General features: G+C 56.0%; 53 protein-coding genes and 1 tRNA gene (1 of these 54 running past the window's edge). 7 read left to right on the top strand and 47 right to left on the bottom strand.

Translation table 11 applies throughout. From position 1 onward, the window contains the following. Positions 1–147, bottom strand: the start of a protein-coding gene (locus HY2_RS08580; RefSeq protein WP_233346241.1) for an alpha/beta fold hydrolase. The gene continues 762 nt to the left of window position 1, outside the view; the window shows 147 of its 909 coding nt (coding positions 1–147); the start codon lies at positions 145–147; its stop codon lies beyond the left edge, outside the window. A 302-nt stretch (positions 148–449) separates the two neighbouring features. On the opposite strand from HY2_RS08580, the gene HY2_RS08575 reads away from it, so the two are divergent. From HY2_RS08575 to HY2_RS08560, 4 genes are all read left to right on the top strand, one after another. Further along, positions 450–1,352 (top strand): pirin family protein, encoded by a 903-nt coding sequence (locus HY2_RS08575; RefSeq protein ID WP_034826689.1) that lies wholly within the window; start codon positions 450–452, stop codon positions 1,350–1,352. A 102-nt stretch (positions 1,353–1,454) separates the two neighbouring features. Beyond that, on the top strand, positions 1,455–3,197 hold the full coding sequence (locus HY2_RS08570) for a M28 family metallopeptidase (protein WP_034826687.1): 1,743 nt from the start codon (positions 1,455–1,457) through the stop codon (positions 3,195–3,197). 57 nt (positions 3,198–3,254) lie between these two features. Continuing rightward, positions 3,255–4,052: a 23S rRNA (adenine(2030)-N(6))-methyltransferase RlmJ gene (gene rlmJ / locus HY2_RS08565; RefSeq protein WP_051594859.1), complete on the top strand. Its 798-nt coding sequence runs from the start codon at positions 3,255–3,257 to the stop codon at positions 4,050–4,052. Positions 4,053–4,059: 7 nt separating this feature from the next. Further along, complete coding sequence (locus tag HY2_RS08560) at positions 4,060–5,148, top strand: FAD-dependent oxidoreductase (protein ID WP_051594858.1); 1,089 nt, start codon at positions 4,060–4,062, stop codon at positions 5,146–5,148. On the opposite strand, the gene HY2_RS08555 is transcribed toward HY2_RS08560, so the two are convergent. The 39 genes from HY2_RS08555 to HY2_RS08365 form a co-directional block, all read right to left on the bottom strand. Next, positions 5,145–6,305, bottom strand: a complete 1,161-nt coding sequence (locus tag HY2_RS08555) for a lipid-A-disaccharide synthase (RefSeq protein ID WP_034826897.1) — start codon at positions 6,303–6,305, stop codon at positions 5,145–5,147. The genes HY2_RS08560 and HY2_RS08555 overlap by 4 nt on opposite strands. 17 nt (positions 6,306–6,322) lie before the next feature. Beyond that, positions 6,323–7,165, bottom strand: a complete 843-nt coding sequence (locus HY2_RS08550; RefSeq protein WP_034826685.1) for an LpxI family protein — start codon at positions 7,163–7,165, stop codon at positions 6,323–6,325. A gap of 7 nt (positions 7,166–7,172) precedes the next feature. Then, positions 7,173–7,964 (bottom strand): acyl-ACP--UDP-N-acetylglucosamine O-acyltransferase, encoded by a 792-nt coding sequence (lpxA, locus tag HY2_RS08545; protein WP_034826682.1) that lies wholly within the window; start codon positions 7,962–7,964, stop codon positions 7,173–7,175. 43 nt (positions 7,965–8,007) lie between these two features. Further along, positions 8,008–9,024 (bottom strand): UDP-3-O-(3-hydroxymyristoyl)glucosamine N-acyltransferase, encoded by a 1,017-nt coding sequence (lpxD, locus tag HY2_RS08540; protein WP_034826681.1) that lies wholly within the window; start codon positions 9,022–9,024, stop codon positions 8,008–8,010. Positions 9,025–9,039: 15 nt separating this feature from the next. Beyond that, entirely contained in the window at positions 9,040–9,630 is a 591-nt protein-coding gene (locus HY2_RS08535) for an OmpH/Skp family outer membrane protein (protein WP_034826680.1), read from the bottom strand. A gap of 30 nt (positions 9,631–9,660) precedes the next feature. Then, entirely contained in the window at positions 9,661–12,213 is a 2,553-nt protein-coding gene (bamA, locus tag HY2_RS08530; RefSeq protein ID WP_034826678.1) for an outer membrane protein assembly factor BamA, read from the bottom strand. A gap of 36 nt (positions 12,214–12,249) precedes the next feature. Next, on the bottom strand, positions 12,250–13,365 hold the full coding sequence (locus HY2_RS08525; RefSeq protein WP_233346892.1) for a M50 family metallopeptidase: 1,116 nt from the start codon (positions 13,363–13,365) through the stop codon (positions 12,250–12,252). A gap of 57 nt (positions 13,366–13,422) precedes the next feature. Continuing rightward, positions 13,423–14,622 carry a 1-deoxy-D-xylulose-5-phosphate reductoisomerase gene (dxr, locus tag HY2_RS08520; protein ID WP_034826673.1) on the bottom strand — a complete coding sequence of 400 codons (1,200 nt, stop codon included), beginning with the start codon at positions 14,620–14,622 and terminating at the stop codon, positions 13,423–13,425. After that, positions 14,619–15,443 (bottom strand): phosphatidate cytidylyltransferase, encoded by an 825-nt coding sequence (locus tag HY2_RS08515; RefSeq protein WP_051594857.1) that lies wholly within the window; start codon positions 15,441–15,443, stop codon positions 14,619–14,621. Before HY2_RS08515 ends, dxr begins: the two co-directional genes overlap by 4 nt. Further along, entirely contained in the window at positions 15,443–16,204 is a 762-nt protein-coding gene (locus tag HY2_RS08510) for an isoprenyl transferase (RefSeq protein WP_034826670.1), read from the bottom strand. The genes HY2_RS08515 and HY2_RS08510 overlap by 1 nt, the downstream gene beginning before the upstream one ends. Beyond that, positions 16,204–16,758 (bottom strand): ribosome recycling factor, encoded by a 555-nt coding sequence (gene frr / locus HY2_RS08505; protein ID WP_034826668.1) that lies wholly within the window; start codon positions 16,756–16,758, stop codon positions 16,204–16,206. The genes HY2_RS08510 and frr overlap by 1 nt, the downstream gene beginning before the upstream one ends. Then, positions 16,758–17,519 (bottom strand): UMP kinase, encoded by a 762-nt coding sequence (pyrH, locus tag HY2_RS08500; RefSeq protein WP_407066587.1) that lies wholly within the window; start codon positions 17,517–17,519, stop codon positions 16,758–16,760. Before pyrH ends, frr begins: the two co-directional genes overlap by 1 nt. Positions 17,520–17,621: 102 nt before the next feature. Next, positions 17,622–18,527, bottom strand: a complete 906-nt coding sequence (gene tsf / locus HY2_RS08495) for a translation elongation factor Ts (protein WP_034826666.1) — start codon at positions 18,525–18,527, stop codon at positions 17,622–17,624. A gap of 43 nt (positions 18,528–18,570) precedes the next feature. After that, positions 18,571–19,371: a 30S ribosomal protein S2 gene (gene rpsB / locus HY2_RS08490; protein ID WP_034826664.1), complete on the bottom strand. Its 801-nt coding sequence runs from the start codon at positions 19,369–19,371 to the stop codon at positions 18,571–18,573. Between the two features lie 145 nt (positions 19,372–19,516). Beyond that, positions 19,517–22,939 carry a DNA polymerase III subunit alpha gene (gene dnaE, locus HY2_RS08485; protein WP_034826662.1) on the bottom strand — a complete coding sequence of 1,141 codons (3,423 nt, stop codon included), beginning with the start codon at positions 22,937–22,939 and terminating at the stop codon, positions 19,517–19,519. A gap of 91 nt (positions 22,940–23,030) precedes the next feature. Continuing rightward, positions 23,031–23,720, bottom strand: coding sequence for an ABC transporter ATP-binding protein (locus tag HY2_RS08480; RefSeq protein WP_034826660.1), 690 nt, complete (start codon positions 23,718–23,720; stop codon positions 23,031–23,033). Continuing rightward, complete coding sequence (locus HY2_RS08475; RefSeq protein WP_034826658.1) at positions 23,720–25,012, bottom strand: ABC transporter permease; 1,293 nt, start codon at positions 25,010–25,012, stop codon at positions 23,720–23,722. The genes HY2_RS08480 and HY2_RS08475 overlap by 1 nt, the downstream gene beginning before the upstream one ends. Beyond that, the gene (gene proS, locus HY2_RS08470; RefSeq protein ID WP_034826656.1) at positions 25,009–26,328 is read right to left on the bottom strand and encodes a proline--tRNA ligase; all 1,320 of its coding nucleotides are present in this window, start codon (positions 26,326–26,328) and stop codon (positions 25,009–25,011) included. The genes HY2_RS08475 and proS overlap by 4 nt, the downstream gene beginning before the upstream one ends. A 51-nt stretch (positions 26,329–26,379) precedes the next feature. Next, entirely contained in the window at positions 26,380–26,613 is a 234-nt protein-coding gene (locus HY2_RS08465; RefSeq protein ID WP_034826653.1) for a DUF1467 family protein, read from the bottom strand. Next, positions 26,613–27,041, bottom strand: coding sequence for a methylmalonyl-CoA epimerase (mce, locus tag HY2_RS08460; protein WP_034826651.1), 429 nt, complete (start codon positions 27,039–27,041; stop codon positions 26,613–26,615). Before mce ends, HY2_RS08465 begins: the two co-directional genes overlap by 1 nt. 5 nt (positions 27,042–27,046) lie before the next feature. Continuing rightward, positions 27,047–28,732 carry a ribonuclease J gene (locus HY2_RS08455; protein WP_034826649.1) on the bottom strand — a complete coding sequence of 562 codons (1,686 nt, stop codon included), beginning with the start codon at positions 28,730–28,732 and terminating at the stop codon, positions 27,047–27,049. Positions 28,733–28,737: 5 nt separating this feature from the next. After that, complete coding sequence (locus tag HY2_RS08450; RefSeq protein WP_034826646.1) at positions 28,738–29,505, bottom strand: type III pantothenate kinase; 768 nt, start codon at positions 29,503–29,505, stop codon at positions 28,738–28,740. A 4-nt stretch (positions 29,506–29,509) separates the two neighbouring features. Further along, on the bottom strand, positions 29,510–30,247 hold the full coding sequence (locus HY2_RS08445; RefSeq protein ID WP_034826643.1) for a biotin--[acetyl-CoA-carboxylase] ligase: 738 nt from the start codon (positions 30,245–30,247) through the stop codon (positions 29,510–29,512). Continuing rightward, the gene (nuoN, locus tag HY2_RS08440; RefSeq protein WP_034826641.1) at positions 30,244–31,671 is read right to left on the bottom strand and encodes an NADH-quinone oxidoreductase subunit NuoN; all 1,428 of its coding nucleotides are present in this window, start codon (positions 31,669–31,671) and stop codon (positions 30,244–30,246) included. Before nuoN ends, HY2_RS08445 begins: the two co-directional genes overlap by 4 nt. 6 nt (positions 31,672–31,677) lie before the next feature. After that, entirely contained in the window at positions 31,678–33,177 is a 1,500-nt protein-coding gene (locus HY2_RS08435) for an NADH-quinone oxidoreductase subunit M (RefSeq protein WP_034826639.1), read from the bottom strand. Beyond that, positions 33,177–35,336 carry an NADH-quinone oxidoreductase subunit L gene (nuoL, locus tag HY2_RS08430; protein WP_034826637.1) on the bottom strand — a complete coding sequence of 720 codons (2,160 nt, stop codon included), beginning with the start codon at positions 35,334–35,336 and terminating at the stop codon, positions 33,177–33,179. Before nuoL ends, HY2_RS08435 begins: the two co-directional genes overlap by 1 nt. Positions 35,337–35,340: 4 nt before the next feature. Continuing rightward, positions 35,341–35,649 (bottom strand): NADH-quinone oxidoreductase subunit NuoK, encoded by a 309-nt coding sequence (nuoK, locus tag HY2_RS08425; RefSeq protein ID WP_034791482.1) that lies wholly within the window; start codon positions 35,647–35,649, stop codon positions 35,341–35,343. 4 nt (positions 35,650–35,653) lie between these two features. After that, the gene (locus HY2_RS08420) at positions 35,654–36,247 is read right to left on the bottom strand and encodes an NADH-quinone oxidoreductase subunit J (protein WP_034826635.1); all 594 of its coding nucleotides are present in this window, start codon (positions 36,245–36,247) and stop codon (positions 35,654–35,656) included. A gap of 61 nt (positions 36,248–36,308) precedes the next feature. Further along, entirely contained in the window at positions 36,309–36,794 is a 486-nt protein-coding gene (nuoI, locus tag HY2_RS08415; protein ID WP_034791484.1) for an NADH-quinone oxidoreductase subunit NuoI, read from the bottom strand. Further along, complete coding sequence (gene nuoH / locus HY2_RS08410; protein ID WP_034826633.1) at positions 36,791–37,882, bottom strand: NADH-quinone oxidoreductase subunit NuoH; 1,092 nt, start codon at positions 37,880–37,882, stop codon at positions 36,791–36,793. The genes nuoI and nuoH overlap by 4 nt, the downstream gene beginning before the upstream one ends. Positions 37,883–37,892: 10 nt before the next feature. Beyond that, positions 37,893–39,992, bottom strand: coding sequence for an NADH-quinone oxidoreductase subunit NuoG (nuoG, locus tag HY2_RS08405; RefSeq protein WP_034826631.1), 2,100 nt, complete (start codon positions 39,990–39,992; stop codon positions 37,893–37,895). Positions 39,993–39,998: 6 nt separating this feature from the next. Beyond that, positions 39,999–41,303, bottom strand: coding sequence for an NADH-quinone oxidoreductase subunit NuoF (nuoF, locus tag HY2_RS08400; protein ID WP_034826628.1), 1,305 nt, complete (start codon positions 41,301–41,303; stop codon positions 39,999–40,001). Between the two features lie 3 nt (positions 41,304–41,306). Beyond that, complete coding sequence (gene nuoE, locus HY2_RS08395; RefSeq protein WP_034826626.1) at positions 41,307–42,404, bottom strand: NADH-quinone oxidoreductase subunit NuoE; 1,098 nt, start codon at positions 42,402–42,404, stop codon at positions 41,307–41,309. A 99-nt stretch (positions 42,405–42,503) separates the two neighbouring features. Further along, on the bottom strand, positions 42,504–42,848 hold the full coding sequence (locus tag HY2_RS08390; RefSeq protein ID WP_034826624.1) for a nuclear transport factor 2 family protein: 345 nt from the start codon (positions 42,846–42,848) through the stop codon (positions 42,504–42,506). Then, positions 42,845–44,050: an NADH-quinone oxidoreductase subunit D gene (locus tag HY2_RS08385; RefSeq protein ID WP_034826622.1), complete on the bottom strand. Its 1,206-nt coding sequence runs from the start codon at positions 44,048–44,050 to the stop codon at positions 42,845–42,847. The genes HY2_RS08390 and HY2_RS08385 overlap by 4 nt, the downstream gene beginning before the upstream one ends. Then, a complete protein-coding gene (locus HY2_RS08380) occupies positions 44,050–44,676 on the bottom strand; it encodes an NADH-quinone oxidoreductase subunit C (RefSeq protein WP_112063356.1) in 627 nt (208 codons plus the stop codon). Before HY2_RS08380 ends, HY2_RS08385 begins: the two co-directional genes overlap by 1 nt. A gap of 10 nt (positions 44,677–44,686) precedes the next feature. Then, complete coding sequence (locus HY2_RS08375) at positions 44,687–45,286, bottom strand: NuoB/complex I 20 kDa subunit family protein (RefSeq protein WP_162173280.1); 600 nt, start codon at positions 45,284–45,286, stop codon at positions 44,687–44,689. After that, entirely contained in the window at positions 45,256–45,621 is a 366-nt protein-coding gene (locus tag HY2_RS08370) for an NADH-quinone oxidoreductase subunit A (RefSeq protein WP_407066586.1), read from the bottom strand. Before HY2_RS08370 ends, HY2_RS08375 begins: the two co-directional genes overlap by 31 nt. A gap of 265 nt (positions 45,622–45,886) precedes the next feature. After that, positions 45,887–46,858: a peptidoglycan-binding domain-containing protein gene (locus tag HY2_RS08365; protein WP_158534036.1), complete on the bottom strand. Its 972-nt coding sequence runs from the start codon at positions 46,856–46,858 to the stop codon at positions 45,887–45,889. Between the two features lie 167 nt (positions 46,859–47,025). Between HY2_RS08365 and purB the strand changes: the two genes are divergently transcribed. Further along, positions 47,026–48,324: an adenylosuccinate lyase gene (gene purB, locus HY2_RS08360; RefSeq protein WP_034826613.1), complete on the top strand. Its 1,299-nt coding sequence runs from the start codon at positions 47,026–47,028 to the stop codon at positions 48,322–48,324. Between the two features lie 10 nt (positions 48,325–48,334). Here the strand turns inward: purB and eda are convergent, their stop codons facing one another. Genes eda through zwf form a run of 5 tightly spaced genes read right to left on the bottom strand, consistent with a single transcriptional unit; the run spans position 48,335 to position 53,954 of the window. After that, on the bottom strand, positions 48,335–48,970 hold the full coding sequence (eda, locus tag HY2_RS08355; protein WP_034826611.1) for a bifunctional 4-hydroxy-2-oxoglutarate aldolase/2-dehydro-3-deoxy-phosphogluconate aldolase: 636 nt from the start codon (positions 48,968–48,970) through the stop codon (positions 48,335–48,337). Next, positions 48,967–49,932: a glucokinase gene (locus HY2_RS08350; RefSeq protein WP_034826609.1), complete on the bottom strand. Its 966-nt coding sequence runs from the start codon at positions 49,930–49,932 to the stop codon at positions 48,967–48,969. The genes eda and HY2_RS08350 overlap by 4 nt, the downstream gene beginning before the upstream one ends. 4 nt (positions 49,933–49,936) lie before the next feature. Next, on the bottom strand, positions 49,937–51,769 hold the full coding sequence (gene edd, locus HY2_RS08345; RefSeq protein ID WP_034826607.1) for a phosphogluconate dehydratase: 1,833 nt from the start codon (positions 51,767–51,769) through the stop codon (positions 49,937–49,939). Then, positions 51,769–52,488 carry a 6-phosphogluconolactonase gene (gene pgl, locus HY2_RS08340; RefSeq protein ID WP_158534035.1) on the bottom strand — a complete coding sequence of 240 codons (720 nt, stop codon included), beginning with the start codon at positions 52,486–52,488 and terminating at the stop codon, positions 51,769–51,771. Before pgl ends, edd begins: the two co-directional genes overlap by 1 nt. Beyond that, positions 52,485–53,954 (bottom strand): glucose-6-phosphate dehydrogenase, encoded by a 1,470-nt coding sequence (gene zwf, locus HY2_RS08335; RefSeq protein ID WP_034826605.1) that lies wholly within the window; start codon positions 53,952–53,954, stop codon positions 52,485–52,487. Before zwf ends, pgl begins: the two co-directional genes overlap by 4 nt. Before the next feature lie 268 nt (positions 53,955–54,222). Here zwf and HY2_RS08330 point away from each other — a divergent pair, with 268 nt between their 5' ends. Then, the gene (locus HY2_RS08330) at positions 54,223–55,239 is read left to right on the top strand and encodes a substrate-binding domain-containing protein (protein WP_034826603.1); all 1,017 of its coding nucleotides are present in this window, start codon (positions 54,223–54,225) and stop codon (positions 55,237–55,239) included. Here the strand turns inward: HY2_RS08330 and HY2_RS08325 are convergent. Both HY2_RS08325 and HY2_RS08320 read right to left on the bottom strand, forming a co-directional pair. Further along, a complete protein-coding gene (locus HY2_RS08325) occupies positions 55,236–56,846 on the bottom strand; it encodes an alpha-amylase family glycosyl hydrolase (protein ID WP_051594855.1) in 1,611 nt (536 codons plus the stop codon). The two genes, HY2_RS08330 and HY2_RS08325, sit on opposite strands and share 4 nt — an antisense overlap. Before the next feature lie 97 nt (positions 56,847–56,943). Beyond that, positions 56,944–57,019 (bottom strand) — tRNA-Trp (locus HY2_RS08320). 32 nt (positions 57,020–57,051) lie between these two features. Between HY2_RS08320 and HY2_RS17035 the strand changes: the two genes are divergently transcribed. Continuing rightward, the gene (locus HY2_RS17035) at positions 57,052–57,633 is read left to right on the top strand and encodes a carboxymuconolactone decarboxylase family protein (protein ID WP_064773894.1); all 582 of its coding nucleotides are present in this window, start codon (positions 57,052–57,054) and stop codon (positions 57,631–57,633) included. The last annotated feature ends 38 nt before the right edge of the window (positions 57,634–57,671 follow it).

Below are 57,671 nucleotides of genomic sequence, written 5' to 3'. Positions count from 1 at the left end.
ATAATCATTCATGCCATGAAGGCCAATCACGACATGCTCAGGCTGAGCCGTCCCCTCAGCAGGCCAGACTGTCAGACCAAGATGCGCGCCATCGAAAGAGACGAAGGTGCTGTCTTCCGGCAGAAAGGCGGGTTCAGGCGGCGTCATGGGACTTAACCTGGCTTGTGTCACGGGACTGGCACAGCCTGACAGGAGAAATGCGAGATAGCATAAGATCAGGACTCCAAAGCCAAGCGAACTGCTCCGCGCCGTACGGGCAAAACGTCTGTTACGAACCATGGGCGGCGTCTCAGCCAAAACGTGCTCCTCCAACTTGGATGCCGCAGTATAAAGGTATGGTCGCTTGCAGATTCGATCCAGTTCATGACTGTTTTGGTCATGGTTTTAAAGATCTCGTGCCATAGCTACCAATTTGGCGATGAAATCTATCCGTCCAAGGGAGACTTCCAATGTCATCACCCATCACGCGCATAATTGAACCCCGCACCCGGGATCTCGGCGGTGGCTTCAGGGTTCGTCGTGTTCTGCCCTTCCATGCGCATCGGACTGTCGGCCCTTTCGTCTTTTTCGACCATTTTGGCCCCGTGGAATATGCGCCAGGTGAGGCTTTTGATGTGAACCCTCATCCCCATATCGGCCTGTCGACTGTTACTTACCTGTTCGAGGGCGCCATACGCCATCAGGATTCTCTTGGATCAGATCTCGTGATCCGGCCTGGCGCCATGAACTGGATGACGGCTGGCCATGGCATTGTCCATTCTGAGCATACGCCGGACGAGTTGCGCGCGCAGGGCCAAAGGCTGCATGGCCTGCAAACCTGGGTTGCCCTGCCGGATGAAGACGAAGACTGCGCACCATCCTTTGAGCATCACGCCGCAGACAGTCTTCCGGAAATCGAGATCGCAGGCGCGCACATACGAGTCCTGGCTGGCGAGGCCTGGGGGAAAGCATCCCCCGTGAGATTCCCCTCCCCCATTCTCTACGTTGCCCTGGAGAGCGAGGGTGGAGCTGAACTCACCCTATCCTCTCACCTAGCAGAGGAACGCGCGCTCTATCTCGTCTCGGGTTCGGCCGACGTTGCAGGAGAGTTTGTGGATGCGGGCGTTATGCTAATCCTTGAAGACGGAGTGGACGTTCCCATCAAACTCGGCGCTGGCACTACAGGCGTAATATGTGGCGGCGCAAAGCTGCCTGGAAAGAAAAGGATCGAATGGAATCTGGTCTCGAGCAGTCAGGAAAAGATAGATCAGGCCAAGACTGACTGGAGCGAGGCATTGCAGGCTGGTGGCAATGCCCGCTTCCCAGATGTGCCAGGCGATGAAAACGCGTGGATTCCTCTACCTGGCAAATGATGCTACTCTCAGAGCGCAGCTAGAGAGCCCTCCAACTTGCCGTCTTCAGGTGCCCGTGCCACACCATGGGCAAATTGAATTTTATCCCGAAAGCGACTCGTTATGAAGAAATATCTGATTTCAGCATCCCTGATCGTTCTGGCTGCCTGTGGCGCCGAAAAAACCGAAGCCCCGGAGCCAAAAACAGAAGCGGAAGCCGCGGAAGAGACCGCTCTTCTGATGCCCCTGCCGACAGATACGACGGCGGATATTACCTCTGAAGACCTCGCGGTCCGCATCAAGACGCTGGCCGATGATACGTTTGAAGGCCGCGGGCCAGGTACAGAAACCGGCGAAGCGGCCGCAGACTGGGTTGCAGCCGAGATGCAACGCGTTGGCCTGCAGCCAGGCGGAGAAGATGGCACCTTTTTCCAGACCGTAAAAATGATCAACCAGACCGTGGACCTGTCGGCCTCCAGCCTGACCTTCATCGCTGGGGATGGCACCGAGATGCCCATGGAAGCCAAGAAGGATGCGGTTTTCTGGACGAAACGTCAGAATACAGATCATGTATCCTTTGATCCGACGGATGTTGTGTTTGTCGGCTACGGCGCTGTCGCACCGGAATATGACTGGAATGATTATGGAGATCAGGAACTGACCGGCAAGACCGTCATCATCCTGGTGAATGATCCGGGCTTTGCTACGGGCGACACGGACCTCTTCAAAGGCAAGGCTATGACGTATTATGGCCGCTGGACATATAAATTCGAGGAAGCCGCACGCCAGGGCGCCGCAGCAGCCATCATCATACACGAAACTGAACCGGCAGCCTACGGATGGGATGTGGTGACAGGCTCATGGTCTGGTGCACAATCTGATCTGGTCCGCTCTAATGGCGGCGAAGACCGTGCAACGCTTGAAGGCTGGATCACGCGCGACGCAGCGGAAAAGCTGTTCTCCTCCGCCGGACTGGACCTGGAAGAGATGAAAGAGGCCGCAAAGACGCCCGGCTTCAAGCCTGTGTCTCTCGAAGGCATAAAAGCGAAGGGTGAAATCACACAGACCATTGAGCAATTAGAAAGTCGGAATGTGATTGGCACGCTGCCTGGCAAAACCACTCCGGACGAGTATATGATGTACACGGCGCACTGGGATCATCTGGGCAAAAAGCCGGAACAGAAAACCGGCGCCCCAGGCGAAGACTTCTACGCGGACCAAATTTTCAACGGTGCCGTGGACAATGCAACCGGCACTGCCGCGCTTCTTGAGATCGCAGAAGCCATGGCCGCGCAAGACTTGGACCGTTCCGCTATCTTTGCTGCCGTGACACTAGAAGAATCCGGCCTTCTAGGATCGGCCTATTTCGCCGAAAACCCGACCGTGCCTTTGAACAAGATTGTCGCCGGTATCAATATGGATGGCGCGCTGCCGATCGGGCGCACAAAAGACATGGTCGTCATCGGCTATGGCGCCTCAGAACTTGAAGATATGCTGAAGGATGTACTGGCAAAGCAGGATCGGGTCATCAAGCCTGACTCCAAGCCAGAAGCAGGCTACTTTTACCGCTCTGACCACGTCTCTTTCGCCAAGAAAGGCGTGCCAATGCTTTACGCCGATGGCGGCGAAGACAAGCGGGATGGCGGCATTGCTGCGGGCAAGGCGGCAGCAGCCGTCTACACCGCAGAGCGCTATCACAAGCCGATGGACGAGTATTCTGATGATTGGGATCTGGAAGGCTTCAAGGAAGACATCCAGGCCTTTTACGAAGTGGGTCTGCAAATCGCTCAATCCGACGAATGGCCGACATGGTATCCTGGCAACGAGTTCGAAGCGGTTCGCAAGGAAAGCCTGAGTAAACACTAAGCTTGGCGCCCTTTCAGGCGATATCAAGAAACCGGTGCGACCAGACTGGAAGACAAAATGCTTTCCTATCAACACGGCTTTCATGCGGGTAACAGGGCGGATGTCCTGAAGCATGCTGTGCTCCATGCCCTGTTTGGAGCTTACAGGAAGGCAGAAAAGCCTCTACTCTACGTAGAGACCCATTCCGGACGCGGACGATATGACCTGAAAGGGCCGCAGGCTCGCAAGGGCGGTGAGGCCAATGACGGCATCCTGTCCATGACCGGCGGGAATGCCCCCAAACCGCTGCAGCCCTGGGTCAGTTTTGTCGAACAGGAAGGGATACAAAACTATCCCGGCTCACCAGCCCACGCGCAAAAGCTGTTACCAGAGAAGAGCCGGTATATTCTCTTCGAAAGACACCCCGCTGAATATGAAGCCCTCACCACGGCGATGGCAGGTGATGACCGCATTCAGATTCGAAAAGCCGATGGTTATGGCAGCGCGCTAAAGCTCTCCCCACGTACGGGTGAGCAAATGGTGTGCTTGGTAGACCCCAGCTATGAGACGACACGCGATATCGACGCCCTCGCCCTGTGGACTCCGAAAGCCCTCAAACGCTGGCCGCGTGCTACACTGATCCTCTGGCTGCCTCTGTTCCGAGATGGCCGCGAGGCGGAGTTTGGCGAGTATCTAACAACTCTGGATGAGTGCTTTGTTGCAGGTGCCAGATGGCCTGTCGATGCTCTAAAGGAAACGGCCCTTGAGGGGTCGGCCATGGTGGTCTACCGCGCACCGCTTGAAACGCGGGAACCTTGTCTGAACATTGCATCCGCCTTGCAGTCCTGGTGGTCTGACAAACCCTTGGAAGGCTGAAGACACAATGAAGGCGCTGCTTCTCATCGGCGGCGGGCACGCACACGTAACGGCCTTGCGGTGGCTGAAGCAGAACCCGCAACCTCATTTGAAGATAAGCCTGCTTACACCTGATTATCGTTCAGTATACAGTGGAATGGTCCCCGGATTTGTTGCCGGGCATTTCGCCCGGAAAGATGTAGAAATAGACTTGGCAGGTCTTTGTCGGGATACGGGAACAGCTTTCATTGAAGATGCCGCCTCGTATCTTGATGTGCAGCAGCAATATGTAACGACGGCAAAGGGGATAAATATCCCTTATGACCTGGCCTCCATTGATGTTGGCATTGTATCGCACCCGCTTGCAGCGCCCCCTATTCCGGACAGCATTGCCGCAAAACCCATGGCTTGTTTTCTTGATAGCTGGGAAACCGTACGGAGCGCGATGCATGCACCAAACATTGCCATCATTGGCGCGGGCCTCGGAGGCGTGGAACTGGCGCTCTCTGTCAGGCATGCCATGAGCAGCAGATTCCGAGCGGAAACCAAAAGCGTTTCACTGATTGAGCGGAATACGGAAATTCTTGCGCAGGCAGCCCCATCATTAGGGCGGCAACTCAGAAAAAAGCTTGTAGAAGCCGGCATCGACCTTTTTGAAGGAACAGAACCAACAGCCTGGCAAGACAACGCCCTTCAGCTTTCCGACGGGCGAAGCCTGAAAGCAGATCATGTCTTCTGGGTTGCCGGCGCAGCGCCTTATGACTGGCTCAGCAGATCAGGACTGGAAACTGAGGAGGGCTTTCCCCTTACCCAGGCAAGCCTGCAATCGGTATCCCATCCCAATGTCTTCATCGCAGGAGATACGGCTCGTTTCGCAGACAAGCCCATTAGTCGCGCAGGCGTCTATGCCGTACGCCAAGGCCCTGTCCTAATAAGAAACCTTGCCGCGCAGGCCAAGGGTGATCCACTTGAAAACTATAACCCTCAAAAAGATTACATGAAGCTCGTGACCCTTGGCAGCAGAAAGGCTCTGGTCGAAAAATGGGGTATAACACTATCCCTACCCGGATTATGGGTACTCAAACGAAGGATCGATGAAGCTTTCGTTCGCGGTTAGGACGCAATCAAGCCAGCTGTATGCTTGGCCGCTTCTTCCAGGACAACGCTCGCAGCAATCTCTGCAGCGTCCCGGTCACCTTCCTTCATTCTATCAAGGGCGATGCTTTGATCGACCTTTTGTTGCGGCAGCGCGGTAGGATTGCTCAACCAGGCCCAGGCTTTATCAGCTATCAACTCAGGCTTTTGCTTGGTCTGGACAAACTCCGGAACAATCTCCTGATCGTCGCTCACAATATTCAGAAGAGTGATATGTTTGCGCTTGTAGAGCAGTCCCCGCGCAAGCGCCCAGGTAATCCAGCCCGTCTGATAGGACACAATCATGGGTGTGCCCTGCATAGCCAATTCAGTCGTTACCGTGCCAGAACAAGCTAAGGCCAGATCTGCCGCGGCCATGGCATCATAACGATCTGCAGCCTGACTTGTTAACAGAGCCCAGTCCTCAATATCTGGGAAAGCCTCAGCAAATTGTTCAGCAACATTCTTTGCAGGTGCAAAGACGACACGAAGCGAGCGGTCCTTTTTGTAAAGGATATGAGCTGCCTCCACCAAAGCCGGTGCCACACGCTTGATTTCACTTGATCGACTACCGGGCAGGACCAAAACCATTCTCTCGGTTTCAAAGATGTCGTTCAGACCCCTGAAACGTGCGCCATCCCCTTCGACATGACGAGATATTGCCGGGTTGCCGATAACGGTCGTAGCCAGATTATATGGTTCGTAAAATGGCACTTCCATATCGTGAATGCAAAGCAAATGATCCACGACGCTGGCGAGCGTCTTTGCACGCCCAGGGCGCGTTGCCCAAACCTGAGGGCCAACCAGCTTGACGAGACGAATGGAGGGATCGCGCAGTCTCACACGTTGCGCAACACGCAGCATAAAACCCCATGAATCAACCAATACCACGACATCCGGACGATCAGAAATAATGGCATTTGCGGCAGCATCCGCTAGCTTCACCACATGGCCATACGCCTTGATACCTTCAAAAAATCCGAGAACAGACAAAGGCGACACATCAATCGGAGATATAATCCCTGCGCTTGCCAGTTCATCACCGCCTATGCCGGATATGTGTACATCCGGATCTTTCTTCCGGATCTCTTCAACCACTTCCCGTGCCAGAACATCTCCTGAAGCCTCTGCCGCGACCATATAGATGCGACGCGCGCTCAAAGCCCCAACTCCGGCGGGAATCCGTAAATGAAGATGCCAAGGCGCTCGGCAGCTTCCTGCATGGCGGGCTTGTTAAGCAGCAACGCACCTTCGGCCTCGACCGCCAGCCCGGCAAGGCCCGCGGCGGCAACCTTTTCTACTGTTGAAACTCCAGTTGTAGGTAGATCAATACGCAACTCCTGCCCCGGCTTGGGCCGCTTGACCAGAACACCGCGCCGTTTTGTCTCCGTGCCCCGGAGCGTTTCAGGCAATCCGGCGCATCTATCCAGCATAGCGTCTGTGCCCTCCTGCGCTTCAACGGCCAGCACCAGTCCATCGCAAACGACAGCGCCTTGCCCGATATCGAGCGCGCCTGTCGCCGCAACGACGCGGGCGGCATGCTCAATATCAGTCATATCCGCGGGGTCGGGATCATTCCCAGCAATCAGGCCCGCTGGGGCCAGTAATTTCCCGTTGACTTCATGGCTGCCCAGCACATTGAAGCCCTGCCTCTCGAATTCATTCACAAGTACGCGCAACAAGGCGTCATCGCCCTGGCGTGCAGCGGACAGCACCTTGGGTAAAAGCGCCATACCTTTCATGTCGAGCTTCAGGTCTGAGAAATTCGGGCGATTGACGATGCCCGCAAAGACAACATCTTTACAGCCTGCAGTCTTGAGTCTCTTCAGTACACCGCCAACTTCACCAAGGCCGATAACGTCGCCTGGAAATTTCACCAGCGCTGGTTCCTCAAAGCCCTTCACACGGAGCACGTAAACGCCTTGACCGTTGGCAACCGCATTCTCCGCAATCGCCAAAGGAAGATCTCCCAAACCAGCTATAATTCCTAGTGGCGCCATGATACCCTCATGCAGGCTTGCAGATTGGCCTGTCACCTGCGTGACGGATAAAGTCGATCATTTCCATGGCCAGCGGTTTATCTGAAAATTTCTCCGCCGCCTGATCAACGCGTTCCTTAAACAAGCCCTCACCGAAGAAAACGGCTTTATATGCAGATCGTATTTCCATCTGTTCAGCCTTGGTAAAACCGCGTCGTTTCAATCCGACCATATTCAGTCCAGAGAGCTTCGCATGGTTGCCGACCACTGAGCCAAACGGGATGACATCTTCAACAACGATTGCGCCGCCGCCTATGAATGCGTTTCGGCCTATGCGAGAGAACTGGTGAATGGCGGAAAGTCCACCGAACCACACATTGTCCCCGACCTCGATATGCCCGGCGAGGGAAACATTGTTGGCCATGACCACATTGTTTCCTATCTTGTTGTCATGCGCGATGTGGGCACCGATCATGATGTAACAGTCATTGCCAACCGTCGTGACCCCGCCGAATTTCGGCATTCCAGAATGCGCCGTCGCATATTCCCGAAAGACACAATTGTCGCCTACGACCAGACGAGAGTCAGGGCTCGCTTCGAAACCAATAACTTGCGGAAGACCGCCCAGCACAGCATGCGGATGTAGGGTGCAGTTACGGCCAATCTGCGTGTGCCCCATGACGACGGAGTGGGACATCAGCACGCATCCATCCCCTATGCGGGCATTGGCAGCAATATACGAGAAAGGACCGATTTTGACGTCCTGTCCGAGGCTTGCGCCCTCTTCAACACAGGCTGTCGGATGGATTTGGGCTGTCATTGTATATCCCGATAGGTTTCAGGCTGAGGCGATGATGCCTAGCCTACCCCGTTTTCTTCGGGTTTGCATTCTTCTGCAACCATGCAACTTCGCGCATCCATTGGCGGATAGGCTTTGCAGGCGTGCCGCCCCAAGTCTCGCCCGGTTCAATGTCGCGGAACAGGCCTGCGGAGGCAGCAAGCGATACGCCTTCCCCTACCTTCACATGGTCAGCAATACCAACCCGGCCGCCCAGCATTGCGCCATCACCGACTTGAACAGATCCTGAGATGCCGCCAAAGGCCGCCACAAGTACAGACCGGCCGAGAACAACATTATGAGCGATCTGGCAGAGATTATCGATCTTCGTACGCTCGCCCACGATCGTGTCGTCAAAGACACCGCGATCAATGCAGCTATTGGCACCAATGGTGACATGATCTTGCAGGATCACACGGCCATAATGGGGGGCATCTTCTGCACCCTTGGGACCGGGCATGACACCGAAACCGGTTTCGCCAACCCTGGCACCAGCCAGCAGCTTCACATGATCGCCCAATAGCGCGCAATAAACACTGGCACCGGGCCCAATAGAGCAGTTGCGCCCGATCTGTACACCCGGTCCAATGATGGCATTCGCACCAATGACCGTCTTCTCACCAATGACTGCTCCGGGCCCAATCACAGCACCGGGGGCAATGATAGCCTCTTCATGAACAGAGGCCTCGGCGGAAATGGCTTCAGAACCATGCCAGACCAGATGAAGCGGTTGATACATCGCTGAGGCTGCAGCACTGTGGGCATAACGCGGAACGGAAGTGACAAGATAGGCCACATGTCCGGGGACATGCTGGACATTAGCCGCATTCACAAACAAGGCAGAAATATCTGAGCTGATATCAACGGGAGCTTTGCCATCCCCGTCAAGAAATCCGATATCTCCTCGGCGGCCCGTGCCAGCCGAGGAGAGTCCGGTTATCTGCACGCTTTCATCACCGTGCAGCTCCGCACCAGTATGATCCGCCAAATCCTTGAGCGTCAAAGCCCCCAAAGGCGCATAAAAACGGGGATCGACTGGCACGGTTAGTCCTCGCTACTACTGAGCAGGTTGATCAGGAATGCGCTTGCGCACGACATTGATGGTCGGCGTGGCAGCATCCAGCTTGGAGATGACTGAAGCCGTCACGTCAATTGACTCCGCACTGTAGACAACGGCGCTACGAGACATCACGACCTGGGCATTCTTTTCATTCACAACCTGCATCAGGACAGGCTCTAGAGCCTTGTTGAAGTCAACAAGTGCCTGACGCTCTGTCAGGGAATACTCCTGCGAAGCCTTCTGACGAGCACGGCCGAAATCAGCAGTCTTTTTGTCATAGGCCTGAAGTTTGCCGACTAGGGCAGCATCGCCGGCAACTTGCTCACGGGTCTTGCCCTGTAGCTGAGCGTTCAGACTCTTACCTTCGGTCTCAAGTGATGCGCGGGTGGGCTCCAGTTCGTTATTGATCTGAGCTTCAATGTTCTGAAGCTTGGTCTGGATGTCTTTGCCAGCCTTGCTGTCGCGCAGGATTTTTGCCTCATCAATTGTGATGACTGTCGTGCCTTGTGCACTCGCAGCCGGGGCTACAGCCACGAGGGCCGCAAAAGCAACCGCCATGGCAAGAAAAATCTGTTTTAGTCGGGACATTATAGTCTCCTCCTGGTTGGGGCTCGGAACTTAGAAACGGGTAGATGTGGAGAACCGGAAAGTTTCTGTCCGGTCATAGTCTTCCTTGCGAAGAATTTGCGAGAAGTCGAAGCGGATCGGACCGAACGGGGAATCCCAGAATACGCTCAGACCTGCCGAGGCGCGCAGCGATGCGGCTGTCTTGGTCATACGAACAGAGGGGTTTCCGCTTTGGCTTGTGTAGTAGATTGTCTGGCCGACATCCGAACCACGCAGCGTGCCCAGTGAGCCGACCTCAGTGAAAAGGGCACTGCGAATGCCATATTCTTCTGGCAGGAAGTTCGGCAAGCTCAGCTCAAATGTGCCTTGGTAGTATGCGTTACCGCCTTGGGAGTTCAGGCGGCGTGTACGGATAACTTCACCTGTCTCTGGATCAACTTCCTTCACGATCTCGCGTGGTCCCAGACCGGCGACATCAAAGCCGCGGAACGTGCTGCCACCACGGAAGAAGCGGTTGTTGATACGCACGCCCTGACCGTCTTCAAGCGGGAAAACATAGCCGCCAGAGAAGCGTGCGCTCGCGATCATGCTTTTCCAGATGCCACGATAGAATGTGGCAGACGTTTCCGTGCGCAGATACTTCACGTCACCACCGAGACCCGCAAAGTCCTGGCTGAAGCGGAAGTCAAATCCACGGGATGGTCTGATCGGATCGTTGGTGCGGTCCCAGTAGAAATTATAACCAATGATGCTGGAAATATCGCTACGCTCTGCACGACAGATCGTTTCGCGGAGAACATATTCAGGCGCACACCGGTCAACAACGCGTTGACCCTCACCAGCATCCCCGTCCTCAACAGCGCGATAACGGTCATCGGATCGATCATCGGGTGTGTCCGCGCCGGCGATCTGGATAACATCCGTAACGAAGAAGCCGTTCTCATCGATGATGTAGTTACGGTCTGTGACGTTCACATCATCCGACTGCAAGCGATAGCTGAGGCCAAGCTGCATGCGCTCCGTAAGCGGGAAGCCAACGCGAAGGCCGGCACCGATCGTTTCACTATTGAAGTAGGAGTAACGCTCATAATCCTGCTTGGTCGCAAACAGGTCGATCCCCCCTGAAAGATTGCGGTCAAACAGGCGAGGCTCGGTGAAACGGAAATCAACGATCTGCTGACGGCTGGAGGCCGACACCCGCGCGATAACCGACTGGCCCCGACCGCGCAAATTGCGCTGTGAAGCACTCACATCAATCAGATATGCGTCCGCTGACGAGAAACCGGCGGCGAAGGAAAGCTCACCCGTCGGTTGCTCCTGAACCTTGATATCGACAATTGTCCGGTCCGGCTCTTCCGCTGGCGTCTCCACGATCTCAACGTCCTTGAAGTAGCCGAGCGCACGAACACGGTTTCGCGAACGGTCAAGAAGGATGCGGTTAAAGGCATCGCCTTCAGAAATGCGGAGTTCTCGGCGGATAACACGATCCAGCGTCTGAGTGTTTCCGACAATATTGATACGGTCAATATAAACGCGCGGGCCTTCATCCACGGCAAAGGTCACGTCGATATTACCCGTTTCCGGGTTCACATCCAGTTGCGGACGAATGTCGACGAATGCGTAGCCGGCAATCCCTGCGGAATAGGTTAGCGCATCGATGGTTTCCTCGATGGCGTCACCACGGAACAAGGCGCCTTCCTGAATCGGAACAGCGCGGCGCAGCGCAGCCGGGTTTAGTTTCTCAAGCGCTGTCTCCACTTTGACTTCGCCGAAATTGTACTGGCGGCCCTCATCCACCGTCATGGTGATGTAGAAGTCTTTCTGATCAGGCGTCAGCTCAGCCACCGCTGAGGTAACACGGAAATCATAATAACCATTGTTCTGGTAGAATTGGCGCAGCAAATCTCGGTCATATTCCAGACGGCCTGGATCATAGTTGTCGTTGGAGCTGAAAAAGCGCCAGAACCGGGACTGCCGCGTGACAATTTCGCTACGCAGACGGGAATCGGAATATTCCTTGTTGCCGATGAAATTGATCGCCCGAACGCCGGTAACCGGGCCTTCGGTAATCTCAAAAATCAGGTCAACACGGTTTTGCTCAAGCGGTTTGTACTGAGGCTCAACCTTAGCGGCAAAACGGCCGGACTGACGATAAAGCTCCAGGATACGCTGCACATCTGACTGCACACGCGCCGCGGTGAAAATACCACGGGGAGCAGCCTGAATATCTTCTTTCAATTTATCATCATCAAGAGCGCGGTTACCTTCGAAGATAACGCGGTTAATGATCGGGTTTTCCACCACACGCACCAACAGGTCATCATTAACCCTGTCGATGGAAACGTCAGCAAACAGATTCGTCGCAAAGAGCGTCTTGAGGGAGAGATCGATTCGGTCAGGGCTGAAGGGGTCGCCCGGCTCGACGAGAAGGTATGACTGGACAGTCCGCGCTTCGATACGCTGATTACCCTCCACAATGATGGACCGGATCGTACCGCCATACCGGCTGTCTTCCTGTGCATCGGCAGTTCCCATAGGCCCCATAGCCGCATGGAAAGCTACGGCACTTGTCGCCATTAAGGTTGCTGCAAGAAACTTACGCATCGTCGACACACTCTCTGAATTAGTTCGGCAAACGGCTTACCCGCCTCTTGCTCCGAATAAGCCGGTCTCGATGATGTCACCCCAAGTGATCACCACCACCATTCCCAATAACAGGATCAAACCGAATGTCAGGGCCATTTCCTGCACTTTTTGCGGCATCTCCTTCCCTGTCAGGGCCTCATATGCATTAAATACAAGGTGTCCGCCATCCAGAACCGGCAGCGGCAGAAGGTTAAAGAAGCCCACTCCTACGGAAATCGCGGCGCATATGCTGATCAGCATCCAGAAGAGCTGCTCCAAGCGCTGCCAAGGCGTAAATTGATCCTGAGACCATACCTTATTAACCGTCCGGCGGGAGATATCTCCAATCCCGACCGGGCCGGTCATGGCATGCATTGACATCTTGCCTGTCACAATGCGACTCAGCATGGTGACAGTCCGGCTTATGGTTGATCCGGTTTCGACGACACCCTGCCCCAAGGCCTCTACCGGATTGTAGGTTATGCGGTCGCCATTAGTTGCAGCGCCGAATCCGATGCCAATCGTCGCTTGCGGAACTTTCTGGCCGAAATCGTTTTCGCGCGTAACTTCCACCGGCGTCACGGCCAGGTGCTTCTGCTCTTCGCCACGAGCAACCACAAAATCCATCTGCTTGTTGGGATTGAGCATAATGGCAACAACCACCTCACCTGTATTGGTGATTTTCTTGCCATTGATCTCGACGATGGTGTCTCCGGGCTGCATGCCAGCGGCGTCTGCCGCACCGCCTTCAGTCACACTCATGACACCAACCTGCATGTTGGGACGGCCATGGACCCCCAGAATGAGGGCGAAGATGAGACTGGACAGAATGAAATTCGCCAACGGTCCAGCCAAGCTGACCAACGAGCGCTGCCCCACGCCCAGTTCGGCATAAGGCTTTCCGACTGGGCCGGCTTCGATCTTGCCGACATCTCCCGCCATTTGGCTCTCGCCGACAAATTTCACAAAGCCGCCCAGAGGAATCCAGTTCACGCGCCAGCGTGTGCCCTTGCTGTCGGTACGCTCGTAGAGAGGTTTGCCAAAGCCAACAGAAAATGACTCCACGGCCGCCCCAAAAAACCGGCCAACCAAGTAGTGCCCAAATTCGTGGATTACGACGACAATCCCCATCATGAAGATAAGGCAAATCAGAAACAACGGTCCCTGGCTGAGAAATTCCCCCAAAGCTTATCCTCCTACTCGGCTCCGGGCCTTCTCAAGCAAGTCTGCCGCCACTTTCCGGCTGTAATCGTCCAGAAAGGAAATTTCTTCGAGCGTGTCACATGCCATCCCACACATGTTTCCCGCGAAATAACCATTCAGCGTCTCTTCTACCGCCCAGCTTATGTCGAGAAACCCGCATTGACCCGCGATAAATGCAGAAACGGCTGATTCATTAGCACAATTTAATACGGTTGTGGCGCCTGCCCCATGGGAATACGCCTCTCGTGCCAAGCGTATGGCGGGGAATCGCTCTGCATCCACCGGCTCGAAATCCAGTCGGCCAATCATCCCTAGGTCCAAGCGGTCGACTGTCGTGGCGATTCGCTCAGGCCACCCCAACGCGTAGGAAATTGGTGTACGCATATCCGGCGCGCCAAGCTGCGCGAGAACAGAACCATCGGTAAAATGCGCCATGCCATGAATGATGGATTGGGGATGAACCAACACCTCGATCCGCTCGCCCTCCGTACCAAAGAGGAAACCAGCCTCGATGAACTCAAGCGCCTTGTTCATCAAAGTCGCACTGTCGATCGAGTTCTTGATGCCCATGCTCCAATTGGGATGCGCTGCGGCTTGCTGAGGAGACGCTATGCGCATATCGGCAAGGCTGGATGTCCTGAATGGACCGCCTGACGCCGTTATCGTCAACTGCTCAAGCTGGCGCCCATCCCCGATGCATTGAAAAATGGCAGAATGCTCGGAATCAACCGGCAAGACTTTTACTCCCGCCTTGCGAGCCTCCTGGAGGATCAGCCTGCCGCCGCAGACGATGCTCTCCTTGTTGGCAATCGCAATATCATTACCAGCTCGCACTGCAGCCAAGGTGGAATTCAGCCCTGCGGCGCCAACAATCGCGGCCAGGACCCGATCAACCGGACGGCTCGCGGCTTCCTCAATCGCGCGATCTCCCGCAGCCGCTTCGATACTGGTTCCCGCCAGACGCTCTCTCAGCTCAGGTAGTTTGGATTCATCTGAGATGATAGCTATTTCAGCGCAGCAGGCCACAGCTTGACGAGCCAGAAGCTCTGCGTCAGAGCCTGCGGCAAGCGCACAAACCTCAAACCGGATGTTACCTGTCGCATTTGCGTACTGCACGACCTCCAGAGCGGATGTACCGATTGAGCCTGTAGAGCCCATGATACTGATGCGGCGCGTGTCCGTCATGACATAAACCCTAAAGCATCCCTGAGAGGCGGATAGAGCCACAGCGCCAGAGCGCCGATCACCGCCACTGCACCAAGACCGTCCACACGGTCTAACACCCCGCCATGTCCGGGTAACAGATTGCTCGAATCCTTGACATGAAAGCGACGTTTCAAACCACTCTCAAGCAAGTCCCCCGCCTGAGCTGTAATCGAAAGCGCGGCGGCGGCGAGCATCCACACAACAAGGTTGGATTGCTGAAGGTCTGCAGCAGCAATTCCGCAAATTGTGGTGAAAGCGATTGCACCAAGCGCCCCGCTCCACGTTTTGTTCGGGCTTTCCTGCGGAATGAGCCTGGGGCCACCCATGCCACGCCCAACGAAATAAGCTGATGCATCAGACGCCCAGACGAAGGACATGAAAAACAGGGCGGCTTCCCGTCCATCCCAGGGCCCCTCACGTAGATACCATAGGCCCGCCGCGATAGCCGTCACATAAACAAAGCCCATAATGGCGGTAAGCCGGTTATGATAACGCCCCACAGCACTCATGAAAGCAAAGATCGCGCCAAGCATCGCTATCAGCGCCTGGAGCCACAAGACCCCCGTTGGAAGGCTCAAACAATAGGCTGCCGCCATGAGGCAGAGCAGAAAGCCTCGGGGATGGCCACTCATCCTTGCCCACTCCCAGGCCATGATTGCCGCAAAGATTGCGCAGGCCATGGCAAGCCACCAACCGCCATACCACACGACAGCAAGGCCTATCGGAATGAGCAAAAGCGCCGTGAGCAAGCGCTGGCCAATTTGGGAAAACCGGCTTTCGGGGGGAGTCCAGTCACCCATCACAACTCCCCCGGAGAAACAGCTCCGAATCTGCGCTCGCGTTCATGGTATGCCTGAATTGCCTTTTCCAACCACGTCCTGTCAAAGTCAGGCCAGAGCACATCCAGGAAGACAAGTTCGCTATAGGCAATCTGCCATAACAGGAAGTTGCTCAACCTGTACTCTCCACTGGTGCGGACAAGCAGGTCAGGATCAGGCATGCAACCTGTGTCGAGATAGGCCGCGAACGTGTCTTCGGTGATTGTTTCTGGCTCTATCCTGCCCGTAGCCGCATCTGCTGCAACCTTGCGCATGGCGCGGACGATCTCTTCCCGCCCTCCATAATTGAAAGCAATGTTCAGATAGAAGCGATCATTATCATGCGTGTCGCGTTCAGCCTTCGCGACCAGATCTGCTATGTCCTTGGGAAGACCTTCCCGTCGGCCGATAATCGTAATCTTGACGCCTTCCTTGCGGAGACGGTTCAGATCCTTCTGCATGTATGTCTTAAGCAGACCAAAAAGGGCACTGACCTCAGAAGCCGGGCGACGCCAATTCTCGGTCGAAAAAGAATATACTGTAAGATATTTGATGCCGATCTCGCCGGCCGCCTCAACCACCTTGCGGAGGGCTTCGACACCGCGCTCATGACCCGCAGCCCGCGGCAAGCCTCGGGCCTTTGCCCAGCGACCATTTCCATCCATGATGATGGCGACATGCGTCGGCACAGGCGGTTTGCCACCCCCATCACCAGAGGATACAGAGGCGGCACCTGAGGACATTAGACCTGCATGATCTCGGCTTCTTTTGCCTTCAGTGCCTCATCGACACGGGCAACATAGGTATCCGTGAGCTTTTGAACCTCATCGGAAAGGGAATGCAGACGATCTTCGCTGATCTCACCATCCTTTTCCATCTTCTTGAGGCTATCCATGCCATCGCGCCGGACGTTGCGGATGGCAACACGCGCCGCTTCGGCATATTTGCCAGCCACTTTCTGAAGTTCAGCGCGACGCTCTTCATTGAGTGGAGGAATCGGAATGCGCAAATTCTGCCCGTCTGTCACCGGGTTTAGGCCGAGGCCTGAGTCACGGATCGCGCGATCTGTCGCCCCAACAACGGATTTGTCCCACACATTCACGGACAGCATGCGGTTGTCCGTAACTGTGACGGAAGCAACCTGATTGAGCGGCACTGTAGAGCCATAGGCCGGCACCATGACCGAATCCAGCAGATTCACAGAGGCGCGACCTGTGCGAAGGCCACTGAATTCCGTGGCAAGCGACGCAAGTGCGCCATCCATGCGGCGCTCAAGATCCTTCTTGCTGTAACTCATTATGCAGACGCTCCATTATTTGTAATTGTAGTCGATGTCCCTTTGCCGTGTAGCACTTTCAGCAAGGATCCTTCCTCTTTCAATGAGAAAACGACAATAGGGATGTTATTGTCGCGCATGAGGCTGACTGCGGAAGAATCCATGACGCGGAGATCCTTAGCCAGCAACTCCTGGTAGCCAACTTCATCATACCGCGTTGCGCTGGAGTCGAGCTTTGGATCTGCAGTATAGACGCCATCCACCTGCGTTCCTTTCAGAAGCGCATCGCAATTCATCTCGATCGCGCGCAGGGCTGCGCCCGTGTCTGTCGTGAAGAACGGGTTGCCGATACCAGCTGCGAAGATGACAACACGGCCTTTTTCCATGTGGCGCTGCGCGCGACGGCGAATGTAGGGCTCGCAAATCGCTTCCATCCGGATGGCAGACTGTACGCGTGTAGGTACGCCGAGGCTCTCCAGAACGCTTTGCATGGCCAGCGCGTTCATCACGGTGGCCAGCATCCCCATGGAATCAGCCTGAGCGCGCTCCATGCCCTTGGCAGCTCCTGCTACACCGCGGAAGATGTTGCCCCCGCCAATGACCAAGCAGATCTCAGCGCCAGTCTCCTGCGCCGCCTTAATGGCGCGCGCGAAATTCTCACACGTGGGGATATCGATACCGAATTGTCCGGGGCCCATCAGTGCCTCACCGGAGAGTTTCAACAAGACCCTTTTATACTTCAAGGGGGTGGTGTCGGCCTCATCACTCGGCATAAACGGCATCTCCATTATTTGAAGCCATATAGGCTCCTAAAAGATTCCCGGCCGCCTGTCATGGGCGACCGGGATGTTCAAAGCCCTTTGTGGGCAGAAAGGCAAGCCTGATCAGCTGCCTTTTGTCATGGAAGCAACTTCGTCAGCGAAGTTGTCTGCTTCTTTCTCGATGCCCTCACCCAGTTTGAAGTGCACGAAGCCCTTCAGGGTGGCGCCATTCTCTTCGAGGAACTTGCCGACCGTCTGGTCGGGGTTCATGACGAAAGGCTGCTCGACAAGGACAACTTCCTTGTAGAACTTCTGCATGCGTCCAACGATCATCTTCTCGATCACGTTATCCGGCTTGCCGCTTTCGCGGGCCTGCTCGGTGAGAACGTGCTTTTCGCTCTCGATCAGGGCCGGGTCCAGCTCGTCCGTTGTGGCAGCAGCAGGCGACGTTGCAGCAATGTGCATCGCAACCTTGCGGCCCAAGTCTTCAAGATCGCCAGAACCATCAAGAGCAACCAGAACGCCAACTTTACCCATGCCAGCCGTTTCGGCGTTGTGGATGTAGGAGGCGACCTTGCCTTCAGCCGTCAGCTTGGCACTGCGACGGAGAGTCATGTTCTCGCCGATCGTTGCGATCAGGCGCTTGATCAGGTCGTCAACCGAACCTTCGCCATCCGGAGACGGTGCAGCCGCAACAGCTTCAACAGAGCCATCCGTTTCCAGAGCGGCTTTAGTGATGCCAGCCAGAGCGGACTGGAACTTATCGTTGCGTGCAACGAAGTCAGTCTCGGCGTTCAGCTCAACGATAGCGCCCGTCTTGCCGTCTTCGGACACTTGTACGGAAACGAGACCGTCAGCGGCGGTGCGGCCAGACTTTTTCGCAGCTTTCGAGAGGCCTTTCGCGCGCAGCCAATCGATAGCGGCAGCTTCATCGCCACCATTCTCGACGAGCGCCTTCTTGGCGTCCATCATGCCTGCACCGGTTTTCTCGCGCAATGCTTTCACAAGCGCAGCGGTAATCTCAGCCATTGCTGTATTCCTTCAATTTCGTCTTCAGTTCGGATGCCCGAACTCAGGCACCCGTCGTATCTTCAGCCGTTTCGCCTTCTGCAGTTGCCACATCAGCTTCTGCAAGGGCGTCAACGTCTTCCAGCTCACCCAAGTCAACACCCAGGCCAGCGGTCGATTCTGCTAGACCGTCCAGGACCGCGTCAGCAAACAGGTTGCAGTAGAGCGAGATCGCACGAGCGGCGTCGTCATTGCCCGGGAAGCCATAATCGGCATCTGCTGGATCACAATTAGTGTCGAGCACGGCCACAACCGGGATACCCAGCTTGCGAGCTTCCTGAACGGCGATCGCTTCCTTGTTGGTGTCGATCACGATCATCGCAGCCGGCAAACCGCCCATGTCAGCGATACCGCCGAGGGAGAGTTGCAGCTTGTCGCGGCGGCGCTCCAGGTCGAGCAATTCTTTCTTGGTCAGTCCCTGACCGCTACCGCTCTCGAACATCGCGTTCAGCTCTTTGAGCTGCTTGATGGAGTGGGAAACGGTGGACCAGTTGGTGAGCGTGCCGCCCAGCCAACGGTGATTCATGTAGTATTGAGCGCAGCGTTGTGCAGCTTCAGCAATCGGCTCTGCAGCCTGACGCTTAGTACCCACGAACAGAACGCGGCCGCCTTTGGCGACAGTGTCGCGCACGAACACCAGCGCCTGGTGAAGCGCCGGAACAGTTTGCGACAGATCCATGATGTGAATGCCGGAGCGATCACCGTAGATATACGGCTTCATGCGCGGGTTCCAGCGGTGGGTTTGGTGACCGAAGTGAACGCCAGCTTCGAGGAGCTGACGCATGGTGAAGTCAGGTAGGGCCATAGATTGTCTCCATCCGGTTGGCCGTCACGAGTGGAACTTTGGACCCCCATGGCCCGCAGCACCGGATGCACCCGTGAACTGGTTTCTGATGGGGCGGCTTATACATAAATCCCCCCACGCCGCAAGATGCCGTGAACGCCTTTTGTCAGGCGGCTTTCAGCGGCTCGACACGTTCCACGCCGGGGGCGTCCTTCAGGGCGCGTTGGGCGCCAAGCCCGATCGTGTAGGTGGAAGGCAGCTTGAGGGTAACCAGACGGCCATCCTCAAGAGGCATTTCTATCAGGATTTCACCTCTTTCCGGGTCCGGCAACTTGGCCAGATGACCCACAACGCCAGCAATATCCCTAACAAGAGCCCCGACAGATAGTCTGATCTTCAATGCTCCCATGGCCTTGGATAGGCGCGCGGCCTCAAGCTTCAGGACGCGTTCAGCATTCAGGCGAATCTCTTCCGCATTCCGTTTTACACCAACTGTAATGGCGACTGCGTTTCCCACCTGAAGAAGATCATAATTCTGTGACAAGGTTTCAGGGAAAACCATCATCTCAATCTCGCCTGAGGGGTCAGACAAGGTGAGGAAGGCGAACTTGCCCCCATTACGTGCGGGCTTGTCATTACGGGCCCGCACCACCCCGATCATTTCGAGCGGTTTGCCGTCTGAGGCCCGCTCCTCAACTTCCATGGCCAAGGTGACACGATCGCGGTCCAGCCCTTCCAGAACGTCATCCAGAGGGTGACCAGAGAAATAGAAGCCAATCGACTTGAATTCGGCATCAAGCTTTTGCTGACCGTTCCAAGCCTTCACCTTTGGTAGCACAGGTCGCAAGGCTGGCTCTGCTTCCGCAAAAAGGCCGCCCTGCCCGCCCTGACGATCCTGAGCCGCCGAGACAGCCAGGTTTGCCAATAAGGGCGCAGCGGCCAGCACTTTGGCTCTGTTCGCATCAAGGCAGTCGAACGCACCGGCTTTTGCCAGGGATTCAAACGCCTTTTTATTCACATGACGCGGGTCCACACGCTCAGCAAAATCATAGAGGTCCTTGAAAGCCCCCCCTTCTTTGCGAACCTCAACAACATGCTTCATGGCCTCCAGGCCAACGCCTTTCAACGCGCCGAGGGCGTAAACAACGGCCCCATCACGCACATCGAAGTCGGCGGTGGACGTGTTCACATTCGGCGCCAAAACTGGAATCTTGAGGCGTTTTGCTTCCTGGAAGAAGGCCGCGAGCTTGTCAGTGTTGCCAAGGTCAAGGCTCATGGAAGCGGCGAGGAACTCCACTGGGAAGTGACGCTTCAGATAGCCCGTATGGTAGCCAATCAGGGCATAGGCCGCCGCGTGGGATTTGTTGAAGCCGTAGCCCGCAAACTTCTCCATGGTATCGAAGATGTCGTTGGCGAGCGGCGCCGCCATGCCTTTATTTGCTGCCGCACCTTCAACAAAGCGCTGGCGCTGGGCGATCATCTCTTCGATCTTTTTCTTACCCATTGCGCGGCGCAGAAGGTCAGCGTCGCCGAGCGAATAGCCAGCGATTTCCTGCGCCATCCGCATCACCTGCTCCTGATAGACAGGCACACCATAGGTGGCTTCGAGCACGGGTTTCAGGTCAGGGTGCTGGTAAGTAACCGAGGCAGGATCTTCCTTACCCTGCACATATATCGGAATGTTCTCCATCGGACCAGGGCGATAGAGCGAAATGATGGCGATCACATCTTCCAGGCTGTGTGGACGCACCTTTTTGAGGGTGTCTCGCATGCCCGCGCCCTCAAGCTGGAAAACACCGAGCGTGTCACCACTAGCCATCAGATCATAGGTCGCCTTATCATCGAGGCTTTGCCATTCCGTGCCGACGTCACGCCCGTCGCGTCGGATGAACTTCAGTGCACGGTCGATAACGGTCAGGGTTTTCAGCCCAAGGAAGTCGAACTTAACAAGCCCCGCTTGCTCGGCATATTTCATATTGAACTGAGTTGCCGGAAGATCAGCCCTAGGATCATTATAGAGCGGCACAAGCTCGACCAGCGGACGGTCACCGATTACAACACCGGCGGCGTGCGTACCAGCGTTCCGGTACTTGCCTTCGAGAGACAGTGCGATTTCTAGCAACTCCTCGACACGTTCATCCGCGTCGATCTCGTCCTGAAACTTCGGCTCGTCGTCAATCGCGTCCTGGAGCTTGGGCGGATTTGCCGGGTTGAACGGGATCAGCTTGGCCAGGCGGTCCACCTGCCCGTAAGGCATTTGCATCACGCGTCCGACATCACGCACAACAGCCTTCGCCTGAAGCGTACCAAAGGTGATGATCATTGCCACTGAGTCCGCGCCGTACTTGTCGCGCACATAACGGATCACCTCGCCGCGACGCTCCTGACAGAAGTCGACGTCGAAGTCAGGCATTGAAACACGCTCAGGGTTCAGGAAGCGTTCGAACAGCAGGTCGAAGCGCAAGGGGTCGAGGTCTGTGATCAACAGCACCCAGGCAACCAGAGATCCAGCACCAGACCCCCGGCCGGGGCCCACCGGAATACCGTTCTCTTTGGCCCATTTGATAAAGTCCGAAACGATCAGGAAGTAGCCAGGGAAACCCATGCGCTCGATAATTGACAACTCGTAATCGAGACGCTCGAAATACTTCTCACGCTCTGCATACAATTTGTCAGCCGCGTCGAGGCGGTATTCCAAACCTTCCAGAGCCTGTTTGCGAAGCTCTTCGGACTCCGAGCGCCCTTCCTTGGAGAAGTTTGGCAGAATGGGCTTGTGCGTTTCGGCCTTGATCGCGCATCGACGCGCAATTTCCGCAGTGTTCTCAATAGCTTCCGGAAGATCTGCAAACAGCTCCCGCATCTCTTGAGCTGTCTTGAGATACTGGGATGGATCAACGCGCTTGCGGTCTTCCTGCCCAAGATACTGGCCATTCGCGATACACATCATCGCATCATGTGCCTTGGCATCCCCTGCCTTCATGAAGCGGACATCATGGGTCGCAACAAGCGGCAGCTTCAGATCATAGGCAAGGCCGATCAGGTCATCTTCAACGGCGTACTCATCTGCAGTGCCGTGACGTGTGATCTCGACATAGCATCGCCCCGGATATGCTGCCGCCAGCGTAGAGAGCTCTGTGCGGGCATCCGTCAAGCGCCCCTTCAGCAGGTGGCGAGCCACCTCGCCTTCCGCGCCGCCCGTCAGCAAAATCAGGCCCTCGGTTTGCTCCAACAGCAAGTCGCGGGAAAGCTTCGGCACGCCATCCTCCGCATCCAGATAGGAACGCGAAGACAGGTACATCAGTCTTTTGTAGCCAACCTCATTCTGCGCATACAGCGAGATGCGCGTTGGATCGCTCTTCGGCACGCCATCCGTCACATCGAAGCAGCATGCCATGATCGGCTGAATGCCAGCATCCGTCAGGGTGAGCGATATCTCCAACGCGCCGAACAGATTATTCCTGTCCGTAATCGCAACAGCTGGCATGCCCTGCTCGACGCACCAGGCTTTCAGCCCCTTGGGCGTGATCATGCTCTCCAGCAGGGAGTAGCTGGACCTTACGGCCAGATGGATAAAGGGCGACTCAGACACAGGGCATTCTCCTGAAGACAGGATACGTTGCCAGCCCGCTTCAGGCCAGAGCAGAGGGGCACAGCCCGAAGGACCTTTTCACAGGTTTGAATCAGGCTGGCTGGTAGTCGATCAGCTTGCCGTCTGACAGCGTCAGGACGCGGTCCATGTGGCGGGTCAGGGACAGATTGTGCGTCGCGACCAGAACGGCAGCGCCCTCATTGCGCACCATATTGATCAGGGTCGCGAAAACACGCTCTGTCGTGCCAGGGTCCAGATTGCCTGTGGGCTCGTCAGCAATAACCAGCCGAGGATCATTGGCTAGCGCCCGGGCGATGGCGACCCTTTGCTGCTCGCCGCCAGACATTTGGGCTGGCTGGTGATGACCGCGATCTTCAAGACCCATTTCGCCCAGCAGATGCTCCGCCTTCTCGCGGGCCTCTGCTTTCTTCACGCCAGCAATCATCAGCGGCATCGCAATGTTATCTGCGGCGCTGAACTCAGGCAGCAAATGGTGGAACTGATAGACAAATCCGATCTTGCTGCGCCGGATAGCGGTGCGTCCTGCATCATCCAGGGACAAGCAGTCGATACCGTCCAGCATGACCTTGCCGGCCTCAGGACGCTCCAGCAGACCTGCCGTATGCAGCAGGGTCGACTTGCCGGACCCAGAAGGCCCGACGAGCCCCACAAGCTCTCCGGCATTCAACTGAAGGTCTGTATCGTTCAGCACATGCAGTTCACCCGCAGCCGTGCGGTAGTAGCGATCAATGCCGATCAATTCGAGAACAGGGCCTGTCATTATTCGAACCTCAGTGCGCTGACCGGGTCCTGACGGGATGCCCACCATGCCGGGATGATCGAGACAAGCATCGACATACCCAAAGCATACAGACCTGTGCGGAGAACTTCGCCCCAATCCAGAATGGCCGGCAGGCCCTCCAGCCCGTAGACTTCCGCGTCAAACACCTGCCCCGGAACGAACAGATTGATGAAGGCCTCCACAGCGCTGATATTCATGACGACCAGCACGCCGATCAGCATGCCCAGCATTGCGCCCAGCATGCCCAAAGTGGTGCCGACCAGAAGGAAGACGCGTAACACGCCCCCTCGGCCCAAGCCTATCGTCCTCAGAATAGCGATGTCACGCGTCTTGTTCTTCACCAACATAACTACACCAACAATTATGTTGAGCGTAGCAATGCCCATGATGACCATGACCAGCAGACGCACCATTGTGCGTTCCACCTGCAAGGCATTCAAATATCCTGCCCGCTGGCTTTTCCAGTCAAACGTGTAGAGGGCATTGCCAGTCGCCTGCGCAATGGCCTCCATGGCTTCGCGCGTTTTGTTGGGATCATCCAGCCGGATATCCAGCATCTGGTAATGATCCTTGGACTGGAACAGAATCTGGGCCTGATCCATCGGCATGAAGATGTAGAGCCTGTCCAGTTCCACACTGCCCGTCTTGAACACATCCCCGACCGTATAGGCCTTGCTGCGCGGTGTGGAGCCCATCGGCCCTGCATTGGTCTGGGAGGTGATAATCTCGACCTTGTCACCGGGTTTGACACCCAGACCCTCACGGCCTGCTGCCAGGAATGCCCCCATCATGATGACATCACCGCCATTGCGGCCTTCCCCGAACCCGGCCTCAATGGCCGCCTTTCCGCCATCTTTCAAGAAGGGCATCGTCGCCAGGTCTTCCTTGCGAATGGCCCGCACGGCAGCCCCAGTTTTCCGGCCATTGGCCGTGACGAGCACATATTCCTCGATATAGGGAGAGACACTCGACACGCCATTGATCTTACTTATCGTATCGGCGATCTGCTCAGCTTCTTCTTCCGTATAGGACGCAACCACCCCATAGACATGCGGCTGCCCCCCCAGCAGGGCATCCAGCAAGGTGGCGCGGAAACCACTCATGATCGACATGGTGATGATCAGCGCGGCAACCGCGAAGAAAATCCCCACAAAGGAAATGATAGAGATAAGGCTGGCTCCGCCATGCTCACGCTTCGCACGCAGGTAACGCCATGCCAGGGTGCGCTCCAGCTTGCCAAAGGGCGTGGCGGCGGAAGACAGCTCGCTCATGATGGACGCACCATCGCCAGAGCATCTGCCATGGGCAATTCGGATTTCTCGCTGGTCTTGCGGTTTTTCACCTCAACAACCCCATTCGCGAGGCCCCGCGGGCCAATCACGATCTGCCAGGGCAACCCAATCAGGTCCATTCGCGCGAACTTCGCGCCAGCGCGGTCTTCTGTGTCGTCATAAAGCGTATCGATGCCAGCATCCATCAGCGCCGCATAGGCTTGGTTACAGGCATTATCGCAGGCCTCGTCGCCAACGCGCATATTGATCAGACCGACCTGGAAAGGTGCCACTGCTTCAGGCCAGACGATGCCATTCTCGTCATGACACGCTTCAATTATACCGCCGACGAGCCGGGACACGCCGATACCATAGCTGCCCATTTCTACAGGCACCATTTGTCCATCTGGCCCTTGCACTAGGGCATTCATGGGTTCGGAATACTTGGTCCCAAAATAGAAGATATGTCCCACTTCGATTCCGCGCGCTGACACCTGCCGATCTTCCGGCAATTCAGCAAAGGCAGCTTCGTCATGCATCTCATCGGTTGCGGCATAATGCTGTGTACGCTTCTCGACCTCGACCGTCAGGTCCGCACCAAAGTCTAGATCCGCCCCTGGCGCCGGCATTTCAAGCAGCACCTTGTCGCAGAAGACGGCACTTTCGCCCGTATCAGCCAGGATGATGAATTCGTGGCTCAGATCGCCGCCAATGGGGCCTGTGTCAGCCCGCATAGGAACAGCCGTCAACCCCATCCGATCAAACGCGTTCAGATAGGCGCAGAACATGCGGTTATATGAGTGGCGCGCTTCTTCCGGGGTGAGGTCAAAAGAATAGCCATCCTTCATCAGGAATTCACGCCCTCGCATCACACCAAAACGCGGCCGGATCTCATCGCGGAACTTCCATTGCTGATGATAGAGGTTCAGCGGCAATTGCTTGTAGCTTTTGACATAGCTGCGGAACACATCGGTCACGAGCTCTTCATTGGTCGGGCCGTACAGCATTTCCCGGTCATGACGATCGGTAATGCGCAGCATCTCCTTGCCGTAAGCCTCATAGCGACCGGACTCTTTCCAAAGGTCTGCCTGCTGAAGCGTCGGCATCAGGATTTCAATAGCCCCGGCCCGGTTTAGCTCTTCACGGACGATCTGCTCGATCTTTTTCAGAACGTTCAGACCCAGCGGCAGCCACGTATAGATGCCTGCCCCGTTCTGGCGGACCATTCCAGTGCGTAGCATCAACTGGTGGGAGGCAATCGCCGCATCTGACGGCGCTTCCTTTGAAACCGGAAGGAAATACTTCGAAAGACGCATGGAATCTCCGTGATCACGCACTGAACGTGGCCCACCTAGCCGCAGCTATGCCTATTGCGCAAGAAGGCGTGGCACGACCACTGCGGCAATTGCTGTCAGGACTGCCGCCCCAGCAGAGGCCCATATTACTTTTTTTACCAGCATGGGATGCTTGGGAGCTGCTTCTTCGGTGCCAGGGATGGTGGAATCATCTTCCCACTGCCCCCGCACACCAATCGGCAACGCCACAAAAAAGCAGAGCCACCAACAAATCGTAAAAACGACCAAGGCACTTGCGATGGTCATCAGTGATGACCCTCGGGATTTTCCATCAGCTCGATCAGAACGCCATTGGAATTCTTCGGGTGTACGAAGATGATAAGCGTCCCGTGTGCGCCAATGCGTGGCTTGCCCAGAACAGTCGCTCCGCGCTTGCCCATTTCTTCTACGGCTTGATGAATGTCATCCACCTCAAAACAGACATGATGCTGTCCGCCTTTAGGGTTTTTCTGAATAAAATTATGGATCGGCGACTCTTCGTTGAGCGGCTCAATCAATTCGATCTGGCTGTTTGGCAAATTGACGAAGCAGACTTTCACTCCCTGCTCCGGCATTTCGAACGGCGTGGTGATATCTGTCGCTCCATAGAGCGTCCGGTAGGTTTCGCATGCCTCTTCAAGATCCGGCACAGCAACGCCGACATGGTTCAGAGGACCGATTTTGAATTCAGGCATGGTGATCAACTCCGTAATACAATTACTTCAATAATGGGCCGATGCCCGAAAGCTGCAAGGCATGCCTTGCGGATCGCGCGGCCAATCACCCGTTCGACATTATCGTCGTCCATGCGATCCCGGCGCTTCAGCTTGTTGATGGCATCCTCGGCGGCAATCTCCAATGGCTCGACACTCTCATCCGCCAAACGGCCATCTCCCTCGGACAACCCTTTGGTCACGATGACCGGTCCATCGAGAACGTCTCCATCATCGTCTAGCGTGAGAGAGGCAAAGACAATGCCGCCCCAGGACAGTTTGCGGCGCTCATCAATGCCCTGCGCGCCTTCCGGCACCAGCTTGTTACCATCCAGATAGAGGCGGCCAGCCGGAACGAGATCTACAATTTCTGCTTCGCCGGGAGCCAGGCGGACGAGACTGCCATTGCGCGGTGCTACCGCTTGAGGAACCTGCAGCGACTTCGCATACGTGGCATGCTCCATAATGTGGCGCCGCTCTCCGTGCACAGGCACGGCAATGCGTGGACGTACCCACTGGTACATACGTTTCAGTTCATCCCGACAGGGGTGACCCGATACGTGGATCTTCTCAGGTACCATGCGCGGCGTGATGACCCGGACGCCCTGGTCCGCCAGAGAGTTCTGAAGCTGGAAGATACCCTTCTCATTTCCTGGAATAAGCCGGGACGAGAAGATAACTGTGTCCCCCTGATGCAGGGAAATGTTGCGATGGTCCCCGCGAGCAATACGCGTCAGGGCTGCCCGTGGCTCCCCCTGGCTGCCCGTGCACAGATAGAGAATGTGCTCTGCCGGAATTTGCGAGGCGTCAGCCTCGTCCACGAATTCCAGCGTAGGAGGCAGAATGCCGACGGCCTTCGCGGCATCCGTGATGCGATGCATGCTGCGGCCAACAAGACACACAGCACGCCCAGCCAGCTCTGCGGCTTCAATGACGGATTTCACACGCGCGACATTGGATGCAAATGTCGTCACCGCCACAGCCTGACGCTGGCTGGCGATCAACTGGACCAGCCCCTCGCGGACGGATTCTTCTGACCTGGACTCGCCCTCTTCAAAGACATTCGTGGAGTCGCAAACCATGGCGAGCACACCTTCGTCGCCGAGCGCCATCAAGGCCTTGATGTCTGTCTTCGAGCCGATCTGCGGCGACGGGTCAATTTTCCAGTCCCCTGTGTGCAGGATAATCCCTGCTGGCGTACGGATGGCCAGGGCATTCGGTTCAGGGATGGAGTGCGTCAGCGTCACATAGGTCACCTCGAAAGGACCTGCCTTGACTGTGCCGCCTAGAGCGACCGGTTTGAGAACAGACGTATCGACGCCCCGCTCTTCCATTTTGGTGCGCACCAGTTCCGCCGTGAAAGGCGTTGCATAGATCGGCGCGTTTGTTTGCAGGCGCGGATACAGAAGGCCGACCGCACCGATATGGTCTTCGTGCGCGTGCGTCAGGAAGATCGCCTCGATCTTCTCACCCACCAGAAAAGACGGGTCTGAGCAGATCAGATCAATGCCGGGTGTATCCAGAGAGCCGAATGTGACGCCAAGGTCCGCAAGTATCCATTTGCGATCATGGGCGGGCCCATAGCCATAGGCATTGAGGTTCATGCCTATCTCTTCACACCCACCTATTGGCAGGAAGACCAGTTCGTTTGCGATGTCTTCTGAATCTGCCATAAATCTCAACTGTTTCGACGATAAATTTCCAGTAGGCCGCGGATCGTAATATCCTGATCATAGTGATCTATAGTTTCGCTGGCACCTTCAAAGAGGGAGGCAACACCTCCCGTGGCGACAACCTGCATGGGTTTCCCATATTCGGCCTTGATGCGACGGACGAGCCCATCAATCAGATCAATATACCCCCAGAAGACTCCTGACTGCATGGCACTTACAGTATCCTGGCCAATAACATGATGTGGACGCTGAATGGCGATCCTTGGTAGCTGGGCCGCGGCGTCGTGCAACGCGCGGACAGAGAGGTTGATACCGGGGGAAATGATACCGCCTTCAAAGCCGCCATCTTCTGCAACGACATCAAATGTGGTCGCCGTGCCACTGTCGATCACGATCAGATTGCCCGGATAGCTGACATGAGCCCCAAGCGCACTGACAATCCGGTCCGCGCCGACTTGTTCCGGACGGTAAATACGGACCTCTACGCCTGTTTTAAGCTGCGGGTCGCCAATGAACATCGGCTCAATTTCAAGATAGCGACGTGCCAGATTGCGGAAATTAAACTGCGCTTGCGGGACAACAGTAGAGATCACGCAGCCTTTGATCTGGTGCAGATCAACCTTGTACATGTCAGCAAGACGCCACAGCCACGCGGCATGATCATCTGCGGTTTTCGTAGCGTCCGTCGCGCTCCGCCACTGATTAATCCAGTTTTCACCGTCGTGAATACCAAAAACTGTATTGGTGTTACCAACGTCGATCGCCAACAGCATGTATCTATGTCCTTCCTACCAAGGAAACATCACCCGCCCTTATCATCTGCCGTTCCCCATTGGGCAATCGCAGAATAAGAGCTCCATCTTGGGCCATATCCTCGAATACACCCACAACAGGGCTATCAGATACATTGACCCGAACGGTCTGCCCCAGACCTTCCGCTGCCTTAAGCCAGTCTTCACGAAGAGGCTCAAAGCTTTGTCTTGCTTGTTCCAGGCGACGCGCAAAAGTTTCCCTAAGAACGCTGAGCACGTCTTCTGCGCTGACCAGCGTGTCTCCCCTCAGCGCATGAATACAGGTAGCGGCCTGACCTGTACCTTCAGGGCTTTCGGTCACATTGATGCCTATACCGGCGGCAACCCAGAAATCTTGTCCCTGCCCGCCTGTCTCGATCAAAATGCCGGAAAGCTTCGCCTGGTCGACGCGCGCATCATTCGGCCATTTCAGCCTGACCGCTGCGCCCGGCGCAACAATGGCCGCCATGTCAGACACGGCGAGAGCTGTCGCAAAGGGCAATCGCGCCGCGACAGAGATACCTCCCGGTTCGCGGAAGAATGCGGTGGAAAACAGGTTGCCGGAAGATGATAGCCAAGGACGCTGCAAACGTCCCCGGCCTGCGGTCTGGGCTTCAGCAACCAGCCAGCAATTCTCGATCTGGCCAGCTTTGGCACGGCGCTGGGCTTCGGTGTTCGTGCTGTCGATGACGCCTAGATGATAGACGGGCCAGTCGAAGCTCAAATCGCCAGACCCGCAGCGGCGTTCCCGGCCCAGCCTGACAGCTGGTAGATAAAGATCAGGAACACGACACCCGTCAGCACCGCTGAAGCGATGACCGTAAAGGTTACAGACCCATCAATTGCTTCGAACTTCTCAGTCGGCTCATCAAACCACATAATCTTGATCAGGCGCAGATAGTAGCCAAGTGACACAACGGATGCGAGAATGAGGATGACCGCCAGTGGTAATAGCCCGGCATCCAGACCAGCATTCAGAACTTCCCACTTGCCGAAGAAGCCGCCGAAAGGTGGCAGACCCGCCATGGAGAAAATCAGGACCGACAGGGCAATCGCCAGCCATGGGCGCTTGCGCATCAGGCCGCCCAGCTCGTTGATGCCTTCAACCATCCCGCCTTTGCGACGCATGGATAGGACACCGGCAAACAGACCCAGCGAAGCAATGACATAGAGGGTCATGAAGACAAGCAGAGGCCCCGCGCCAAATTCTTTGCCTGCAGCGACAGCAACCAACGCGTAGCCGATATTGGCAATGGAGGAATAGCCGAGCAGTCGCTTGATGTTCGTCTGCGTGAGAGCGCCAAGTGAACCAATGATCATGGAAAGGGCTGCGATGATCGACAGGATCAGCTGCCATTGTTCAATGATGCCGCCGAAGACGGTGTACATCACATTCGCGAACACAACCATGGAAGCCATCTTAGGCGCGGTTGCGAAGAAGGCGGCAACCGGTGTCGGGGAGCCTTCATAAACATCTGGTGTCCACACGTGCATCGGCGCGGCGGAGACTTTGAAGGCCAGACCTACGATCATGAGGACCATGCCGAACATCATTCCGACAGAAGGTTCAGCGGCAGCAATCACCACATACTGAGTAGACCCTGCGAAGCCATAGACCAGCGAAGCGCCATAAAGCAGCATACCGGACGCCAGCGAACCGAGGACGAAATACTTCAGACCGGCTTCAGAGGAACGAATGGAATCGCGGTGGAACGCGGCCATCACATAGGAGGCCAGGCTAAGGGTCTCGACCCCCATATAGAGAGTCATCAGATCCGCTGCAGATAGGGTCATGCCAATGCCCAGGCTGGCAAAAATGGTCAGAAGAGCATACTCATAACGGATCGTGTTGTGACGCTTAAGGAATCCTTCGGACATCATAAGTGTGACGCCGCCAATGGCATAGCTGACAAACTTCGCAAAGTTCACGAACGTGTTGGTGCGCACCAGGCCATTGAATGCTTCTCCGCCCTGATAATTCATCAAAGAGAATGCGGCGGCGGCAAACAGTACGAGCGCCCCAAACTTGAATGCGAGCGCGTTGAACTTGTCCTTGAACGTGGCACCAAGAAGCACCCCGATCAGACCAGCCGCCGCGAGCCAGAGTTCAGGCCCGATTGCAAGGATCATGGCAGTGTAATCCAGCATAAGAGGTCAGCCTCCTGCCATCAGGTTCAGCACACGCAGCGCCGAGCCTTCAGTAATGTTGAAAATGAGATTGGGTGCGATACCGAACAGAATGGTCAACAAGGCCAACGGCACGATGCAGATCAATTCGATCAGGTTCATATCCTTGATGGCGTTCAGCTTGGGATTTGTGATCTGGCCAAACACTGTGCGACGATACAGGGTCAGCATGTATACGGCAGAAAAGATCACCCCAAGCGCGGCGCCAAAGGCGGCCCATGAGGAGGCCTGGAAGCCGCCGACCATGGTGAGAATCTCACCGATGAAGCCTGATGTACCTGGCAAACCGACATTGGCCATGGTGAAGAGCATGAACAGCGTTGCGTAAATCGGCATGCGGTGAACAAGACCGCCATAAGCGGAAATCTCACGTGTGTGCATACGGTCGTATACAACGCCCACGATCAGGAACAGCGCGCCAGAAATGATACCGTGGCTGAGCATCTGGAAGATGGCACCCTGCACACCGGCTTCGTTGAACGAAAATACGCCAAGCGTCACGAAGCCCATGTGCGCTACGGATGAGTACGCAATCAGCTTCTTCATATCAGTCTGACGCCACGCGACGAGCGAAGTGTAGACAATCGCCACTACGGCCAGCGCAAACATAACCGGCTGGAACAAATGGCTGGCGTCTGGGAACATGGGCAGCGAGAAGCGCAGGAAGCCATAGCCGCCCATCTTCAGCAGAACACCGGCCAGCACGACAGATCCCGCCGTCGGTGCCTGAACGTGCGCATCTGGAAGCCATGTATGCACGGGCCACATCGGCAACTTGACCGCAAAAGACGCCATGAAGGCAAGCCACAGCCAAGTCTGCGCATTGCGCGCGAACTGATAATTCTCAAGAACCTCAAAGTCCGAGCTGCCTGCAGCCTGGTACATGTAGACCACGGCCACCAGCATGAAGAGAGAGCCGATCAGCGTGTAGAGGAAGAATTTGAACGCCGCATAGATTTTGTCCGGACCGCCCCAGATACCGATGATCAAGAACATCGGGATAAGGCCAGCCTCGAAGAAAATGTAGAACAGCACCAGATCAAGTGCGGTGAACACACCGATCATGAAGGTCTCAAGCACCAAGAAAGCGACGACATATTCTGTGACGCGCTTGTTGATCGAGTTCCAGCTCGCCAGAAGACATATCGGCGTCAGGAAGGTTGTCAACAAAATCAGCGTCATGGACAGACCGTCCACGCCCATCTTGTAGCTGATATTCTGGTACCACCGATATTGCTCAACAAGCTGATAGCCAGGCTCAGCCGGATTGTAATAGGCAAACGCGGCAAGTGAGACCAGGAAAGTCGCGCCGGAGATAATCAGACCCGCCATAAGGGCCGTGCGCCCCTCAGAGCTTGCCTGGGTCTCATCCCGGCTACCCACCGTAGCCGCACGCACGACCATGATGATCAACGCCCCTGCAAGCGGCAGGAATGTCATCGCCGAAAGAATGGGAAAACCGCCCATTAGTTAACTCCTCCAGCGCGCAGCCACATAATTCCACCGAATACGAGTGCAGCGCCGATAATCACAAATGCGTAGTGGTAGAGATAGCCGGTATGCATCTTGGACAGGCGCTTGGCAGCGCCCTGTGTGAGATGCGTCACACCATCGGGACCAAGACCGTCGATAATCTTCTTGTCAGCTTTCCAGAAGAGATTGCCGAGCAAGGCCGATCCACGGACCAGCGTCGCTTGGTAGATCTCGTCAAAATACCACTTGTTATAGAACAGCGAGTAGAGAGGCCCACCGCTGTCGGCGATGCGTTTACCGACACCACGATTGAAGTAGTACGTGAAGGTCGCGATCAGGAAGCCCGCAATCGTGACGATGAGAGGTGCGTAGATCACCCATTCCGGCACATCGTGTCGATTGTGCAGAACATGGTTCTCAGCCGAGCGATAAATCGCTCCCGCCCAGAAGGCCTCATTATTGTGATCAACGAAGGCGTTGTAGAAATACAGGCCTGCGAACATGGCGCCAATGCTAAGCAATGCGAGCGGCACCAACATGAGCAGCGGAGACTCATGCGGGTCGCCATGGTGGCCATGATCATGATGATCATCTGCCGCCAGATGGTCGTCAGCATGAGAGTCTGCTTCCTCGTACACTTCGTCATCATGAGCCTTCGACGCCATCGGACCGTGGAAGGTCATGTAGATTAGCCGCCAGGAGTAGAAGCTCGTCAGGAAGGCTGCGATGATGCCGAACCAAAAGGCCACCTGGCCGAACATGACCTCAGCAGCGCCGCCGGCGAATGCGCTCTCCAGGATGGCATCTTTCGAGAAGAAGCCCGAGAAGCCGATCTTGGTATGCGGAATACCCAGACCGATGATGGCAATCGTACCGATCATCATGGCCGCATAGGTGAGCGGCATGTACTTCGCCAGACCGCCCATTTTGCGCATGTCCTGCTCGTGGTGCATGCCGTGAATGACGGAGCCGGCACCAAGGAACAACAAGGCCTTGAAGAAGGCGTGCGTGAACAGGTGGAACATGGCCGCCTCATAGGCGCCAACACCTGCCGCGAAGAACATGTAGCCGAGCTGGGAACAGGTTGAGTAGGCAATTACGCGCTTGATGTCGTTCTGCGCCATTCCGACCGTTGCTGCATAAAGTGCTGTAACCGCCCCGACGATCGTGATCATGCCTGCAGCATAGATCGTATATTCGTAGATCGGCGACAGAAGACACACGAGGTAGACACCAGCCGTAACCATGGTTGCGGCGTGGATCAGCGCTGAAACAGGCGTCGGGCCTTCCATGGCGTCCGGCAACCAGACGTGCAGGAAGAACTGCGCAGACTTACCCATTGCGCCAATGAACAGAAGCACACCGATAACTTCGAGTGCATTGAGATCCCAGTGCAGGAAGGAGATTTTCAGCTCGCGTACGGGGAAAGCTTCTGTAAAGCCAACCGGCACAACAGCTGTATTTTGGCGCACAGCATCCAGAACCGGGCCAAACTCAACAGACCGGAAGACGTAGAAGACTGCCATGATACCCAGCGCGAGGCCAAAGTCCCCGACACGGTTAGTCACGAAAGCCTTGATAGAGGCGTCGTTCGGCGCCTTGTTCTGATACCAGAAGCCAATGAGCAGATAGGAAGCAAGGCCCACACCTTCCCAGCCGAAAAAGAGCTGAATGAAATTGTCCGCTGTCACCAGCATCAGCATCATAAAGGTAAAGAGGGAGAGATAGCTGAAGAAACGCGCCTTGTGCGGCTCTTCACTCATATATCCCCAGGAATAGAGGTGAACGAGGCCGGAAACGCCAGTGATCACCGCCATCATGACGATGGACAGCGTGTCGACGCGGATCGCCCAGTTTGCCTGGAACTCACCGACATGGATCCAGGGCATCAGCGTAATGATGTGCTGCTTTAACTCGCTGGCCGTAGACATGGCAACCAGGCTGGCATGGTGTTCCTCACCGCCTGCAGCGTGACCACCAAGACCGGCGACATAGGCAAACAGCTGGAACAGCGACAGGGCACCGGCTGACAGGACAACAGCCGTCGTCAGCGTCATGACGAGCTTGTCACCAATAAATTTGTGGACCAGCCCTGTAAGAGCAATCAACCCCGGCGCCAGGACTATATAGAGAATAAGGAAATCGGGCAGCATCCATCTATCCCTTCATCAGGTCGACACTCTCAACAGAGATGTCGCCGCGATTGCGGAAATAGACGACCAGAACGGCAAGCCCGACGGCCGCTTCAGCAGCAGCCACCGTCAATACCAACATCGCGAATATCTGTCCTGTAATCGTTCCGGTAAAGACCGAGAATGCAACCAGGTTCAGGTTCACGGAAAGCAGGATCAACTCGATCGCCATGAGAATGACGATGATGTTCTTGCGGTTCACGAATATGCCGACAACCCCGATCGTGAACAGGGCCGCAGACACGGCAAGATAGTGGGAAAGCCCAAGGTCCATTGTCTCAGATCCCCTGCCCCGGTGTGGGGTCCTTCAGTTCAAAGGCGTCGCTACGGCGGCGCGAAGTTTGTTTTGCGATGTTCTGGCGTTTCGTTTCCGGACGGTGGCGCAGGGTAAGCACAATCGCGCCGATCATCGCCACCAGCAGGATGATCCCAGCCATCTGGAACAGTAGCAGATATTGCGTGTACATCACCTGGCCGATGGCCTCGGTATTGGTGGCAGCCCCCGGTGAAGCATCAAAGGTGGATGCGTTGGTGGTGGTTCCAAACACGGTCGCGAGCACGATCTCGGCCGCGAAAATCACACCAACCAGCACCGCGAAGGGCCAGTATCGCAACGTCCCCTGCTTGAGCTCAACAAAGTCCACATCCAGCATCATGACGACGAACAGGAACAACACCGCCACCGCGCCGACATAAACAACGACCAGAAGCATGGCGAGGAATTCCGCGCCGATCAGGACCAGAAGGCCTGCGGATGAAAAGAATGCGAGGATCAGCCACAACACGGAGTGAACCGGGTTACGTGCCATGATCACGGACAATGCCGAGACGAGCACGACCAGCGCGATCAGATAGAAAGCGTAGACTGCCACAGCCCTTCTAGGCCCCCTTCTTGGTGGAGCGAAGGCTCCACGAGTTTCAATTTATAGCGCCTTAACGATAAGGCGCATCGAGTTCCAAATTCTTCGCGATCAGCCGTTCCCAGCGGTCGCCATTCGCAAGCAGACGGTCCTTGTCATAGAACAGCTCCTCACGTGTTTCGGTCGCGAATTCGAAGTTCGGACCTTCCACGATTGCATCCACCGGGCATGCCTCCTGGCAGAAGCCACAATAGATACATTTCACCATGTCAATATCGTAGCGCGTCGTTCGCCGAGCGCCGTCGGCGCGGGGCTCGGCCTCGATCGTGATGGCTTGCGCCGGGCAGATTGCTTCACAGAGTTTACAGGCGATGCAGCGCTCTTCCCCGCTAGGATAGCGGCGTAGTGCATGCTCACCACGGAAACGAGGAGACAGCGGGTTCTTCTCGAACGGATAGTTTACGGTTGCCTTGCGGCGGAACATTTCCCGGGTTGCCACAACAAAGGCTCCGAGGAAATCTGTCAGCAGTGCACCGCGTATGGTTTGCGCGAGGCTCATGACTGCACTCCCATATAAGCGACATATCCCGCCACGATCAGTACAGCGACCAGAGATGTAGGGAGGAACACTTTCCAGCCCAGGCGCATCAGCTGGTCATAGCGGTAGCGTGGCACAATGGCCTTCACCATTGCGAAAAGGAAGAAGAAGAAAAGGATCTTGAACATGAACCAGAACAGGCCCGCAAAGGCGTTCAGGAACGGGTGATCGCGCACGAAATCCTCGCCCAGTGGGATTGGACCATGCCAGCCACCAAGGAACAGAATAGTCATCATGGCGCACATCAGAACGATGTTCAGATACTCACCAAGCATGAAGAGCAGGTATGGCGTAGAGCCATACTCAACCTGATACCCCGCAACGAGTTCAGATTCCGCTTCAGGAAGGTCAAATGGCGGACGGTTCGTCTCAGCCAGCGCGGAGATGAAGAATATCACGAACATCGGGAACATCACGATGATGAGCGGGAAATTCTGGAAGCTGAAAGCGTGCCAGTTCCAGAAACCGCCATCCTGATTGTTCACAATATCTGTCAGGTTCATGGACCCAACCAGCAGGATTACCGTCACGATTACAAAGCCGATGGAGACTTCATAGGACACCATCTGCGCAGCTGAACGCAGTGCGCCTAGGAACGGATACTTCGAGTTCGAAGCCCAGCCACCCATGATGATGCCGTAGACACCGAGAGAACTGATGGCAAAGAGATAAAGAATCCCGACGTTCAGGTTTGAAATGACCCAGCTGGTTCCACTGGTCGTGCCGGGCGCGACGGGAATGGCTGCCCATGACGCGAAGGCGAGCGTACAGGTGAGGATCGGCGCCATGATAAAAACGGTCTTGTTGGCGCCTGCCGGAATGACGATTTCCTTGATCAGGAATTTGCCGAAGTCAGCAAATGACTGAAGCAAACCGAACGGGCCGACAACGTTAGGCCCTTTCCGCATCATCACACCTGCCCAGACCTTACGGTCCAGCAGCAGAAGGAAAGCAATCGACAGCAGAAGGACAAGGGTGAACAGGGCAATCTGCCCCAGAACCAGAAGCGGCCCCCAAAGCTGTCCGAAAGACTCGACATAGTTGCTCATGGCGCCCGCCCTACTCCGCTGCTACCGGAGTGTCCAGCGCTGAGGCCAGCGCAGAACATTCGGCCATTGTCTTCGATGCGCGGGCGATCGGGTTGGTCATGTAGAAATCATCTACGACCGCTCCAAACGACACGCTCGTCAGCGTCGTCGACGCACTCGTCATTGGCTGTTTCAGAGCCTCAATCCCCCGCACGCCAGGCGCGAAGCCAAGGCCGGAGAAGACGGTGCTTTCGCCTTCTGCGCCGCGCAAAACGCCTCTCAGGGCGTCCGCCGTATCATAAGGAAGTGTCTTGCCCATCATATCTGACAGGGCACGAAAAATGGCCCAGCCCTCACGCGCTTCGCCCTTGGGCTGAACAGCCCTGGAGGTCATCTGGACCCGTCCTTCGGTGTTCACATATGTCGCAGCCATTTCGGTATAGGCGGCAGACGGCAGAATAATATCCGCCCGCGCAGCGCCTGCATCCCCATGGGAGCCGACATAGATGACTGTGGAATCACCCAAGCCGGATAGGTCCACCTCGTCTGCACCGAGAAGAACTACGGTCTTCATACCGCCAGAGAGGATCGCCGCTGTGTCTGCGCCGCCTTCTGCCGGAACGAAACCGACATCCAGTGCGCCAACACGGCCTGCCGCAGTGTGCAGAATACCGAAGCCGGCCCAGTCATCCTTGATCGCGCCGACTTCATTCGCAAGCTTCAGAGCAGAGGCAAGAACGGCTTCACCGTCTTCACCGCACAAAGCTCCCTCACCGATGACAATCATCGGACGCTCAGCAGAGGCGAGAGCCTTGCCGAAATCCGTATCACGAATGTTTGTCAGCGCATCCGCGCCCTGGCCTAGCCATTCATGATCATAGGTCAGGTCTGCAGCTTCGCCGATCCGGCCCACTTTCAGGTCAGCCCACAGCCATGTCTTGCGGATGCGGGCATTCCAGACGGCAGCTTCGACGCGCGGATTGGTTCCGATAAGCAGAAGCATGTCTGCCTCTTCCACACCGGCCAGCGTGCCATTCAGGATGTAGCGCTCACGCACACCGTCTGTGCCATACTTGGCCCCGGCTGGGCGGCAGTCGGTGCTCTTGACGCCAAGCGCGCGGAACAGGTCCAGCGCCGCCTTGGCCTGCTCGACTTCGATCAGGTCACCAGCAACGACACCAATCTTGTCTGAACTGACGGACAGAGCCTCTTTGACAGCAGCGAAAGCTTCCCCCCAATTGGCAGCGCGCAGACGACCATTCTCGCGAATGTAAGGCTTGTCGAGGCGTTGGCGGGCAAGACCGTCCCACACAAAACGGGATTTGTCGGACAGCCACTCCTCGTTAATTTCCTCATTGGTCTCCGGCAGGATACGCATCACGCCATCGCCCTTGGCATCCACGCGAATGGAGGCGCCCATGGCATCCATCACATCAATGGAGGATGTCTTGCGCAGCTCCCACGGGCGCGCATTGAACGCGTAAGGCTTGGAAGTCAGCGCGCCGACCGGGCAAAGGTCAATCACATTGCCGGACAACTCAGACGTCAGGCTCTTTTCGAGATAGGTCGTGATCTCGGCATTCTCGCCGCGGCTGATCATGCCGATCTCTTCAACACCGGCCACTTCAGCCGCAAAGCGTACACAACGCGTACACTGAATGCAGCGGGTCATGATCGTCTTGACCAGCGGGCCCATATTCTTGTCTTCGACGGCGCGCTTGTTCTCTTCATAGCGGCTGCCGGCACGGCCATAGGCCATGGCCTGGTCCTGCAGGTCACACTCACCGCCCTGGTCACAGATCGGGCAATCCAGAGGGTGGTTGATCAGCAGGAACTCCATCACGCCATTGCGGGCCTTATCGACATAGTCGCCTTTGGTGCGGATGTTCGGCGCAGAGCCATCACGGTTCGGACGCATATCGCCAACCGTTTGCGCACAGGAGGCGATCGGCTTCGGCGCGCCTTCCCACTCGACGAGGCACATGCGGCAGTTACCCGCCACAGACAGGCGCTCGTGATAGCAGAAGCGCGGAATCTCGGCACCCGCTTCCTCACACGCCTGCATCAGCGTGTAGTGACGCGGGACCTCAATGTCCTTGCCGTCGATATTCAGCTTGAAGGTATCGGACATATGCCTTTACTCCGCTGCCACGACTGCGCCCTGCACCATTGCGCGCGGCAGCCTGTATTGATTGATGCGGTCTTCGATCTCGTGACGGAAGTGACGGATAAGGCCCTGGATCGGCCAGGCCGCCGCGTCGCCCAGAGCACAGATCGTGTGACCTTCCACCTGCTTGGTCACATCCAGCAGGGTTTCGATCTCGTCATGCTCAGCTTCGCCTTTAACCATGCGCTCCATAACGCGCCACATCCACCCCGTGCCTTCACGGCATGGCGTACACTGGCCGCAGCTCTCATGCTTGTAGAAGTAAGCGAGGCGGGCGATGGCCTTGATAAGATCTGTGTCCTTGTCCATCACGATGACGGCCGCTGTACCGAGACCTGATTTCAGGTCGCGCAGCGTGTCAAAGTCCATATAGGCGTCCATGATCTGCTCGGCCGGAACCATTGGCACGGAAGACCCACCCGGGATAACCGCTTTCAGATTGTCCCAACCGCCGCGAATGCCGCCACAATGGGTATCGATCAGCTCACGGAACGTGATTGACATCTCTTCTTCGACATTGCACGGCTTGTTCACATGTCCGGAGATGCAGAACAGCTTGGTGCCGGCATTGTTCGGACGTCCAAAGCCAGCAAACCACTCAGCGCCGCGACGCAGGATGGTCGGCGCAACCGCAATAGACTCGACATTGTTCACAGTGGTAGGGCAGCCATAAAGACCCGCATTGGCAGGGAATGGCGGCTTCAAGCGTGGCTGGCCTTTCTTGCCTTCCAGACTTTCCAGCAACGCAGTCTCTTCACCGCAAATATAGGCACCGGCGCCGTGGTGAACATAGAGATCAAAATCCCAGCCGTTCACATTGTCCTTGCCGATCAGCTTGGCCTCATAGGCTTCCTTGACGGCCTTTTCGAGCGCGTGACGCTCATTGATGTATTCACCGCGAATATAGACATAGCATTTGTGCGCGCGCATCGCACGGCTGGCCACCATGCAGCCTTCGATCAGCAGGTGCGGATCGTGGCGCATGATTTCGCGGTCTTTACACGTCCCGGGCTCCGACTCGTCAGCATTGACGACCAGATAGTGTGGGCGCTCGCGTACTTCCTTCGGCATGAAGGTCCACTTCAGACCGGTCGGGAAGCCAGCGCCGCCACGACCACGCAGACCGGAAGCCTTGATCTGGTCGCAGATCCAGTCCGGTCCCTGATCCAGCATCTCTTTGGTCAAATGCCAGGCGCCGCGCTTTTTCGCGGATTCCAGATCCGGAGAGTGCAGACCATAGAGGTTTGTGAAGATGCGATCCTTGTCCTGCAACATGGCCTAGTCCTCATCATCCTGGCTGGAGGGGACATCACCCGCATCCACGCGCTTGGAGAATTCTGTTTCACCACCTTCGGCCAGTGTTTTCGCCTGACCAATCCAGTCTTCGCGTTCGATCCGGCCCGGGAAGCTCATATAGTCTTCCACCCAATCGACATTCTCAGGCGTCCAGGCCGCGATCTGCTTGAAGGTGGCTATACCCAGTTCGTTGAGCGCATCTTCATTTTTTGGGCCGATGCCCTTGATGCGCTTGAGGTCGTCTTGTCCGTCAGCAGTCACTTCGACCGTTTCCGGGCGTTCGCCAACCAGTTCTTCCTTCTCCTTATTGGAGATGAGAGTGGTCTCGCCGGTGTTGCTCTTCTCCGGAACTTCGCGCTTGGTATTTGTCGGCGCAGATTCTTCTGGCTTTCCGGCTGGAGAGACATCAGGGGCATCAGCCTCCTTTTCTTCAGCCAAATTGGGCAGGCGCGACACTTCATTGCGGCTGCCGTCGAACAGAGCCGGGTCTGTCAGGATGGCCGTACCGCCTTCCGGCGCGCTGTTTATACGATCAACCTGAGGGCCAGCTTGGGCCTCGACGCCATTCTTCAGCTTACCAATGATTTTCTGGAAAGAATCTTCCGTGAGATCTTCATAGTAATCATCATTGATCTGAACCATCGGCGCATTCACACACGCGCCAAGACATTCAACTTCTTCCCAGGAAAGACGACCGTCATCCGTGACATACATCGGATTGCCGATTTCCTTTTTGCAGACCTCTTTCAGGCTTTCAGCTCCACGAAGCTGGCATGGTGTCGTGCCGCAAAGCTGGATATGGTACTTTCCGACAGGCTGCAGACGAAACATCGTGTAGAAGGTCGCGACCTCATAAACACGGATGTATGGCATCTCCAGCCGGTCTGCGACTTCACGCATGGCCGGCTCAGACAACCATCCATCATTATCCTTTTGTGCCAGCCACAAAAGCGGGATCACAGCGGAACGCTGCTTCTCTGCCGGATACTTCCCCCGCCAGAAGGCAATCTTCTCTTCAGTTTCGGGCTTGAAGGCAAACGTGTCGCCTCCAGCCTCAAGATCAAAACGGCGCAGTGCCACTACTCGATCCTTCCTGCATAAAACGTTTCGGCTTCATCCCGGGACGGATGAAAAACATGTGTACGGCTGAGAAAGTCGCGTACGGAGATCATAGCCATATCAGGAAGCTCCCCGCGCAAAATCGACACGCGCGATCTTCCCGTTACGAAGGGTGTAAATCGCTGCAACCTGAAACCGGTCTCCATCAGGGCTACGCGATACGTCCTCATGATCGATCACAGTCGTGCCGAGATCGATCCGGTTGACCAGTCTGGCCTTATTCTCCGGGAATTCGGCAAATAGAGCTTCATGGCGTGCGCGAATGGCTTCTGTGCCAGCCTGCGTGACATCTCCATTTAGCCCCGACAGCACAGCATCGTCTGCGTAGCATTCGAGGAATGCCGCAAGATCCTGCGCATTATAGGCATCAAGTTGCCGCTGAACGAGATCGGAAGACGCACTCACCGGTCGATCTCCCCGAAAACGATGTCGAGAGATCCCAAAACAGCAGACACGTCTGCAAGCATATGGCCTTTGCAGAGGTGATCCATCGCTTGAAGGTGAGGGTAACCAGGCGCACGAATCTTGGCGCGATATGGTCGGTTCGTACCATCGGAGACAAGGTATACGCCGAACTCGCCCTTAGGCGCCTCAACAGCAGCGTATGTCTCGCCCTCCGGCACGTGAAAGCCTTCCGTGTAAAGCTTGAAGTGATGGATCAGCGCCTCCATCGAGTTCTTCATCTCAGCACGGCGAGGCGGCGCCATCTTCGATCCGGGCAGAAGAACGGGGCCGGGCCCCTCTTTCGCCAGCAGTTCGATACATTGCTGCATGATCTTTGTGGACTCGCGCATCTCTTCCATGCGGCAGACATAGCGGTCATAGTTGTCGCCATTGCGTCCGACCGGAATCTTGAAGTCGAGTTCGGAATAGCATTCATAGGGCTGGGCGCGGCGAAGATCCCATGCAAAACCTGATCCCCGCACCATCACTCCTGAGAACCCCCAGTCCATGATGGTTTTCTCATCCACAACGCCGATATCAACCATGCGCTGTTTAAAGATACGGTTTTCTGTAACCAGGCTCTCGACCTGATCCAGCATCTTCGGGAAGTCATCACACCACTCGGCAAGATCATCCAGCAGAGCCTGCGGCAGATCCTGATGAACACCGCCGGGGCGGAAATAGGCCGCATGCATGCGGCTGCCCGAAGCGCGTTCATAGAAGACGCACAGCTTTTCACGCTCTTCGAAACACCATGTGATCGGCGTCAACGCGCCCACATCCATGATACCCGTGCCAACGTTAAGCAGGTGGGACATGATGCGACCAAGCTCGGAATAGAGCACACGAATGAGGCTCGCCCGTCGTGGAACGGTAACTCCGAGCAATTTCTCGATCGCCAGACACCAGGCATGCTCCTGGTTCATGGGGGCACAATAGTCGAGACGGTCAAAGTACGGCATACCCTGAAGGAATGTCTTGTACTCAAGCAGCTTCTCTGTGCCTCGGTGCAGAAGACCAATATGGCTGTCTACACGAGTAACAACTTCTCCATCGAGATCGAGGATCATGCGCAACACGCCGTGGGCCGCTGGATGCTGCGGACCAAAGTTCAGCGTGAACTTGCGATCTTCCATTTCAGTCAGGTGAGCAGTATCGGCCATTATTCAGGGACCTCCTCGGCCTTCTCGTCACCGGGAATCTGGCTTGTCATCCCTTCCCATGGGGACAGGAAGTCAAAGTTACGGTATTCCTGAGCCAGCTCGACAGGCTCATAAACGACGCGCTTCTCGAGATCGTCGTAACGGACTTCGTAGTGCCCGGTCAGCGGGAAGTCCTTGCGCAGCGGATACCCCTCAAACCCATAGTCCGTCAGGATACGGCGAAGGTCCGGATGGTCTGAGAACTGGATGCCATACATGTCAAACGCTTCACGCTCGAACCAGTTGGCAGCGGGCCACAAGCCCACAATGCTTGGCACAGGTGTTTCTTCACTCGTCTGCACGCGAACGCGAACCCGGTGATTCATACGCATGGACAGCAAGTGGTATACAACCTCAAACCGCTCCGTGCGCTCCGGGTAATCCACCCCACAGACATCAATCAGGGTTTCGAAATTGCACTGCTGATCATCCCGCAGAAAGCGGAGCAGGCCAAGCACGTGATCGCGCTCAGCCAGAATGGTCAGCTCTCCCAAAACGACATCTGCAGCCCGGACAGCGTCAGGCTGGCGGGCTGAAATATGCGCCCCGAGATCTTTCAGGGATTCTATGGCTTCGGCGTCAATCATCATAGGATCCTTACCGCTCAATCGAACCTTCGCGACGGATTTTCTTCTGGAGCTGAAGGAAACCGTAGACCAGTGCCTCAGCAGTCGGCGGGCACCCAGGAACATAGATGTCGACCGGCACGATCCGGTCACAGCCGCGCACAACACTGTAGCTGTAGTGATAGTAGCCACCGCCATTGGCGCAACTGCCCATGGAGATCACATAGCGCGGGTTTGGCATCTGGTCGTAAACCTTGCGCAATGCCGGGGCCATTTTGTTGGTAAGCGTACCGGCGACGATCATCACGTCAGACTGGCGCGGTGATCCTCGCGGCGCCATGCCGAAGCGCTCAAGATCATAGCGCGGGTTACCGGCATGCATCATTTCTACTGCGCAGCAAGCCAGACCGAATGTCATCCACATCAGGGAGCCTGTCCGCGCCCAGGAAATCAGGTCATCGGCCGCCGCGGTAAAGTAACCTTTATCCGCCAACTGGTCAGACAGTCCAGTATAGAACGGATCGTCCTGTCCAGGCTTGAACCCGCCCTCGACGCCAGAACGTGAGGCACCAAGCGCATATGGTTTGTAATTGTCAGCCATTATTCCCACTCCAGCGCACCACGGCGCCATTCGTAGATAAACCCAATGGTCAACACGCCCAGGAAAACCACCATGGACCAGAATCCAACAAGCCCGATCGTGCCGAGGCTTATCGCCCATGGAAACAGGAAAGCGACCTCAAGGTCGAAAATGATGAACAGGATGGCGACGAGGTAGAAGCGCACATCAAATTTCATTCGAGCATCATCAAAGGCCGGGAAACCGCATTCATACGCGGAATTCTTTTCAGGATCCGGCTGTGACGGCGCCAGCAGCGTCGATCCAACGATGAAGAGGCTTGAAATAACCGCACCTATCACCAGGAAAATGATGACCGGCAAGTAATCGAGCGCCAAGCGTTCAATCTCTGACATGCTGTGTGGTCTCCTGCCAAAAGTTGGCCCATATCTGGCGCCGGATTAGGACGGTTTCGCTCGTGGCGCAACAGACAGGCGCAATATATCGCAGCTATCGAGTTTAACTCCTGTAAATGCCCAGTTCACGGGCAGTTTCCTGCGGCGCTCCGTCACGCCCATTCATCTCCTGATAGCCATTTGGGCGCGACTCACCTGCTCCCGGGAAAGGCACACACTCCATATCCTCAGTGTTAACAGCGAAACCCGCGTTGCCCTACTCGTTATAAGATATATCCAGAGACGCCAGCGTTTCCCGTGTAAGCCGCCCCAGCATAAGCTTTCTATGCTGCTGATAGGCTCTCATAGCGTTAAGTGTGCCCGGCCCGAGGATGCCATCATCCGCGACAGTATATCCCGCATTCTGCAAAGCGCGCTGCAGATGCAGCACCACTTCGCGCGTTATGGCCGAGTCGCAGACAATCTCGTGCTCGGAAACATGCGCTGGCTGAACGACAACCTGCTTCTCAACAGTTTTGTAGGCCGCAGGAACAGTCACAGCTTCCCTCCTCAACGGCGTCACGAGACGCTGCCTGACAATGGTCTCGTAGAGGACGCCAATCTCTGCAGCAGCCTCAGCAGAAGGCACCCTTACGATCTCCGTTCGTATGTCTTCGTAAACTGCGGGCGTAATGCTCGTTTCCGAGCGCTGCTCCCTCACAATGGCTCTTCGCGTTTCCGTACGATACTTCGCAGGCGTGATGACCGGGCATATGCCTAAGTCCCGCATGACTGACGTCTCCTCATCAGTCAGTTCATGGCTTTCCAGATCACATGGGCCCTCCGCGACTTGCCACGTCACATGCGCGGGACTGATGAGCACCTGCTCTGTATGAGTCTCGTACTCAGCCGGGAAAAGCTCAATCCTTGTCTTTTGAGGCATTATTTCCACCCTCTCCGTTACAATCTCACGAACGGGAGCGGCTACTGACTCATCGACAACGACATCCCGAACCAGGACCTGCTCTGTCACAGTCTCGTATACTGCGGGGATAACGCGGACTTCAACCTGCTCTGGAGCCTCGGGAATTTGCTCCGTAACAATCTCTGTGACTTCTGGAACGAGCACTTTCGCGACACATGTTTGTGGTCCCGCTTGCTCAGCAAAGGCTGAGCCGGTCAGCGTGCAGGCAAACATTGCCAGCCCCAAAAGTTTCCGCTGAGCGACCATATATGTCTCGTACTTCACCCCTGCCCACTCTCCCGTAGCACTCCATATACTAGCCCACACACAGCCCACGAGCCATAGAGTGCCCGAACAGGTTGGCTCTACAGGCTGCTTTTGTTGGGCACTGCCACTGGTTTTCTGCGCAGTACATACTATTACGGCGACAACAGAAAGCATCGAGGTTCCAGATGATCCCAAGATACACACGACCCGAAATGGCTGCCATCTGGGAGCCTGAATCCAGATTCGGCATTTGGCTGGAGATTGAAACGCTTGCCGCCGAAGGCATGGAGAAGCTCGACATCATTCCGCAAGGCGTTTCCGCTGCTGTGCGCGAGCGCGCCGCTTTTGAAGTGGACCGCATCGACGAGATCGAACGCGAAGTGAAGCATGATGTCATCGCCTTTCTGACCAATGTCGCCGAACATGTGGGCGAGGAAGCCCGCTTCCTTCACAAGGGCATGACCTCTTCCGACGTTCTGGACACATGCCTTAACGTTCAGTTGGTGCGCGCGGCGGACCTGCTGCTGACCGGCATAGACCGTGTCCTGGCAGCCCTGGAGAAGCGCGCCTTTGAGCACAAGCTAACGCCAACCATTGGCCGCAGCCACGGCATCCATGCCGAGCCGACAACATTTGGCGTAAAACTCGCAACCTTTCATGCCGAGTTCCAGCGTTGCCGAGCCCGCCTGATCGCCGCACGTGAGGAAGTTGCGACCTGTGCCATATCCGGCGCCGTTGGCACCTTTGCCAACATCGATCCGCGCATCGAGGAATATGTTGCCGAGAAACTGGGGCTAGCAGTTGAGCCTGTCTCCACACAGGTTATCCCGCGCGATCGCCATGCTATGTATTTTGCGACACTAGGCGTCATTGCGTCATCAATTGAACGTCTCGCAACAGAAGTGCGCCACCTGCAGCGCACTGAGGTTCTGGAAGCCGAAGAGTATTTCTCTGCCGGCCAGAAAGGCTCCTCGGCCATGCCGCACAAGCGTAACCCGGTGCTGACCGAGAACCTGACAGGCCTGGCCCGTCTCGTTCGCTCAGCCGTTACGCCGGCCCTTGAGAACGTCGCCCTCTGGCATGAGCGCGATATCTCCCACTCGTCAGTCGAGCGCGGAATTGGCCCTGACGCCACAGTTCATCTGGACTTTGCCCTGCACCGACTGGGCGGAGTGATCGAGAACCTTGTCGTCTATCCGGATAACATGCTGAACACGCTGGAAAGCATGGGCGGCCTGCACAACTCACAGCGCATCCTGCTCGCGCTGGTCGAGAAAGGCGTCAGCCGGGAAGACAGCTATCGCTTGGTACAACGCAACGCAATGAAAACCTGGAAGAAGGAAGGTCCGCTGCTAGAACTTCTCAAGAAAGACCCGGAAGTCAGCGAGCGTCTGTCAGACAATGAACTCGAGGCCTTGTTCGACCTCGACTACCACTTCAAGCATGTCGACACGATCTTCCAGCGCGTCTTTGGCAAAAGCTAAGGGCGCCTGATCACACCTTTTGCAACGCCGCCTTTGCCTTGGCTGTAATCTCAGACCAGGCAGAGGCGGCGATGTCTTTCTCGGTGGCAATCCACGATCCGCCTACCGCAATCACATTCGGCAGTGCCAGATACTCTGCTGCATTGTCCGTACTCACCCCCCCTGTCGGCATGAAGGTCAGATGCGGCAAAGGTCCGCCAAGGGCTTTAAGCGCCGGGACACCGCCCGCAACTGCCGCCGGGAACAGCTTCAGCATCTTGAAGCCTTCTTCATTACGGCTCATCGCCTCGCTCGCCGTGGCAACGCCGGGAATAGTGATATCGCGATACTCGGCAATTGCCTCAAGCAGTTTCGGGCTCATCCCCGGCGATACGAGGAAATCCGCGCCCGCCTGAATCGAATTAAGAACATCGCCGCCCGTCAGAACGGTCCCCGCCCCGACGATCAAATCAGGTTGCGCCTTCTTCATGGCCTCGATCACGGCGAGGCCACTGGCTGTGCGCAGCGTAACTTCCGCCGTGGTCAGCCCCCCCTCAACCAGGGCATCTGCCAAAGGCGCAGCAGATTGCACGTCCGGCACGACCAAGACCGGTACAATAGGCGCGCGGCGTGCAGCGGCTTTGAGTGTCTCAAGGGATTGGGTCATGAAAGCCTCTCCTGGGCGTAGTATGCTGCGGCCCCTATCAGAGGCGCTTCTGGGTCGTGCATGAGTTGTATGGGACAATCTGCCAGATAATCCGACATCGGGCCGCGATCGCGGAAGCGGGAAATGGCTTCAGGGCATTTGAGATAGTCAACGATGCGCTCGGTTACACCACCAGCGAGAATAATCCCACCCAACGCGCCATTGGCAAGCGCAAGGTCTCCGACAGCGCCCATGACGGCATTGGCGCGCATGGCAATCAGCTTGTCGAACATCTCATCGCCTCCATCTGCCCGTTCACGCATGGCCTGAGGTGAAATCTCTTCATACGGACGCTTGAATACTTCGCAGAAAGCCTTGTGCACATGCTCAAGCCCCATGCCAGAGGCGACGATCTCATTCGAGACATAGCCCTGCTCTCGCACGAGGATGCTGGCAATGTCGAATTCAAGCTCATCCCGGGGCGAAAAGGCAATATGCCCTCCCTCGCCAGTTATGACGCGCCAAGTGCCTTCACCTGTCGGCAACAAGGTCGCGACACCAAAGCCCGTTCCCGGTCCAGCAACAATTATTGGATAGCCAGGCAAGGACGTCCCAGGCAATACTTCCTCAAATGATGAGGCACTATGTTCGGGCACGGATCGCGCCATCGCGGTAAAATCATTGATAAGGCGGACATCATCAAACAAGAACATCGTCTTGAGCCGTTCAGACGCCACATGCCATTGACGGTTAGTGAGAAACACTTCCTCATTCTTGACCGGTCCGGCCATGGCAAAACATGCCCGGCGGACATTTACACCTTCCGTTTCAAGATATGACGCAAGCGCGCGATCGAAGGCCTCAAAACCATCCCCCGGCAGCTTCACGAATTTTTCGATTTCGACCTTGCCATCACATTTAGACGCAACAGCAAAACGAACGTTGGTGCCGCCGACGTCACCAACAATCATCTGCTCACCCATGTACTCAGTCCTCCCTGGCCCAGAAGCGGAACTGACTTGCCCCTGCAGCTGCCGGCCCGGCCAATTCGCGGAAGAAAGTGAACATCTCCCGTCCGAGACCCATATTGTTCTGATTAGGTCTGTACTCTGCGGCATCTCTTGCCGCGAATTCTTCCGGGTCTACCTTGATATCCAGGACGCCCTTCTCTGCGTCGAAGACGATGACGTCTCCATCGCGCACTTTAGCGATCGGGCCACCCCGCGCGCCTTCCGGACTCATATGGATCGCGGAAGGCACCTTGCCGCTAGCCCCCGACATGCGACCATCCGTAACCAGAGCAACCTTGAAGCCCTTGTCCTGCAAGACCGCAAGTGGCGGCGTCAGGCTGTGCAGCTCCGGCATGCCATTCGCGCTCGGCCCCTGAAACCTAACAACAGCCACAAAATCCTTGTTCAGCTTACCAGCATCGAATGCCTCTTTGAGCGCCTCTTGGGAATCAAACACCATCGCAGGTGCTTCAAGCACGCGCTTTTCAGGCTGCACAGCAGACACCTTGCTAACGCCAAGACCAATCGGTCCGGACATCATCCGCAAGCCACCGTCTTTGGAGAATGGATCGTAAGCATGGCGCAGAATGTCTGCATTGCCGCTCTCTTCTGGTGCTGGACGCCACTCCACCTTGCCATCGTTCAGGAAAGGTTCCTCGCAATATCTCGCGATAGGCCCGCCGACCCCCATGGCCGTGCCATCTAGAAGTCCTACATTCAGCAGTTCCCTGACGAGGAAGCCCATGCCGCCTGCAGCGTGGAAATGGTTCACATCTGCTGGACCATTCGGATAAACACGTGCGAGAAGCGGCGTGACTGCGCTAATCTCTGCGAAATCTTCGACGGTCAGGATAATACCCGCCGCTGCTGCCATGGCTGGTAAGTGCAGCGCGTGATTCGTGGAGCCACCCGTTGCCATTAGGCCGACAATACCGTTCACGATGGACCGCTCATCAATCATTTCACCCGCCGGCAGATACTCATCACCCTGCGCCGTCAGCTTTGCAGCCCGCTGCGCAGCTGCCCTCGTCAGCGCTTCCCGCAGAGGCGTACCTGGATTGGTGAAGGCTGCCCCAGGGAGGTGAAATCCCATGACCTCCATCAACATCTGGTTCGAGTTTGCCGTTCCGTAGAAAGTACACGTGCCTTGCGCGTGATAGCTTTCAGACTCGGCCTTCAGCAGAGCATCACGCCCAACCTTGCCCTCAGCGAAAAGCTGCCTGGCCTTTTGCTTTTCTGGGTTCGGCAAGCCGGACGGCATCGGCCCGGCCGGGACGAAGATAGACGGCAGCCAGCCAAAGCGCAGCGCAGCAATCACCAGCCCGGGAACGATCTTGTCACATACACCAAGGTGCAAGGCGGCATCAAACACATCATGGCTCAGGCCGATTGCTGACGCCATCGCGATCACATCGCGGGAGAACAGTGACAGCTCCATCCCCGTGAAACCCTGAGTAACACCATCACACATCGCCGGCACACCGCCAGCAACCTGTGCCACGGCATTCACCTCACGCGCTGCCTCACGAATGATACGCGGATAGTCCTCATACGGCGCATGCGCAGACAACATGTCATTATACGCCGTGATAATACCGATATTGGGCCAGCCTGCACCGAGCAGCTGCGTCTTTTCAATAACAGCGCAACCAGCCGTCGCGTGCGCCAGATTACTTTCCATCAGGCGCTGGCGCGCGAAGCCTTTTGGACGCCGTGAGCGTATCATTTCCAGATAGGCCTGACGCGAGTCCCTTGAACGATCGCGGATACGCTCGGTGATCTCTGTAATCTTTGGATTCATCGTGGTCATTATGGTGCCCAGATAACCGTCATTCGCGGTCCCAATGTGTCTACAGCGTGCCGGATTGGCCGGTCTTGCGGAGAGGCCTCAAGCGATGTTTCGAACACCCTTTTCTTGGACTCGCCAAAGATGAGCAAAACCGCTGCTTTTGCTTTGCCCACCGCAGCGCCTGTCAGCGTCATGCGGTCAGTATTATCGCCTGCTACGGGACAGCCCGTGGCATCAATGACGGCCACGGCCTGGTCTGTTTCGCAAGACATGGCCGCTTCGAGACCGGAAGAATTCGGAAACCAACTTGCGGTGTGTCCGTCCTCTCCCATACCCAGAAGGATGACATCGACCGGGCTGCAATGAGGGAGATAGGCCTGCTGTCTCTTTTGCACAGCCTGTCCCGCAGTTTGAGCCTCTGTCTTCATCGGAAGAAACCCCGCCGCACCGGATTTACCGGTCAGCAGTCTCTCACGCACGAGGCGCTCATTTGAAGCGTCCGATTCCGGTCCGACCCAACGCTCGTCCACGAGGCCCACAATGACCCTCTCCCAAGCAAGATCGACCTCCGTCAAATTATCGAAAACGCCGCCAGGCGTTGAACCACCTGATACCATCAAGGATGCAACCGGTTCATCCTCCAGCGCTTTTTCCAAGGCACGGGCAATAAACTCCGTGGCATAACGAGAGGCATCCTGCCGGGTCTCAAAGGACAAGAATTCATGCCTCATAGCGGTCATGAACCTTCCCACCATTTACGGCCATCCCGATCCATCATCATCGCCGCTGCGAGCGGCCCATCAGTGCCCGCAGCATAGGCCTCAGGCTTCTCACCGGAAGCTTCCCAGGCCTCGATCAGGCCATCAACCCATCTCCAGGCAGCCTCAACCTCATCCTTCCGCATAAAGAGGGATAGATTACCGCGAACGACATCCATAAGAAGGCGCTCATAGGCATCCGGGTAGCGCACGGTGAAGCTTTCTGCATAGGACAGGTTCAAAGGCAGAGACTTCACACGAAGCCCACCAGGGCCCGGCTCCTTAATCTGAACGAAGAGGCGAACACCTTCATCAGGCTGCAGACGAATGACCAGCCGGTTGGCAATGTCATTACCCTCACCGAACAGAGAGTGCGGCACATGTTTAAAATTGATAACGATGTCCGAGTGCCGGTGCGCCATACGCTTTCCGGTGCGCAAATAGAACGGAACACCCGCCCAGCGCCAATTGTCGATTTGTGCCTTGATGGCCACGAATGTTTCGGTTGAGCTTTCTTCGTCAGAAGACAGTTCATCCAGATAACCCTTGACCGGCTTGTCACCCTGTACGCCAGCCTTATATTGCCCGCGCACGGTCTGGCGCTTGGCTGCATCTCCCGTGATAGGCACCAGGGCATTCAAAACCTTGATCTTCTCGGTACGAACATCGTCATCATCCAGATGATTCGGAGCTTCCATCGCCGTAAGACATAGCAATTGAAGCAGATGATTCTGAACCATATCCCGCAGTGCGCCAGACTTATCATAATAATCTGCGCGCCCCTCAAGGCCCAGATTCTCTGCAACCGTGATCTGCACATGGTCAATATAGTTACGCGACCAGAGCGGCTCGAACAGCATATTGCCGAACCGAAGGACCATCAGATTCTGCACGGTTTCCTTGCCAAGATAGTGGTCGATCCGAAAGACTTGACGTTCAGCAAAAACCGCTCCCACACCATCATTGATGGCGCGCGCGGATTCCAGATCCGTTCCGATCGGCTTCTCCAGCACGACGCGCGTATTGCCGGACGAAAGACCGACAGTTCCGAGCGCCTCACAAATATCGACATAGAGACGCGGAGACGTCGCGAGGTAAAATACGCAAGGACGTGCAGGGTCTTCCGTCAGATGGGATTTCAGTGTTTTCCAATCCGCATCTTCAGCTGTCGCATCAATAGAAACATAGTGGATAAGTTTCTCAAACTTACCCCATGCATTTGCATCCCAGCTGTCCCCAGAGGCGGTCTTGCACGCCTCCTTGGCCATGGCGCGATACTCTTCGCTGGTCATTTCACTCCGCGCTGTCCCCACAACACAGCTTGAGGCGGGAATCTGACCATCCAGCCAGCGGTGATAGAGCGCAGGCAAAAGTTTTCTGCGTGAAAGGTCTCCTGTCCCTCCAAAGATGACGATGTCAAAGGGATCAACGGGTATGAATTTCGCCATCAGGCATCTCCACTTCATGCCGAGTCTAATCGGCAAAGTGCGCTCCTACCAAGGGGCACACCTGTATCATTTCAGATTCTGTCCAGACGCTCGCTTCCAGACCAGTTTGCACGAGATCTTATGGAAAGTTCCATCATATCTTCAACGCGTTTGCCTCCCTGAGGTCTCCCTCATGTAAATTTTGCGTTCTCATTACACTTGAAGCTGGACTTGCGCGCCAAGTTTGTGACAACGTTGTTTCAGGGGTAATACTCGGAGGAACCCTATCATGTCCAGCACAAGAACAAGATTGGAAGACTTGGCCGCAATTGCAGGTGTCTCAATCGCCACTGTTTCAAGGGCACTCAACAATAGCCCCGCGGTAAATGACGAAACAAAACGACGTGTCTGGAAGATTGCGCGGGAACAAAATTACAATTTTCGGCCATCCATGCCGGCGATTCTCTCAGGTGCTGCCGCGACAATTGCGGTCGTTATTCCAACGCCGCCCGGCCGCCACTCCGAAGTCTCAAACCCCTTTTTCCAGGAATTGCTGGCAGGCATCAGCGAGGCAGCGCGTCATGCCGGATGCGACATCCTCGTCTCCCACCTGCCCTACAAGAACCATGACGACCTCGTTTCACTCATGACGGCAAACCGCGCGGACGGGGTTATCTTCCTTGGCCAGAGTTTCCTGCATGAGCGCTTCAATCAGCTGGCTCTCACTGAAAATCGTTTCATAGTCTGGGGCGCTGACATGCCTGGGCAAAGATACTGTTCCATCGGATCTGACAATGTGCGCGGCGGTCTGCGCGCAACAACTCACCAGCTTAATCTCGGACGCAAACGCATTGTCTTTCTGGGCGACACAGCTGCTCCGGAAATTCTTCAGCGCTATGAAGGCTATATCAACGCGCACCGGCAAGAGGATATGGACCTGGACCCGGCCCTTACCGTTCCCGCGTCTTATGAGATCGAATCCGCTGAGGCGTCCGTCAACACGCTGCTCGAACAGGACATAAAGTTTGACGGCATCTTCGCTGCAAGTGATCTGATAGCGCTGGGGGCCGTGCGCAGTCTCCTTCGGGCCGGGGTGAAAGTTCCCGAAGACGTATCGATTGTTGGCTACGACAATCTACAGCTGTCTGCCTATAGTTATCCATCGCTCACCACGATTTCGCAGGACATGGCGAAAGCCGGTCGTATCATGGTGTCGAAACTGCTCTCCTCGAATGAGGCAGGACCGATGCGCTCAGAGCGCTTACCGACCGAACTGATTGTGAGGGAATCCTGCGGCCTGGCCTAGGAGATTTCGGCAATGAAGAAAGCATGACCTGGAAGGATGCCCCCAGGTGCGGAATCATATCCTGAAGAGGCCAGCACCTTTTGCACCCCATCGGTCTCTTCCGACGGTAGCGATATATCCTCCATACCAAGATTAAACACACAGCGCAGGGTCTGGCCTTCATGAAGTCTTTCAAAACTGAGGAGCGGGTCAGCCGTATCCCGGAAGCGTAAAAGCCCTGTCTTCAGTGCGGGCATTTCGTGCCTTAACCGGATCATCAGCCGCGTGAAATTCAGCACGGAGGAATCATCCTCCTCTTGGGCATCCACGGCATCTGCGGCATGGTCGGCACCGAAAGGCAGCCACGGCTCCGCGGTTGAGAACCCCAGAGCGTTTGCCTTGCTTTGCCAGGGCATGGGCGTCCGTGCGCCATCCCGGCCCAGTGTCAACGGCCAGTTTGCGATCGCCTCCGGGTCCTGAAGCCGCTCAAAAGGGATCTCGGCCTGAGACAGCCCCAGCTCTTCGCCCTGATACAGGATAGGATTTCCCCGCAAGCAGAGCAGTAACGTATTGGTCAGCCTGGCAAAGCGATGACGATCCGCCCCCTTCGCCCATCGGCTGACGCAACGCGGTGCATCATGGTTTGAGAAAGCCCACGATGGCCACCCCTCGCCCGGCGCACCCATCCAGGCCTCCTGCGCCTTGCGGACCCGCGCGAGCGTCAGGTCTTTTGCGTACAGGAAGTCAAAATTGTAAGCGGAACTCAGCCGCGCGTCCCCTTCCGTGAATGCCCTCATCTCTTCGAGCGGACGCGGCCCGGCGACCTCTGCCACAGAGAAGATCGCCCCATATTCATCCATCACTGCGCGCAGGCGCTCAAGAAATCTCGGGATATCCGGGTGGGACTGATTGTGAACATGCAACTGCAGATCAAACGGACGCGTGACAACACCATTCGGTTTGCGCGCTGGGTTATCCCTGAATTCTGGATCGAACATGGAGAAATTGATCGCATCCAGTCGAAAACCATCGACGTGCCTGTCCAGCCAGAACCGAGCGACCTTTAAAAGCGCTTGCTGGACTGCGGGGTTATGCAGGTTTAGCTGCGGCTGAGAGGACAGGAAATTGTGCATATAGTATTGCTGGCGGCGGGCATCCCATGTCCAGCCGGGCCCTCCGAAAACGGACTGCCAGTTTGTGGGAGGTGTCCCGTCGGGCTTGGGATCTTTCCAGACATACCAGTCTGAATACTCACTCTCCCTGTTCTGCCGACTGTCCTGAAACCAGACATGGTCGTCAGATGTGTGTGCATAGACCTGATCAATAATGACCTTCAGGCCCAGTCTATGCGCCTTTGCCAGCAAGACGTCGAAAGCCTGCAGATCACCAAACAGCGGATCCACGTCGCAATAATCTGCGACGTCATAGCCAAAATCACGCATGGGAGAGGTGAAGAAAGGCGAGATCCAGATACCGTCCACGCCCAAAGACGCGATGTAATCCAGCCGCTGCGCGATTCCGGGCAGGTCGCCCACTCCATCGCCATTCGTGTCCTGATAGGACCGTGGGTAGATCTGATAGATCACCGCACCTTTCCACCAACGGCTTTCATCACTCTCTCGCGTCATGAGGCTCGATCATCCCATATGTGCACGCCGCTACATTGCGGGATCAGGAATGCCACAGCAAACTCTTTTCAATGCATCGAGGATGTCGGGAAGTACCTGGCAGGGGCAGAGGGACTCGAACCCCCGACTTTCGGTTTTGGAGACCGACGCTCTACCAACTGAGCTATACCCCTTCAGAAGAGAGGGGTTTGCCTCAATTGCCGTCATGCCGCAAGACTACACCTTCAGCCCATGGAGAAAAACTGTGTCCAGAATCCCCTACCCTGATCCCGCCAGCCTACCGGAGGAATTGAACAGCTTCACCGAACGCCTAGCTCCTTTAAATATTTTCCGGATGCTAGGACATGCCCCGCACCTGGTGAAGCCCATTGTCGGCTTGGGCACAGCCTTTCTGCAACAGGGGAAGCTGGATCCGGTAACGCGGGAATGCGTCATTCTCAGGGTCGGGTATCTCTCCCATGCCAAATACGAAACAACGCAACACGAAGCGATCGGTCGCAAACTTGGTATGTCGGATGAGCTTTTCGAAGCGTTACGTCTGGAACCCCAGTCGGACTTGCTAACGCATGAGCAAAAGCTCGCCGTTTCCTTCACAGACCATCTTGTTACACACGCCCACCCTTCTGATGGCGCGCTGAAACCTGCTCTGAAGCATTTCGGGCCGGCGCTTCTCCAAGAGCTGGTTCTGTTAATCGGCTATTACATGATGGTCTGCCGCTTTCTTGAAAGCTTCGGCGTTGAAGTTGAGGAAGGGGGTCCCAAGAGCACTGAAATCAAACTCGATTAGCCAAAAACAAAAAGGCCGCCCTTTTGGGGCGGCCTTTC

The organism is Hyphomonas pacifica, assembly GCF_000682675.1.
GTDB classification, from domain to species: domain Bacteria; phylum Pseudomonadota; class Alphaproteobacteria; order Caulobacterales; family Hyphomonadaceae; genus Hyphomonas; species Hyphomonas pacifica.
This window is presented reverse-complemented; position numbering and strand designations above follow the sequence as displayed.

Excerpts from the sequence above, each read along its gene's own strand:
- nuoH (WP_034826633.1), bottom strand. The coding sequence starts at position 37,882 with ATGAGCAACTATGTCGAGTCTTTCGGACAGCTTTGGGGGCCGCTTCTG.
- HY2_RS08475 (WP_034826658.1), bottom strand. The coding sequence starts at position 25,012 with ATGAGCGAGCTGTCTTCCGCCGCCACGCCCTTTGGCAAGCTGGAGCGC.
- HY2_RS08570 (WP_034826687.1), top strand. The coding sequence starts at position 1,455 with ATGAAGAAATATCTGATTTCAGCATCCCTGATCGTTCTGGCTGCCTGT.
- tsf (WP_034826666.1), bottom strand. The coding sequence starts at position 18,527 with ATGGCTGAGATTACCGCTGCGCTTGTGAAAGCATTGCGCGAGAAAACC.
- lpxA (WP_034826682.1), bottom strand. The coding sequence starts at position 7,964 with ATGACAGCCCAAATCCATCCGACAGCCTGTGTTGAAGAGGGCGCAAGC.
- nuoF (WP_034826628.1), bottom strand. The coding sequence starts at position 41,303 with ATGTTGCAGGACAAGGATCGCATCTTCACAAACCTCTATGGTCTGCAC.
- HY2_RS17035 (WP_064773894.1), top strand. The coding sequence starts at position 57,052 with ATGCCGCAAGACTACACCTTCAGCCCATGGAGAAAAACTGTGTCCAGA.
- HY2_RS08380 (WP_112063356.1), bottom strand. The coding sequence starts at position 44,676 with ATGATTGACGCCGAAGCCATAGAATCCCTGAAAGATCTCGGGGCGCAT.
- nuoK (WP_034791482.1), bottom strand. The coding sequence starts at position 35,649 with ATGGACCTTGGGCTTTCCCACTATCTTGCCGTGTCTGCGGCCCTGTTC.
- bamA (WP_034826678.1), bottom strand. The coding sequence starts at position 12,213 with ATGCGTAAGTTTCTTGCAGCAACCTTAATGGCGACAAGTGCCGTAGCT.
- eda (WP_034826611.1), bottom strand. The coding sequence starts at position 48,970 with ATGACCCAATCCCTTGAGACACTCAAAGCCGCTGCACGCCGCGCGCCT.
- zwf (WP_034826605.1), bottom strand. The coding sequence starts at position 53,954 with ATGGCGAAATTCATACCCGTTGATCCCTTTGACATCGTCATCTTTGGA.
- HY2_RS08510 (WP_034826670.1), bottom strand. The coding sequence starts at position 16,204 with ATGTCCTCAGGTGCCGCCTCTGTATCCTCTGGTGATGGGGGTGGCAAA.
- proS (WP_034826656.1), bottom strand. The coding sequence starts at position 26,328 with ATGCGTCTTTCGAAGTATTTCCTTCCGGTTTCAAAGGAAGCGCCGTCA.
- HY2_RS08375 (WP_162173280.1), bottom strand. The coding sequence starts at position 45,286 with ATGGCGCCGTGGTGCGCTGGAGTGGGAATAATGGCTGACAATTACAAA.
- HY2_RS08455 (WP_034826649.1), bottom strand. The coding sequence starts at position 28,732 with ATGGCAGATTCAGAAGACATCGCAAACGAACTGGTCTTCCTGCCAATA.
- nuoL (WP_034826637.1), bottom strand. The coding sequence starts at position 35,336 with ATGCTGCCCGATTTCCTTATTCTCTATATAGTCCTGGCGCCGGGGTTG.
- HY2_RS08560 (WP_051594858.1), top strand. The coding sequence starts at position 4,060 with ATGAAGGCGCTGCTTCTCATCGGCGGCGGGCACGCACACGTAACGGCC.
- rlmJ (WP_051594859.1), top strand. The coding sequence starts at position 3,255 with ATGCTTTCCTATCAACACGGCTTTCATGCGGGTAACAGGGCGGATGTC.
- HY2_RS08385 (WP_034826622.1), bottom strand. The coding sequence starts at position 44,050 with ATGGCCGATACTGCTCACCTGACTGAAATGGAAGATCGCAAGTTCACG.
- HY2_RS08465 (WP_034826653.1), bottom strand. The coding sequence starts at position 26,613 with ATGACCATCGCAAGTGCCTTGGTCGTTTTTACGATTTGTTGGTGGCTC.
- edd (WP_034826607.1), bottom strand. The coding sequence starts at position 51,769 with ATGACCACGATGAATCCAAAGATTACAGAGATCACCGAGCGTATCCGC.
- HY2_RS08515 (WP_051594857.1), bottom strand. The coding sequence starts at position 15,443 with ATGGGTGACTGGACTCCCCCCGAAAGCCGGTTTTCCCAAATTGGCCAG.
- mce (WP_034826651.1), bottom strand. The coding sequence starts at position 27,041 with ATGCCTGAATTCAAAATCGGTCCTCTGAACCATGTCGGCGTTGCTGTG.
- HY2_RS08325 (WP_051594855.1), bottom strand. The coding sequence starts at position 56,846 with ATGACGCGAGAGAGTGATGAAAGCCGTTGGTGGAAAGGTGCGGTGATC.
- pyrH (WP_407066587.1), bottom strand. The coding sequence starts at position 17,519 with ATGCCGTTTATGCCGAGTGATGAGGCCGACACCACCCCCTTGAAGTAT.
- HY2_RS08480 (WP_034826660.1), bottom strand. The coding sequence starts at position 23,720 with ATGACAGGCCCTGTTCTCGAATTGATCGGCATTGATCGCTACTACCGC.
- dxr (WP_034826673.1), bottom strand. The coding sequence starts at position 14,622 with ATGACGGACACGCGCCGCATCAGTATCATGGGCTCTACAGGCTCAATC.
- HY2_RS08350 (WP_034826609.1), bottom strand. The coding sequence starts at position 49,932 with ATGGGTGAGCAGATGATTGTTGGTGACGTCGGCGGCACCAACGTTCGT.
- nuoN (WP_034826641.1), bottom strand. The coding sequence starts at position 31,671 with ATGCTGGATTACACTGCCATGATCCTTGCAATCGGGCCTGAACTCTGG.
- rpsB (WP_034826664.1), bottom strand. The coding sequence starts at position 19,371 with ATGGCCCTACCTGACTTCACCATGCGTCAGCTCCTCGAAGCTGGCGTT.
- frr (WP_034826668.1), bottom strand. The coding sequence starts at position 16,758 with ATGAGTTACAGCAAGAAGGATCTTGAGCGCCGCATGGATGGCGCACTT.
- purB (WP_034826613.1), top strand. The coding sequence starts at position 47,026 with ATGATCCCAAGATACACACGACCCGAAATGGCTGCCATCTGGGAGCCT.
- HY2_RS08550 (WP_034826685.1), bottom strand. The coding sequence starts at position 7,165 with ATGGCGCCACTAGGAATTATAGCTGGTTTGGGAGATCTTCCTTTGGCG.
- HY2_RS08575 (WP_034826689.1), top strand. The coding sequence starts at position 450 with ATGTCATCACCCATCACGCGCATAATTGAACCCCGCACCCGGGATCTC.
- pgl (WP_158534035.1), bottom strand. The coding sequence starts at position 52,488 with ATGACCGCTATGAGGCATGAATTCTTGTCCTTTGAGACCCGGCAGGAT.
- nuoI (WP_034791484.1), bottom strand. The coding sequence starts at position 36,794 with ATGAGCCTCGCGCAAACCATACGCGGTGCACTGCTGACAGATTTCCTC.
- HY2_RS08535 (WP_034826680.1), bottom strand. The coding sequence starts at position 9,630 with ATGTCCCGACTAAAACAGATTTTTCTTGCCATGGCGGTTGCTTTTGCG.
- HY2_RS08525 (WP_233346892.1), bottom strand. The coding sequence starts at position 13,365 with ATGGGGATTGTCGTCGTAATCCACGAATTTGGGCACTACTTGGTTGGC.
- HY2_RS08330 (WP_034826603.1), top strand. The coding sequence starts at position 54,223 with ATGTCCAGCACAAGAACAAGATTGGAAGACTTGGCCGCAATTGCAGGT.
- HY2_RS08555 (WP_034826897.1), bottom strand. The coding sequence starts at position 6,305 with ATGGTCGCGGCAGAGGCTTCAGGAGATGTTCTGGCACGGGAAGTGGTT.
- HY2_RS08435 (WP_034826639.1), bottom strand. The coding sequence starts at position 33,177 with ATGGGCGGTTTTCCCATTCTTTCGGCGATGACATTCCTGCCGCTTGCA.
- nuoG (WP_034826631.1), bottom strand. The coding sequence starts at position 39,992 with ATGTCCGATACCTTCAAGCTGAATATCGACGGCAAGGACATTGAGGTC.
- HY2_RS08450 (WP_034826646.1), bottom strand. The coding sequence starts at position 29,505 with ATGCTGTTGGCGATCGACGTTGGTAACACCAATACAGTTTTTGGTATT.